Here is a 55,647-nt window from a genome sequence, read left to right as displayed (position 1 = left end):
GCGCGTGGCGCTGATGGAGTTCGTCGAGCGGGCGCGGCACCTGCACGACCCGGTACCGCCGTGGGCGGCCTGACCGCCCGGTTCACTTCCTGGCCCGGAAGCTCGTTGAGGAGCCGGCCGACAGTCGGCTGAGAAGTCGGCCGCGACCGGTGACAGCCCCCGGAAGCGGCTGCCGGAGTAGGCTGAAAGTGCAGGTGAGCGTGGCGGTGCGGCACGTGCCTGTGCGGCGCGCGCCTGTCTTCGGCCACGCCGGAAGGTCGTGAGATCGATGGTTGTTCTGATCACTGTGCTGGTGGTGGTCGTCCTGATCGGACTGATCCTGCTCGCGATGAGCCTGCACGATGTGCAGCAGTACGAGCGGGGCGTCGTCTTCCGCTTCGGACGTCTGCTGCCGAACCTGCGGCAGCCGGGCCTGCGGACGATCCGCCCGATCGTCGACCGGATGCGCAAGGTCTCCATCCAGACCGAGGTGCTCGGCGTCCCGGCGCAGGGCGCCATCACCGGCGACAACGTGACCGTGACCGTCGACGCCGTCGTCTACTTCCGGGTCCTGGACCCGGTCAAGGCCCTGGTCAACGTGCACGACTACCCCAGCGCCGTCTCCCAGATCGCGCAGACCTCGCTCCGGTCGGTCATCGGCCGCGCCGACCTCGACACGCTGCTGTCCGACCGCGACCACGTCAACGCCGAGCTGAAGACGGTGATGGACGAGCCCACCGAGGAGCCCTGGGGCCTGCGGATCGAGCGCGTGGAGATCAAGGACATCGCGCTGCCGGAGTCGATGATGCGGTCGATGTCCAAGCAGGCGGAGGCCGAACGTGAACGGCGGGCCCGTGTCATCGCGGCCGAGGGCGAATTCCAGGCGTCGCAGCGCCTGACCGACGCGGCCGCCACGATGGCCAACACCCCGGGCGCCCTCCAACTGCGGCTGCTGCAAACCGTGGTGGACGTCTCCGCCGAGAAGAACAGCACCCTCGTGATGCCGTTCCCGGTCGAGATCCTGCGCTTCTTCGACCGCGTGGCCGGGGACACGGCCACCGACGGCGCGGGCCACGCGGAACCGGACACCGGCCCCGACGCCCGTACGGGCCCGGTCGACGAGAACGTCCCGCCGGACCGGCCGAGGCTCGTCCACCACTGAGACCCGCCCCTTGCGATAGAGCGCACTCCAAGGTGTTGGCTGTGGAGCCATGAAGTACACCCAGCTCGGCCGCACCGGCCTCAAAGTCAGCCGCCTCGTCCTCGGCACCATGAACTTCGGCGGGCAGACCGACGAGCCCGGCAGCCACGCGATCATGGACACCGCGCTGGACGCGGGCATCAACTTCTTCGACACGGCGAACATCTACGGCGTGGACGAGCGCAAGGGCCGCACCGAGGAGATCCTCGGAAGCTGGTTCGCCCAGGGCGGCGACCGCCGCGACAAGGTGGTGCTGGCCACCAAGCTGTACGGGAACATGACGCAGGGCAACGCCTGGCAGGAGGAGCCCTGGCCGAACCACCAGCGGCTGAGCGCCCTCAACATCCGCCGCGAGGTGGAGGCCAGCCTGAAGCGGCTGGGCACCGACCACATCGACGTCTACCAGTTCCACCACATCGACCGGGCCACGCCCTGGGACGAGATCTGGCAGGCGATCGACGTCCTGATCCAGCAGGGCAAGATCCTCTACGCCGCCTCCAGCAACTTCGCCGGCTGGCACATCGCGCAGGCCAACGAGGCGGCGGCGCGGCGCGGTTCGCTCGGGCTCGTCAGCGAGCAGTGCCTGTACAACCTCTTCGAGCGCACCGCCGAGATGGACGTCCTCCCGGCCGCCGAGGCGTACGGGCTCGGTGTCGTGCCCTGGTCCCCGCTGCACCAGGGGCTGTTGGGCGGCGCCGTCCGCAAGTCCCGTGAGGGGGGCGGCTCCCGCACCCACGCCGGGCGCTCGGCGCGGGGCCTGGCCGATCCGGTCGTCCGCGACCAGGTTCAGCGGTACGAGGATCTGCTCGCCGAGCACGAGCTCGACCCCGGGGAGGTCGCCCTCGCCTGGCTCCTCACCCGGCCCGCCGTGACCGGGCCCATCATCGGGCCCCGCACCCCCGCCCACCTCGACGGCGCCCTCCGCGCCCTCGATCTCCACCTCTCCGTCGACCTTCTCGCCGCCCTCGACGCCATCTTCCCCGGCCCCGGCCCTTCCCCCGAAGCCTTCGCCTGGTAGCCACCCTCACCAGGACGTGCCCTGTAGCGGCCCCGGTCTGCACCCGATGCCCGGCCGCCGCCGCGCGGGCGCGCTCAACCACGACGCTCCCGCACGTCACCCCCCGCCCCAGCGGGGCAGATCGGCTGTCCCCGGACCACCCGCCGGTGGGGGGTTGCCCGCGCAGTTCCCCGCGCCCCTGACGGGGCCACCGCCTTTCGTCCGGGCGGCGAGCCGATCTTTAAGGGGCGCGGGACTGTGTTTGATCTGCGGCCGCCGCCGCGCGGGCGCGCTCAACCACGACGCTCCCGCACGTCACCCCCCGCCCCGGCGGGGCAGATCGGCTGTCCCCGGACCACCCGCCGGTGGGGGCTGGCCGCGCAGTTCCCCGCGCCCCTGACGGGGCACGTCCTGCGCGGGGCGGACGCGCAGGGGCCGGGCCCCTAAGGAGGGGAAGCGGAGGGGAGGCGGAGGCGGAAGAGGGCGCCTTGGCCGGGAGCCGTGTCGAGCTCGATGTACCCACCGTGAGCGGCAGCGAACGCGGCACAGATGGAGAGCCCGAGACCGGCGCCGCCCCCGGCGCCCCGGCTGCGGGAGGCGTCCACGCGGTAGAAGCGTTCGAAGACCCGGGCGGCCTGGTCGGGGCCGAGCCCGGGCCCGGCGTCGGCGACTTCGAGGACCCCGTGTCCGCCGACGGTGCCGACGCCGATCCGGACGGGCGTGCCGGGAGGCGTATGGGCGACGGCGTTGCCGACGAGATTGGCGACGACCTGCCGCAGCCGGGCCTCGTCACCGAGCACGGGTGCGGGACCGGGACCGGAGCCGGAGGAGGACCCGCCCGGCCCGGTGAGGGAGACCGGCCGGGACGGATCGAGGGCGGTCGTGTCGTGCAGGGCGTCCACGGCCAGGGTGCGCAGGTCCATCGGGGCGAGCTGGACGGGCCGCTGCTCGTCCATCCGCACCAGCGTCAGCAGATCCTCGACCAGGCCGCCGAGCCGTACGGCCTCGCTCTCGATCCGCGTCATCGTCCGCTGCACGTCGGCCTCGTCGGGCAGCGCGCCCATCCGGTACAGCTCCGCGAAGCCCCGGATGCCGGCCAGCGGGGTGCGCAGTTCGTGGCTGGCGTCGGCGACGAACCGGCGCATCTGCTTCTCGGACTCCGCGCGCGCCGCGAAGGCCGACTCGATCTGCGCGAGCATCCCGTTGAGCGCGGTGGACAGCCGCCCGGCCTCGGTGCGCGGGGACGCGGCGGGCATACGGTGCGACAGCGGGCGCCCGGCGGCTATCTCGGCGGCGGTGGCCTCGATCTGCCGCAGCGGCCGCAGCCCGGCCCGTACCGCGAACCAGCCCGCCACCCCGAGCAGCGCCGCGACCACCGCGCCGATCAGCAGGAACGCGGTGCGCAGGTGGGAGGCCGTGGACGACACCTCGTCCAGGGACGCGGCGACCACCACGCCCGCGGGCAGGTCGGCGGAGGGGGCGGCGGTGCCCGCGGCGACCGGTTCGATCAGCACCCGCCACCGCCCGCCGCCGTGGTCGCTGGCGACATCGAACGGCTTGCCCAGCCGCTCGCGCAGCGACGCCGCGTCCATCGTCGGCCACAGCGGGCGCGGGTCCCCGGCCGAGACCGGCAGCCGGAACTGGTCGGAGACCCGCCCGTCGGCCGCGGCGAAGGCCACCACGAACTGGCTGGGCAGCCACGGCCGCGGCGCACCGGGCCCCGGCCGTACGTAGCGCGGCGCGGGCACCCCGTCGGTGCCGAGCCGCCGCGCGAGCGGTTCGCCGTACCGCTGGAGCTGCTGGTCGACGCGCCGCACCTGCTGGCCGCGGACCGCGCCGAGGACGACGGTGTCGCTGACGGCGAGGCCGAGCAGGACGAGGACGAGACAGAGCAGCACCAGCCGGGAGCGCAGCGAGAGCGCGGAGAGCCGGAACGAGCGGAGGGAGCTGAGGGACCGCACGGTGGGCACGGCGTCAGCCCTGCGGTCGGCGCAGCACGTAACCGACGCCGCGCACCGTATGGATCAGCTTGACCGTGCCGTCGGCGCCGGAGTCGACCTTGCGGCGCACGTACGAGATGTACGACTCGACGATGCTGAGGTCGCCGCCGAAGTCGTACGCCCACACGTGGTCGAGGATCTGGAGCTTCGACACGACGCGGTCGGCGTTGGCCATGAGGTAGGCGAGCAGCTTGAACTCGGTGGGTGAGAGGGAGACCGGGCGGCCGGCGCGCAGCACCTGGTGGCCGACCGGGTCCAGCTCCAGGTCGCCCGCGACCAGCCGCCCCTCGTCGGTGGGGCCGCCGGTACGGCGCAGGATCGCGCGGATACGGGCGATCAGCTCCTCCAGGCTGAACGGCTTGGTGACGTAGTCGTCGCCGCCCGCCGTCAGGCCGCTGATCTTGTCGTCCACGCCGTCCTTGGCGGTCAGGAACAGCACGGGGAGCCGGTCGGCGACGCCGCTGCCGGGGCGCGCGTGCGGCCCCGACTCCTCGCGCAGGTGCCGGACGACCGCGAAACCGGTCATGTCGGGCAGCATCACGTCGAGAACGACCAGGTCGGGGCGCTCACGGGCGACGGCGGCCAGCGCGTCGGCGCCCGACGCGGCGGAGACCACCTTGAAGCCGACGAAGCGCAGGGACGCGGAGAGCAGTTCCCTGATGTTGGGCTCGTCGTCGACGACCAGCAGGCTGGCCTCGGGCGTCGTGTCCATGGAGTCCTCCTGGCCCCCGTCGTACGGTGCGGTTTCGCACCGTACGCTCCCGTCCTGTGGAGGCGGGGTCAGTTGCCCGTACCGCCGCCTGTACCCGTACCGCCGCCCGCGCCTCCGGCGCCGCCACGGCCGCCGAAGCCGCCGCCGAAGCCGCCCGCGGTGGCCGCGCCCTCGGTGACGGTCGTGGCGGCGATGTCGCCGGAGGAGTTCGCGCTGCCGCGTACGGTCACGCTCTGGCCGGGCTGGAGGTCCGAGGTCTTGCCGTCCTTGGTGACGGTGACCTTCGTGGAGCCGCCGGTGGTGACCTTCACGATGCTGCCCTGGGCGTCGGTGACGTAGATGGTGTCGCCGTCGACCAGCTTGACGGTGCCGACGGTGACGCCGGAGCCGGTGCCGCCGGCGCCTCCCGTGCCGCCGGTACCTCCCGGAGCCGTACCGGAGCCCGTACCCGTCGTGCCCGTGCCCGTACGGCCGTTGGCGCCCGCGAAGGCCGAGGCGAAGTCGCGGGCCGCGGCCGAACCGCCGCCGGACGAGCGGCCGTTGAGGTGGTTCTTCTCCACCAGCGCGCCGCCCGCGAAGGCCGCCGCGGCGACGACGCTCGCGGACAGCAGCAGCGTCAGCCAGGGCAGTTTGCGGCGCGGCGGGGCGGCCAGCTCGGCCGCGATGTCACGGGCGTCCGGCGGCTCGGACAGGACGTCCTCCGGCCGTTCGGTGAGCACCGCCTCGCCGGGCCGCTCGACGATCTCCACCTCGCCGAACGTGTCGGTGAGCGGCAGCAGCTCCGTGTCGGCGTCGGCCTTCACTAGTTCGGTGCGGCGTCGCGCCATGTCCGGTTCTCCCTCGTCCCTCGTACGTCGTGCGGTGTGGTGGTGGACGGCCTACTCATGGCGCAGGGCCTCGATCGGGCGCAGGGCGGCGGCCCGGTTGGCGGGGTAGCTGCCGAAGAACAGGCCGATGGCGACCGCGATGGCGAAGGCGCCCCACACCGACTCCGGGATGATCACCGGTTTGATGCCGACGATCGTGAAGCGCGAGCCGATCAGTCCCGCCACCACCCCGAGCCCGCCGCCGACCAGCGACAACAGGGTCGACTCGGCGAGGAACTGCCCGAGGATGACGCCCTTGGGCGCGCCGATCGCCTTGCGGATGCCGATCTCGCGGGTCCGCTCGGTGACCGTCACCAGCATGATGTTGGTGATGCCGATCCCGCCGACCAGCAGCGAGATCGCCGCGACCGCGCCGAGCAGCACCGTGAACGTCCTGTTGGTGTCGGACTGGGTGCTGAGCAGCGACTGCTGGCTGCTGACCCGGAAGTCCAGCGCGTTGGCGTCCTTGATGCCGTGCGTGCCCATCAGGATCGTGGTGATCTCGTTCTGCGCCGGGGTCGTCGCGTCGGCCGACGTGGCCTCCACGAGGATCTGGTTGACCGAGCCGAAGCCGGTGAAGGCGTTCTGCACGGTCGGCAGCGGCGCGACCAGGATGTCGTCCGGGTCCTGGAAGCCGGTGCCGCCCTTGGTCTCCAGCACGCCGACGACCGTGAACGGCGTCCCGCCGAGCACCACCTTCTTGCCGACCGGGTCGGCCGCGCCGAACAGGTCGGTGGCCGTGGTCGAGCCGATCACCGCCACCTTGCGGGAGTTGAGGACGTCGTCGGCGCTGAAGTAGTCGCCCTTGGCGACCTTGCTGTTGGACGCCTTGAAGTACGCGGGGTAGGTGCCGACGACCTGCGCGACGTCGTGCGAGGTGCCCTCGTACAACGCGGTCTGCGAGGACGTGGTCACCTCGGGGGCGACGGACTCGATGCTGGGCGCGGCCGCCGGGTCGGCGAGCGCCCGCGCGTCGTCCACGGTCAGCGGCTTGACGGTGGTCGCCGACGAGGACGAACCGCCGCCGAATCCGGCGCCGGAGGAGATGGTCAGCGAGTTGGTGCCCAGCTTCTCGATGGAGTCCTTGACGGACTGCGAGGAGCCGTTGCCGACCGCCAGCAGGATGATGACGGCGGCGACGCCGATCAGGACGCCGAGCATGGTCAGTCCGGAGCGGACCTTGTTGGCGGCGAGGCCGCCGAAGGCGAAGCGGAGGGTCTCGAAGGGGTTCACGCGGTGCCCCCGCTTCCGATGCCGTTGCCCGTATTGCCGTTGCCCGCAACGGCGTTGCCCGTATTGCCGTTGCCCGTATCGCCGTTGCCGCCGTTGCCGTGGCGGCTTCCGGTGAGGGCCTGACGCCGGCCGCCGGTTACCGGGTCCTGCGGGTGGTGCGCGGCGAAGGACGCCGGGTCGCGCAGCGCGGGCGGCGGGCCGTCGGCCGGTGCCTGGCGCCGGTCCTCGACCACCTGGCCGTCGACCAGCGTGATCACCCGCTTGGCGTGCCGGGCGACCTCGTCCTCGTGCGTGATCAGTACGACGGTGCGCCCGGAGGCGTTGAGCCGGTCGACGATGGCGAGCACTTCCTCGGTGCTGTGGCTGTCCAGGTTTCCGGTCGGCTCGTCGGCGAGCAGCATGGCCGGTGCGGTGACCAACGCCCTTGCCACGGCGACGCGTTGCTGCTGGCCGCCGGAGAGTTCGTTCGGCCGGTGGTCGACCCGGTCGGCGAGGCCGACCAGCGCGAGCGCCGCCAGCGCGCGCCTCCTGCGCTCGGCGGACCGCACGCCCGCGTAGGCCAGGGGGAGTTCGACCTGCGCGAGCGCGGGGGTGCGCGGCACGAGGTTGAACGACTGGAAGACGAAGCCGATCTTGCGGTTGCGGACGAGCGAGAGCTGGTGCTCGTCCAGGCCGCCGACGTCGATGCCGTCGAGCAGATAGCGGCCCTCGGTGGGGATGTCGAGGCAGCCGAGGATGTTCATCAGGGTCGATTTGCCGGACCCGGAACTGCCCATCACGGCCACCATGTCGCCCTGTTCGACCAGCAGATTCACGCCGGGCGAGACGCCGGTGACGGGGTCGGGTTCACCGCCGAGCGCGCGCACGGCGGCGTCGCCGTGCCCGTACGTCTTCAGCAGCGACCGCACCTCGATGACCGGGGGACGGCCCCAGGGGCTGTCGTCGTCCTCTCCGGCACCCGCGGTCTCCTCGCGGCCCGAGATGTCCTCGACGCCCGAGGTCTCTTCGGCGCGCGGACTCTCTTCGGCGTCACCGGTACGGGCGCCGGGCCGCAGGCCGCCGAGGCGCTGCCGCAGGGCGGGCCTCATCCGCGGCCACCGGCGGTACCGCCGCCACCGCCGGTACGGAAGCCGCCGCCCCCGCCGCCGATCCGGTTCGCGCCGCCGCCGAGGCCGCCGGGGAAGGCGCCGCTCGGGAAGCCGCCGTTGCCGGAGGACGCGACCGTGGCGATCTGCACCTGCTGGCCCTCCTTCAGGCCGCTGGTGATCTGGTCGGCGGTGTCGCCCTCGACGCCGACGGTCACGGACGTACGGGTCGTGCTGCCGTCGGAGTTGACCACCGTGACCGTACGGTTGGCGCCGGTGCCGGAGACCGCGGCGGTCGGCACGTTCAGCGCGCCGGACGCCGAGCCGGTGATCACCTGGATGCTGGCGCTCAGGCCGGTCCGCAGATCCGCGGTGGGGCTGGTGATGGCGAGCGTGGCCGCGTACTGCACGGCGCTGCTGCTCCCGCCGCCGCTGCCGCTTCCGCTGCTCACCGGGAGCGAACTGACCGACAGCACCTTGGCGTTGAGCACCGTGCTCGACTGCGCGTTGAGGGTGACGGTGGCGGGCTGGCCCGCCTTGACCTTCAGCGAGTCGGCCTCGGAGAAGTTCGCCGTCACCTGCATGCCGGTGGGGTTGGTCAGGACGACGAAGCCGGACGGGGTGCTGGAACCGCTGCTGCTCGACGTGGAGTTGGAGCTGCTGGAGTTCGAGCCCTGGCCGCCCGAGCCGCTGCCGCCGGTGCCCGACACCGTCTGGCCCTTGCCGGCCGAGACCGAGGCGACCGTGCCGGACACCGGGGCCCTGAGCGTGGTGCCGTCCACCGCGCGCTGGTCGGCATCCACGGCGTTCTGCGCCTGGGTCAACTGGGCCTGCGCCTGGGCCAGTTGGGCCGGGTCGACGGTGTAGGTGGGGGACGGCGTGGGCGTCGGGGCGGCGTCCCGCGAGCCGCCGCTGCCGGAGCCGGTGTTGGAGCCGCTGCCGGAGCCCGTGGTGGAGGTGACCAGCTCGCCCGCCTCGACCTTGGTGAGGTTGGCCTGCGCCGCCGTCAGCGTCGCCTGGTCCTGCTGCAACGTCTCCTTGGCGTCGGTCGGATCGACCTTCGCCAGCACCTGGCCCTTGGTGACCTTGTCACCCGGCTTCACGTCGACCTCGGTGAGCGTGCCGCCCGTGGTGAAGTCCACACCGGCGTCACTGGGCGAGGCGAGCGTGCCGGAGCCGGACACCGTCGCCAGCACCGTGCCCTTGGACACGGTCACCACGCGCGCGCCCGTACTGCGGGCGGTGCCGCTGTCGCCGTTGTTGACCGCCGCGTAGGCGCCGCCTGCGCCCGCGAGGACCACCACGCCGAGCACCGAGTTGATCAGGACGGCCCTGCGCCGCCGTGGGAGCACCTTCATGGCGCGCATCCTGGCCGCCGACGCCTTTGATGGCCTGGGAGAAGGCTGGGAGTTTCCTGGGAACGGCGCCGCACGCGAGGCCGCCCCGCCACGGCACGAAGCGGTCGCTTTACGTCCAACCGGACCGTACGGCGGGCCCGTACGGGTCGCGACGGCCGATTCCCGCGCCCTGGCTCCCCGGGAACTCACAGCTCGCGCCCCGGCTGTGCCTAACTCGCGGCGGTTCACTCATGCGCCGCCACTCATGGGTGCTCGTGTCCCGCGCGTGCGCGTGGGTGAGCGGCGCCCCCCGCCCCCGCATCCGAGGAGACCACGGTCATGACCCTGACCACCACCCGGCAGTCCGCGCGCCGCTCCGCGCTCCGGGCGGGCGCGTGCGTCGCCGTCCTCGCCTCGGGCGCGCTGCTGCTCACCGCCTGCTCGTCGTCGGGCTCCTCGGGCTCGGCGTCCGCCGACGCGAAGGCGTCGTCCTCGCCGTCGTCCTCCGCCAAGGGCGCCTCCGGCGGCGCGCAGGACATGGCGGCCTACCGCGACTGCCTCTCCCAGCACGGCGTGAAGCTGCCGTCCTTCTCCGGACGCCCCTCCGACCGCGCGTCCGGCCGCCCCTCCGGCCGCCCCTCGGGCCGTCCGAGCGGCGGATTCGGCGGGGGCTCAGGCGGCTTCGGCGGTTTCGGCGGCGAGTCCGCCGACCCGGCCACCCAGAAGGCCATGGAGGCATGCGCCTCGCTGCGCCCCCAGTTCAACGGCCAGCGCGGCGGCGGCCCCGGCGGTGGCGACAGCTCCGCCTTCCAGGCGTTCACGAGCTGCCTCAAGGACCACGGCGTCACCCTCCCCACCCCCTCCCCCAACGCCTCCGGCTCCCCCAACACCCGCCGCGGCGGCTTCGGCTTCGGCGACCTCAACACCTCCGACCCGAAGACGGCCAAGGCCTACACCACCTGCAAACCCCTCCTCCCCACCCGCCCGGCCGCTTCCCCCTCAGCGACATGACCGCCGTCCCGCGCGGCCCCGGGCCCCCGGAGGGGAGACGGGGGTCACTTCGCGGGGCGGTCACATCGGGGTGGGGCAGGGCGTCAGGGAGGTGCGTGCGCCGGGGACGTCGTGGAAGGGCGGCGGCGGCGCGGAAACGCACGAGCGCGAGGAGTAGTACGCCATGGAAGCCCGTCTGAACCTTTTCGAGAGCCCGCTCGCCGCGAAGTCGCTGCGGCACCTCACCGCGGCCGGCAAAGTGCTGGCGGACTCGACGGTGCCGCTCGCGACCCAGGAACTGGTACGGCTGCGCGCCAGCCAGATCAACGGCTGCGGATTCTGCACCGACATGCACACCAAGGACGCGGCGGCGGCCGGGGAGACGCAGCAGCGGCTCAATCTGGTGGCCGCCTGGCGCGAGGCCAAGGTCTTCACCGACGCCGAGCGCGCGGCCCTGGAGCTGGCCGAGCAGGGCACCCGTATCGCCGACGCGGCCGGGGGCGTCGCGGACGAGGTGTGGGCGAACGCCGCCAAGCACTACAACGAGGAGGAGCTGGCCGCCCTCGTCACGGGCATCGCCCTGATCAACGCCTTCAACCGGCTGAACGTGATCATTCAGCAGCCCGCGGGGGACTACGAGCCGGGCATGTTCGGCTGAGACCCAGGGGGGGTGGCACCCGCGGCCCCGGCGTACAGGGGTCGTCGGGGCCGCCCCGGCAGGGGCGGCGGCTACCAGGGCAGCGGCCCCTCGGCGTCGAAGTACCCGCCGGTCGGACCGTCGGCCGGCACCTGCGCCATCCGGACGATGATCTCGGCGCCCTGCTCGACCGTCTGGACCCCGGTGTTCCCGTTCAGATCGGTCTTGGTGAAACCGGGCTCGACGGCGTTGATCCGCATCTCGGGGAACGCCTTCGCGTACTGCACGGTGATCATGTTCACGGTGGTCTTCGACGCCGGGTACGCGACGCCCGGATACGCGTAGGCGGGGGTGCCGGGGGCGCTGAGCCGGGACAGCGAGGCCAGGCCGCTGCTGAGGTTGACCACGACCGGCGCGGCCGAGCGGCGCAGCAGCGGCAGGAACGCGTGGGTGACGCGCACCAGGCCGAAGACGTTCGTCTCGAACGTCTCCCGCATGACGTCGGCGGTCAGGTCGGCGGCGCCGACGACGCCGTTGTCGGCGGTCCTGCTCTCGATGCCCGCGTTGTTGACCAGGACGTCGAGGCCGCCGTCCGCCGCGATCGCCTCGGCCGCGGCCTCGACGGACGCCTCGTCGGTGACGTCGAGCCGGACCGCCCGCGCGCCCGCGCCCAGCCGCTCGACGGCCTCCCGCCCGCGGTCGGCGTCCCGGCTGCCCACGTAGACGGTGTGCCCCGCGGCCAGCAGGCGGCGGGCGGTCTCGAAGCCGAGACCCTTGTTCGCTCCGGTGATCAGTGTCGTTGTCATACGTCCACGGTGCGGCAGGCCCGCCGGGGCAGCCAGTGGCCCAGTCTTCCTGGGACTGCCGGTACCAGGACGGCGCGGGCCGCACGGTGCACAGTGGAACCATGGCGACCACGGAGTTCGGGCACACGGTACGGCGCTGGCGCGACCGGGTCTCCCCCGAGGCGGCCGGGCTGCCCGCCGGCGGCCACCGGCGCGCGGCCGGGCTGCGCCGCGAGGAGCTGGCCCTGCTCGCCGGGATCTCCGTCGACTACGTCACCCGGCTCGAACAGGGCCGCGCGGCCAACCCCTCCGAGCAGGTCGTCGAAGCGCTCGGCCGCGCACTGCGGCTGACCACCGCCGAGCGCGAGCACCTCTTCCACGTCGCCGGACTCGTACCGCCGGGGCAGGGCACCGTCCCCGCGTACATCACGCCGAGCGTGCAGCGCATGCTCGACCGGCTGACCGGGACGCCGGTCGCCGTCAGCGACGCCGCGTGGACGCTGCTGCTGGCCAACCCCCTGTACGTGGCCCTGATGGGGCAGCAGCACGGCAACGACCGCAACGCGATCTGGCGCAATTTCCTCGGCTCCGGCTCCCGGGTCCGCCACACGCCCGAGTCGCTGCGGCTGCTGGAGATCTCCCAGGTCGCCCAGTTGCGCGCCACCGCCAACCGCTACCCCGCCGACCAGCGCCTGCGCCGTCTGGTCGCCGAGCTGCGCGCCCGCAGCCCGCGCTTCGCCGAGCTGTGGGACTCCGGCGAGGTCACCCGGCACGACGCCTCCCGCAAGACGATCGACCACCCGGTGGTCGGCCCGCTGACCCTGGACTGCGACATCCTCAGCGTCGCCGGAAGCGATCTGCGGATCATGGTCTACACCGCCGAGCCCGGCACCGAGGACGCCGAACGCCTCACCCTGCTCGGCGTCGTCGGCACGCAGGCGCTCAGCCCCGCCGGGACCCCCGGCACCTGACCCGCGTCCGTACGCCTCATGGCAGGCGGCGCGGACGACTCCCCTGCGGCCTGCTGCCGGGGCGGTGGCGCGAGGGGGGCCGGGGCGGGGCGCCGCGGGCGCTCGCGGATACTTGGGGGATGCGGACGAATGGGGCGGTACAGAGCGCTGACCTGCGGTGGACGCTGCGCGCGGCCGTCGTGGGGGACGTGGAGCCCATAGCCGAGCTGCGGGCCGTCGTGATGCGGGCGGATCTGGAACGGCTCGGGCGGTACGACGGGCACCGGGTGCGGCAGCGGCTGCGGGACTCGTTCTCGACGCGGTACACCTCGGTCGTCACCGTCGCGGGGGACTTCGCCGGGTGCGTGACGCTGCGGCCCGCCGAGACCGGCGGCGCTCTGCTCGAACACTTCTATCTGGAACCCCGTTACCAGGGGCGGGGGTTGGGCTCCGCCGTGCTGCGGGAACTGCTGGGCCGCGCCGACGCGCGCGGCGAGGACGTACGGCTGAACGTCCTCCAGGGCAGCGCCGCCCGGCGGCTCTACGAACGATGGGGCTTCGTCCTGGAGACGGAGGACGCGGTCGACGTGTTCATGGTGCGCCCCTCGCCGGTCGCGAACGCCTGAGGTTACGGCGATTCACCTTGTGGTGACGGGTGTTAACCTGCGGATATGACGCCTCCCGTCAAGCGCACCGCACCGGCCCGCCGCAGTGGACAGCACCACGGCGACCTCCGCAACGCCCTGGAGCGGGCCGCCCTCGGCCTCGTCGCCGAGCGCGGGCCGCACGGCTTCACGCTCGCGGAGGCCAGCAGGCGGGCGGGGGTCAGCGCCGCGGCGCCGTACAAGCACTTCGCCGACCGGGACGCGCTGCTGGCGGCGCTGGCCGAGCGCGGGTACCGCGAGCAGCACCGCCGGTTCTCGGCCGCCGTCCGTCAATCCGCGGACCCGGTCGAGCAGTTGGCGGACTTCGCCGCCGCGTACGTCCGGTTCGCGGTGGAGGAACGGGCCCTGTTCGACATCACGTTCAGCGCGGGACTCGACAAGTCCCGCTATCCGAGCCTGGCTTCGGCGGGCGACCAGGTGCTGACCGCCGTGCTCCCGACGGCCCGCCGCCTCACCTCGGGCGACCGCGCGGTGGAGTTGATACTGGACGTCTCCTCGGCCGCCCACGGCCTGGTCCTCTTCCTCGCGGAGGGCCTGCTCGGCCCGGCGCCGGACGCCGTCGCCCGCGCGGAGTCCCGCGCCGCGCGCACCGCCCGCGCCCTGGCCCGCGCGCTGCCGACCGCCGCGCGGGAGCCGCACTGACGCGTCGTCAGAGGTCGGTGATCTCCTGGGCGTAGAGCGTGGTGAGCGGCTGCGGGCCCACGTACTGCTGGCAGTTGCACGTGCCCGGCTCGTAGTGCGTGGGCTTCTTGTCCGCGTCCCAGGCCGTGGGGACCTCGACGGTCTCGTGGCAGCGGCCCGACTTGTCGTGCTTGGCCAGGTGGTGGGTGCAGCCGCAGACCGGCTCGGGGCCGCGCCCCGCCGCCTCCAACTCACGGCGCTCCTTGCGGTCCGCCTCAAGGCGCTCCATCGTGCGCTCGTGCCGGGTGCGCAGCGCGGTGCGGACGGTGTCGGCGATCGAGGTGAAACCGCCGACCGCGAAGAGGGCGATCACCCACCAGATCCAGTTCATGCGGACGCAAACCCCCGTGTCGAGCGTGTACAGCGTGTGGGCACCAGCGTAAGCCGCCGCCCGGCCGGTCCGGCAGGGGGCGACGGCCGTCCGCCGCTCAGCGGTCCTCCGACCGCACCCCGATCGTGAGCAGCAGATTGGCGTACGTACGCCGGTCGCCGGTGGCCACCACGAGGGCGGTGTCGGGGCCGCGGGCCGCGTCGTAGAAGGCGAAGCGGTCGAGACCGTCGAGGGTGAGGCCGGGGAGGGCGGTACGGAACTCGGCGAAGATCTCCGGCTCGGAAAGGTCGGAAGTGTCGGACGTCCCGGACGTGTCGTCAGCGTCAGGCGGCGGGGTCATGACGGCCGCCGCCTCGATCGGGATCGCGTCGACCAGGGCTTCCAGCACCTCGGTGACCAGCAGCCGGTCGGGGCTGAGGTTGAGGTAGACGCGCTCGGCGGCCGGGTTGGCGCCCGTGGTGTGCGGATAGTGGCCGTCGCTGATCAGGACGCGGGAGCCGTGGCCCGCGGCGGCGAGCGCGGCGAGGATCGCGGGGTGGGTCAGTCCGTAGCGCAGCATGGGCGGCGGCTCCTTCGATACATCCGATCTCTGCATCCGACCCCGGGAGCGTACCCGGCCCGCCGACACAAGGGTCGGCGGGCCGGGGGCGGGAAGCGTCGGGCGCTACGGAAGCGTCAGGATCTGGTACGAGTCACCGTACGTCTTCCACTTCAGCGGCGGGTCCAGGTTGAGGTTGCCCGCGTTGAGGAAGACGCGCTGCTCGGTGTCGACGCGGCTGGTGTCGTCGTGGGCGTCCTCGGTCTTCATCGCGGCCTTGCGGGCGTCGAGGAAGGCGTTGAGGTACGTGGTCTCGTTGCCGCCCTGGGCCGGGGTCTTGGCCTTCTTCATGGCGGTCTTGCGGATGCCGCCGAAGCTGACGGAGTCGTCGCCGGGGCCGTGCATCACGATGGCGTCGTAGTAGATGAACTGGCCGAGGGTGCCGAGGCCGTCCGTCTTGGCCTGGTTGACCGACGGGTTGAAGTAGACGCGGTCGCGCTCGTCGTTCTGCGCGGTCTGGAAGACGGTGTCCTTGGCGGCGGTCTTCCACGCGCTCACGAACGCCGAGCCGAGGCCGGAGTGCGAGTCGGAGCCGTTGACGCTCTCCAGTGCGGGGAGGTACTTGGCCAGGACGTTGCCGGGCTTGAGGTCGTTGTAGTGCTTGACCAGGTCCAGCATGTCGCCGGTGCCGGAACAGAAGCCGATGATGCCCGCGGTGTAGCCGCGGCCGTCGCCGATGTCCTCGATGTACTTGTACTGGGCCTTCCAGTCCAGCGAGGAGTTCTCCGCGCTGGAGACCAGCTCCATCGCGATTTCCTTCTTGTGCGGGTCGGCGAGACCGGCTGCCGCCGCCTTGGGCGCGACGGCGGCGGCGTGCGCGCCGGGCGCGGTGGCCGCGTTGCCCGCCGTGGCCAGGGCCAGCGAGGCGCCGCCGCCCGCCAGTACGCCGACGGCGGCGATCATGGCTATCCGGCGGCTGGGGCGCCGGTTCGAGCGGTGCGAGTGGGGGGATCGGTGCACGTGCGTCTCCGTTTCCGGCCGTCGGAGGAACGGCCAACTGCGGGGGCCTGCTGTGCAGTTAGGAAAGGTTCCTAACCAATGGAGAGCATTGAAGCACTGCGACGGCCGCACGCCAAGAGGCCGCCGCGACCGAGTTCGGGTCGCGATGTCGTACCCCCGCGCGACACTGGAGGCATGTGCAGAAGCATCAAGACCCTCCGACCGCCGATGACGCCCGATCCGGACGAGGACGACATCAAAGCGGCGGCGCTCCAGTACGTCCGCAAGATCTCCGGTTTCCGCGCGCCCGCCGCGCACAACCGGGAGGTCTTCGACGCCGCCGTTACCGCCGTCGCCGCGGCCACCGCCGACCTCCTCGACGGCCTGGAGGTACGCGGCGCCGCCGCCCACACCCACGGCGGGGCGGCCTGACCCCCGGCCCCGCCCGGCCCTAATCTGACCCCATGCAGCACATGACCGAGGCCGAATGGCGCGCATTCGCCTCCACCGGTACCCGCACGGGGAAGCTCGCCGTCCAGCGCAAGGACGGCGGTCCCCACGTCACGCCCGTCTGGTTCCTGCTCGACGACACCGACCCCTCCGATATCCGCGTCGTCTTCAACACCGGCAGCGACTCCCTCAAGGGCAAGGCCCTGCGCCGCGACGCCCGCTTCGCGCTCTGTGTGGACGACCAGGAGCCGCCCTACTCCTACGTCCTCTTCGAGTGCACCGCCGAGCTCGTCGAGGACCCCGCCGCCCTGCTTCACTGGTCCACCAAGATCGGTTCCCGCTACATGGGCTCCGCCCGGGGGGCCGAATTCGGCGCCCGCAACGCCGTTCCCGGCGAATATCTCGTCCGTGGCCGCATCAACCGTGTCACGGCCCAAGCCGCCGTAGCCGACTAGCCCCCGGGGGCCCGGCCCCCGCCCCGGACGGCGAGCCGATCTTTCCCGGGGCCCGACCCCCGCCCCGGACGGCGAGCCGATCTTTCCCGGGGCCCGGCCCCCGCACCCGCACCCGCCCCGAACGGCCAGCCGATCTTTCCCGGGGCGCCGCCCCGGTCCCCGCACCCGCACCCGCCCCGGGCGGTGGGCCGAACTTTTCAGGGCGCTGCCCCGGTCCCCGCACCCGCCCCGGGCGGTGGGCCGACTCTTTTCCGGGGCGCCGCCCCGGTCCCCGCACCTGCCCGGGGCAGTAGGCCGATCTTTTTAGGGGCGCGGGGAACTGCGCGACCAGCCCCCACCGGGCTTTCAGCCCGGACACAACCGCATCTGCCCCGCTGGGGCCGGTTTTCACGGCGCACCACCGCCGTGGCTGAGCGCGCAGTTCCCCGCGCCCCTAAAAACACGGTGTGCCGCCCAGCGCAAGGAAACCGCCCGGGGCCACGCCCCTAAAAACACGTGGCTGCCGCCCCGGCAGATGAACCGCCCAGGGCCGCGCCCCGAAAAGATCGGCGTACCGCCCTGGGCAGAGGAACCGCCCAGGGGCCGCGCCCCAAAAAAACACGTGGCTGCCCCCCCCGGCAGATGAACCGCCCTGGGCCGCGCCCCTAAAAATCGGCGTGCCGCCCAGCGCAAAGGAACCGCCCAGGGGCCACGCCCCTAAAAACACGTGGGCTGCCGCCCAGCGCAAAGGAACCGCCCGGGGCCACGCCCCGAAAAACACGTGGCCGGCGCCCCGGCAGAAGAACCGCCCAGGGGCCACGCCCCAAAAAACACGTGGCCGGCGCCCCGGCAGAAGAACCGCCCAGGGGCCACGCCCCAAAAAACACGTGGGCTGCCGCCCCGGCAAAGGAACCGCCCGGGGCCGCGCCCCGAAAAGATCGGCGTGCCGCCCTGGGCAGAGGAACCGCCCAGGGGCCGCGCCCCAAAAACACGTGGCCGGCGCCCCGGCAGAAGAACCGCCCAGGGGCCGCGCCCCAAAAAACACGGCGTGCCGCCCAGCGCAAAGGAACCGCCCAGGGGCCGCGCCCCTGAAAGAGCCCCCCTGCCCGGGAGGGGCCCGGCGGGGGCTAGCCGTAGGAGAGTTTCTTGCAGGGATCGGTGTCCGCGGCGCGAGCCTGCTGCGTGAGATTGGTGGGCAACGGCTTCGGCTTGCTCGCCGCCGAGGCGAAATCCTGGCCGACGACGAGATTGATGCCCGAGATGTCGAGCGGAGCGAGCTCCGCGCCGGGAAAGAGCTTGGCGAGCTCGGTGGCGTGCGCCTTGTCGGCGGGCCCGTACTCGATACGGGTGGTGGCGTGGTCCTGGGACTTGGCGGTGGAGGTCCCGGTGACGGTGTAGCCGGAGCCCTTGAGCTTGTCGGCGGCCTTGCCGCCGAGCCCGTCCACGGTGGTGCCGTTGAAGACGCCGACCGAGACGCCGGTGCCGTCGACCGTGGCGGCGGGTGTCGGGGAGGCCGTCGACTTCGGCTTGCCCGAGGCGTCGACGCCTTCCAGCGTGCGGTTGGCCCGCAGCTCCGCGAAGAGGTCGTCCACGTCGGGGTGGACGAGGTCGATGCGCGGCCCGTCGTACTTCCACGGCGCGGTGATGAACTGGATGTTCTTGAGGTCGATGTTCTTCAGCGACAGCCCGAAGGACATCAGCTTGGTGGCGCTGCCGAGCCCCGGGTCCACGGTGAGCGACTTGGTGGCGGCGTCGGCCAGCGGCAGCAGCGTCGTCGGGTTCATGCCCTGCCCCTTGATCTTGGCGATCAGGGCGGACAGGAACGCCTGCTGCCGCAGCATGCGGCCGACGTCGGAGTTGTCGCCGACCCCGTGCCGTACGCGGACGTAGTCCAGCGCCCGCTGGCCCTGGAGATTCTGCATGCCCGCGTCGAGGACGACCTTGCCCTTGCTGCCGCGGTTGGGGTTCATGTCCCCCTGGTAGATCTTGTTCGGCACGCAGACCTCGACGCCGTGCACGGCGGAGGTCATGGACGCGAAGCCCTCGAAGTCGACCACCATGGTGTGGTCCACGCGCAGCCCGGACAGCTTCTCGATGGTGTTCTGCGTACACGCCGGATTGCCCTTGGCCGTGTCGCCCATCGAGAACGCCGAGTTGAACTGCGCCCTGGGCTGGTCCGGCGACCACTTGCCGTCGGGCAGCAGGCACGGGGGTATGTCGACCATCGAGTCACGCGGTACGGAGATGCCCACCGCGTGTTTGTGGTCGGGGTAGACGTGCAGCAGGATCGTGGTGTCCGAGCGGCCGATGTCGCCCGAGGCGGAGCCGCCGAGCTTGCCGTTCGCGCCGGAGCGGGTGTCGGAGCCGATCAGCAGGACGTTGACGGCGGTGTGGCCGTTGGCGTCCGCGGGCCCGGCCTTGGGCCGGTTCTTGCTCAGCCCCGCCGAGTCGAACGTCGATATGTTGGCGTTGAGCTTCAGGTAGATCGCGCCGGCGCCGCCGGCCAGCAGCACCACGAAGGCGACGGATATCGCGATGATCCAGCGCTTGCGACTGCGCTTGGGTTCTCGCTTGCGCCCACGAACGCCCATTCCCACACCTTCAGTCCGGTGGCTCGCACGCACACGACGAAGCCCCAACGTTTACCACTTGAACCATCCCGCTCGTATGACGCGCGTCACACCGGTTCCACCTCGGGGGAATTGCCCGGCGAGACACTGTACGCGGTGCGCATTTCGGTAATCGTCAATGCGGGGAGGGTGACGGAATCGGGAGCGGAAGCTCCGCATCCGCGACCGTCCACGACTGTCTGCGGCTGTCCGCGGCTGTCCGCGGCTGTCCGCGACCGTCGGGTCCCGCCCGGGATTGTCCGTGGCGCGGGGCGCATGCGAAGGGCCGACTCCCACCGTCACCGGTGGAAGTCGGCCCCGGGCGCACGACTCACAGTTCGCGCTGGAAGGAGTTCAGCCAGTCCAGGGAAGCGGTAGGCGTCAGCGCGACATCACTCAGCGCGTTCATCGCCTTCTGGTACTCGACCACTTCGTCGGGCTTGTCGATGTAGAGCGCCCCGGTGAGCTGCTCCAGGTAGACCAGGTCCGGCAGATCGGACTCCGGGAAGCTCAGCAGCGTGAAGGCGCCGCCGCCCGCAGCGTGCCCGCCCGTGGCGAACGGCAGGATGCGGACGTCGACGTTGGGCCGCTCGGCGGCTTCCAGGATGTGCCGCACCTGGTCGATCATCACCTGCCGGCCGCCGAACGGACGGCGCAGCGCGCCCTCGTCCATGACGGCGACGAAGTGGGGCGCCTGCTCGGAGACGAGAAGCTTTTGCCGCTCCAGGCGTAGACCGACTCGTCTTTCCACCCAGGGCACGGCTGCCTCGGGGTGACCAAGCCGGATCACCGATCTTATGTAGTCCTCGGTCTGCAACAGGCCGTGCACGAACTGCACTTCGAAGGTGCGGATCAGCGCGGCCGACTCCTCCAGACCCACGTACGTCTGGAACCACGTCGGCATGACCTCGCCGTACCCGTGCCACCAGCCGGCCGCGTTGGCCTCGCGGACCAGGCCCAGCATGGCCGCCCGCTCGGCGTCGTCGGTGACCTCGTAGAGGGTCAGCAGATCGGCGACGTCACGCTCCTTGAAACTGACTCTTCCCAGCTCCATGCGGCTGATCTTCGACTCGGAGGCCCGGATCGAGTAGCCCGCCAGCTCGCGGGTGATGCCCTTGGACTCACGCAGCCGCCGCAGCTGCGCTCCGAGCAGCATTCGTCGCACGATGGACCCGCCTCCCGGCTGCCCTGCGCTCATAGGTCACGCTCCGCCCTTGGTTCATCAGCAGTCTGCCACTAACGGACTGCGCGGTGTACCCATTCGGTCACTCTCCACCGACACGTGCATCAATTCCTTGCAGATGCACGTGCAGACGCTCTTGCATCGGAGGGTGCTGATCCATGAGCATGGTGGACGTGCAGATACCCCGGGGGCACGTATGAAGGCAGAGGCAGTCGCCGTGCTGGAGCCGTTATGGCAGGGAGTGCTCGCGCCTGAGCGCGTGGCCTCGGGTAACGGAGCCACCTGTGAGCTGCCCGCCGCCCTGGAGTCAGTGGGTGAGGCACGTCACTTCACGCGCGCGACGCTCCAACGATGGGATCTGTCCACGCTCCGCGACTCGGTCGAACTGGTCGCGTCCGAGCTGGTGACCAACGCGCTGCGGTACGCGGTGCCGATCGGCGCGCCCGGCGCCCCGGTACGGCTGAGCCTGGTGCGCTGGACTTCGCGCGTGGTGTGTGCGGTGCGTGACCCCAGCGGGGTGGCGCCCGTCGCCAAGGACCCTGATTTCGTGGCCGAGACCGGCCGCGGACTTCATCTGGTGGACTCGTTCAGCGAGAACTGGGGATGGCACCCGCTGAGCGGCACGGGAAAGGTCGTCTGGGCGCTTTTTCTCACACCGGGCGGACCCTGTTAGTTCCGCCGGTTCCACGCGGGTCGCGGCGCAACCGGCGCATTACGGGACCAGGTGGTCGAATTCACCGGCTTTCACGCCGATGATCATCGATTCGATCTCCGCACGTGTGTATATCAGCGCCGGCCCCTCGGGGAAGCGCGAATTCCGTACGGCGACCTCGCCGTCGGGCAGGGCGGCGAACTCGACGCACGTTCCATTGGCATTGCTGTGACGGCTCTTCTGCCAGACCACTCCGCGTAGGTCTTCTGCAGCCATTCCGTTGTGCGTCCGGCGCATCAGCCACTCCCCATAAGTGCCATGTCTGGTACGGCAGATCATAACTCGTTGGGCAGGCACGTGCATGTGCACGTGCATGTGCACGTGCAGTCACTCGCTGTGATCTTCAGGGCTCGGCTCCTCAGGGCTGTTCACAGCCCTTCACCGCTCGGCTACCCGGAAAAGGGGCGGCGGATGCCCCCCGGTCGTCCGATACGATATTGACCGTCCGTAGAGGAATTACTCACTCCCCGCAACGAATTGGGAGCAGCCCGCAATGGCGCGTCACCTCATCACCTCAGCCCTCCCCTATATCAACGGGATCAAGCATCTGGGCAACATGGTGGGGTCCATGCTCCCGGCCGACGTCTACTCGCGGTATCTGCGGCAGCGCGGCCACGACGTCCTCTACATCTGCGCCACCGACGAGCACGGCACCCCCGCCGAGCTGGCCGCCAAGGAGGCAGGCCTGCCGGTCGACGTCTTCTGCGGCCAGGCGCACCTCGCGCAGAAGGCGATCTACGACGGCTTCGAGCTGTCCTTCGACCACTTCGGCCGCAGCTCCTCGGCGGAGAACCGCGACATCACCCAGCACTTCGCGCGCAGGCTCAACGAGAACGGCTTCATCGAGGAGCGGGCCGTCCGGCAGGTCTACTCGCTCGCCGACGAACGCTTCCTGCCCGACCGCTACATCGTCGGCACGTGCCCGTACTGCGGATACGACAAGGCCCGCGGCGACCAGTGCGAGAACTGCACGCGGGTGCTCGACCCGACCGACCTCATCGACGCGCGCTCCGCGATCAGCGGCAGCAGCGCGCTGGAGGTCCGCGAGACCAAGCACCTGTTCCTCCTCCAGTCCAAGCTCGCCGGCGAGGTCGAGGCGTGGATCGACGCGAACGGCGCCGACTGGCCAACCCTGGCCTCGTCCATCGCGCGGAAATGGCTCACCGAGGGACTCCAGGACCGGGCGATCACCCGTGACCTGGATTGGGGCGTTCCCGTACCGGCCGACACCTGGCCGGAGCTGGCCGCGGACGGAAAGGTGTTCTACGTCTGGTTCGACGCACCCATCGAGTACATCGGTTCCACCAAGGAGTGGGCCGACGCCGCGCCCGAGGGTGAAGCACGCGACTGGAAGTCGTGGTGGTACGAGGCCGACGACACCGTCCGTTACACCGAGTTCATGGCCAAGGACAATGTGCCCTTCCACACTGTGATGTTCCCGGCGACCCAACTGGGCACCCGTGAACCGTGGAAGAAGGTCGACTACGTCAAGGCCTTCAACTGGCTGAACTACTACGGCGGCAAGTTCTCCACCTCGCAGCGCCGCGGTGTCTTCACCGACGCCGCCCTCGAGTTGCTGCCCGCCGACTACTGGCGCTACTTCCTCATCGCGAACGCGCCGGAGTCCGACGACACCTCCTTCACCTGGGAGCTGTTCGCGGCGGGCGTCAACAAGGACCTCGCCGACACCCTCGGCAATTTCGTCAACCGCGTCCTGTCCTTCTCGCGCAAGCGATTCGGCGACGAAGTGCCCGCGGGTTCGGCGGCCGGCGCCGCCGAGGCGAAGCTCGGCGAGCAGATCGCCGCGCTGCTCGCCGAATACGAGGGCCACATGGAGACGCTGCAATTCCGCAAGGCCGCGCAGTCGTTGCGGGCGCTGTGGAGTGCGGGCAACTCCTACCTGGAGGAGAAGGCCCCCTGGATGGAGATCAAGACCGACCAGGACGGCGCCGCGCTCACGCTGCGTACCGCGATGAATCTCATCCACCTCTACGCGGTGGTCTCCGAGCCGTTCATCCCGGCCTCGTCCGCCGCCATGCGGGCCGCCTTCGCGCTGCCCGCCGACGACGCCCGCTGGGTCACCGCCGACGAGGCCCGCGCGCTGGACTCGGTGCCCGCGGGCACCTCCTTCACGGTGCCGCCGGTGCTCTTCGCGAAGATCTCCGACGAGGACCTGGCGTCGTACATCGAGCGGTTCGGCGGCGACCCGGACGCACCGGCCGCCTGAGGCACGCGATCGGGGCCGTGCGTACGGCCGTTCAGCGCGCCAGCGCGGCCCCGTCGCCCATGACCACCACCGGGTGCAGCTTCGGGTCCAGGGTGCGCAGCAGCGTCCGCATGGCCTGCTGCGGCAGCGACACACAGCCCTGGGTCGGGCCTCCGTGGTCCACGTGCAGCCAGATGCCGCCGCCGCGCGAGGCGCCCAGCGGGCGCGTCCAGTCGCGCGGTGAAGTGCCGGGCACGTGGTTGTAGTTGATGGCGATGACGTAGTCGAAGGAGCCCGCCAGCGGCTCGCCCCTGAAGCCGGTGCCGGACACGCTGAAGCCGATCGGCGCGTGGTCGTAGGGGAGTTCGGTGCCGGGGTCGGGGAGGCGGCCGCCCGCGTCGGTGAGGCCGAAGACGCCGATCGGTGAGCGCAGATCGCCGGTGTGGTGCGTGTCGGTCCAGCCGCGCAGCGCGTTGTGCGCGGCCCACACCGGACCCGACGGCCGCCAACCGGCCGTGTCCTCACGGGTGTAGAAGGTGACCTTCGCGTCCGGCGAGTCGGGGCCCGCGCCGGTGACCAGGACGGCCTGCCGCGCGTCGGCGGGGATCTGCGAGCGCGTCTTCGGCCCCAGGCCCGGCAGTTGGGCGGGCGGCGCGGGCGTCGTCCGCACCGGCTCGGGCGCTGACCTGCCTGCCCGGCCCGCGGGACCGCTCACCACCGTGCTCAGCGGCCCCTCGTCGCCGACCTTCGACGCCCGCACCCCCGTGCCGCCGCCCACGCAGCCGGACACCAGCGGGGCGGCGGCCAGCGCGGTCAGGACGGCGGCGGCCAGGAGACGGCGGGGACGACGGGGGGTGCGCATGACGTGGTGGGGGCCTTTCACGGGAGCCTTCACGAGAAGACGGCGTTCTTCAGCGCGTCGTTGATCTGGGACTGCTGCGCGTCGGTGGCGTCGGCCAGGCACACCGAGACCTCGATCAGGACGTCGGAGCCGGACGCGTCGGTGAGCAGGGCCTTGGTCTGCGCGGTGCCGCCGACCGCCCGGCAGGCGCTGACGACGACGGACGAAGTCACCGGGTGGCCGTCGGCGTTGAGCTTGTCCGCCGTCATCTTGCTGTGCCGGAGCGTCAGCATCATCAGCACCCCGCCGCGCGTCAGGGTGCGGACCAGCGGGGTGCAGAAGCCGTCCAGCGGCTTGACGCAGCCGTCGGTCGGCAGGCCGAGCGCCTGCGAGGAGACGAAGACGTCGCCGGTCTTGGGCGCGACGACCGTCGACCAGCCGGGCGGCAACCGCAGGTCGAGACCAGCCAGTTCGGGGAAGTGGTACGTGACCGCCGCCGACGCGGCGGACGGCGACTCGGTCGCGCGGGTCGTCTGGCCGGTGCTCGGCGTCGGGCTCGGACCGCTGTCCACCGGGCGGGTCGCCGTCGAAGCGCTCGCCGTCGGGCCGCCGCTGCCGGACGCGGGCGGCGCGAGCGAGGTGACGACGGCGGGCGGCGCCGGGGCGCTCGCCGCGCCGCCGAGACCGGGCAGCACCGTCCCGGCCGCCGCGACCGCCACCACGACGGTGGCGGACATCCCGACCGCGCGGCGCCTGCGACGGCGCAGCGCACGCTCCTTGACCCGCTCCAACCGCTGTACGGGGGCGGGCAGTTGGGGCACCGCGCGCTCCAGCAGGTCGCGCAGCTCGTCCTCCGCGAAACGCTCATCCGGCATGGTGTTCACCTCCGACGCCCGTGTCGACCGCTTCGGGCAGCCGTCCGCGCAGCGCCCGCAGCGCCTTGGACGACTGGCTCTTGACGGTGCCCTCCGTGCAGCCGAGGACATCCGCGGTGTCGGCCACGCTCAGGTCCTCGAAGTAGCGCAGCACGACCACCGCGCGCTGGCGTACCGGCAGTTCCCGTATCGCCGCCGCCAGCGCCTGCTCCAGGTCCACGTCCCCGTACGGGTCCGCCGGCTGCGGGCGGTCGGGCAGCTCGCCGTGCGGCACCTCGCCGCGCCAGCGCCGCCGCCACCACGAGGCGTGCGTGTGCACCAGCGCCTTGCGTACGTACGCCTCCGGGCTGTCGCCCGCGATCCGGTGCCACTTCGGCCACACCCTGGCCAGCACCGTCTGGAGCAGGTCCTCTGCGAGGTGCGGGTCGCCGGTCAACAGCCACGCGACCCGCAGCAGTCTGGGGCCGCGGGCCGCCACGAACTCCTCGAAACCGGGGTGCGACACCGTTGTTCCTCTCCACACCCCTTCAACGCGGTGACCCGCCCCCGGGGTTGCCCCCCGCTCGCCCCTCCCGAGACGCGGTCCTTCTGCCGGGGCGGCGACCCGAGTCCTCAGGGGCGCTGGGGGCACCTCCCAGCGGTAGCTGGGGGAGGAACTGCGCGACCGGCCACGACGCTTCCGCAGATCACCACCGGCCCCAGCGGGACACTTCGGTGGTGTCCCGACCACCGGGCCCGGCGGGGGCTGGCCGCACCTTCCCAGCGCCCCTGAAAAGCAGGCCCTGTGCCGCCGCCCCGGCCCGCAGGGGCGAGCTACTTCTTCCGGAGCTGGATGTGGAGCTCGCGCAGCCGCGCCTCCTCGACCTCGGAGGGCGCGCCCATGAGCAGGTCCTGGGCATTCTGGTTGAGCGGAAACGCGATCGTCTCGCGGATGTTGGGCTCATCGGCGAGGAGCATGACCATGCGGTCGACGCCCGGCGCGATGCCACCGTGCGGCGGCGCGCCGAAGTGGAAGGCGCGGAGCATGCCGCCGAACTCGGCCTCCACCGTCTCGCGGGTGTAGCCCGCGATCTCGAACGCGCGGTACATGACGGCGGGTTCGTGGTTACGGATGGCCCCGGAGGACAGCTCGATGCCGTTGCAGACGATGTCGTACTGCCAGGCCAGGATGTCCAGCGGGTCCTTGGTGTTGAGGGCTTCGAGGCCGCCCTGCGGCATGGAGAAGGGGTTGTGCGAGAACTCCACGGCCCCGGTGTCCTCGTTGCGCTCGAACATCGGGAAGTCGACGATCCAGCAGAAACGGAAGACGTTCTCCTCGAACTGGCCGGTGCGCTTGGCGGCCTCGACCCGGACCGGGCCCATGATCTTGGAGACCTCGTCGAACTCACCGGCGCCGAAGAAGATCGCGGTGCCGGGCTTGGCGCCGACGGCGGCGAGCAGCGCGGTGACGTCCTCGGGGGTGAGGAATTTGGCGATCGGGCCGGTCAACGCGTTGCCGTCGCCGACCCGGACCCAGGCCAGGCCCTTGGCGCCGAGCGAGACCGCGTACTCGCCGAGCTGGTCGAAGAACTTGCGCGGCTGCTCGGCGGTGTCGGGCACGGCCAGCGCGCGTACGTGCTTGTCGGCGAAGGCCTTGAAGCCGCTCCCGGCGAACACGTCGGAGACGTCGACCAGTTCGAGCGTGGTGCGCAGGTCCGGCTTGTCGTTGCCGTACTTGAGCATCGACTCGCGGAAGGGGATGCGCGGGAAGGGCGAGGTGACCGTGCGTCCGCCGCCCAGCTCGGTGAAGAGGTCGGTCATGACCTTCTCGATGACGCCGAAGACGTCCTCCTGCTCGACGAAGCTCATCTCGACGTCGAGCTGGTAGAACTCGCCGGGCGAGCGGTCGGCGCGCGAGTCCTCGTCGCGGAAGCAGGGCGCGATCTGGAAGTAGCGGTCGAAGCCGGAGATCATCAGGAGCTGCTTGAACTGCTGCGGGGCCTGCGGCAGCGCGTAGAACTTCCCGGCGTGCACGCGGGAGGGCACCAGGAAGTCGCGGGCGCCCTCGGGGGAGGTGGCCGACAGGATCGGGGTGGCCATCTCGTTGAAGCCGAGCGCGGTCATCTCGCGGCGCAGGAAGGAGATGACCTGGGTGCGCAGCATGATGTTGCGGTGCATGCGCTGGCGGCGCAGGTCGAGGAAGCGGTTGGTGAGCCGCATCTCCTCGTTCGCGTTGTCCTCGGGGAAGACCGGGAAGGGGAGCGGGTCGGCCGCGCCCAGCACCTCAAGGGCGGTCACGTCGACCTCGACCTCGCCGGTCGGCAGCTCCGGGTTGACGTTCTCCGCGGAGCGGGCCAGGACGCGGCCGTCGACGCGGACGACGGACTCCTTGGACTGGCCGCTGAGCTGGTCGTACACCGGGGAGCCGGGGCGGACGACGAGCTGGGTGAAGCCGTAGTGGTCGCGCAGGTCGACGAAGAGGATGCCGCCCAGGTCGCGGCGATTGTGCAGCCAGCCGGACAGGCGGACGTCGGTGTCGACGTCGGTGGCGCGCAGCTCGCCGCAGGTGTGGGACCGGTACCGGTGCATCATTCGTCCTCGACGCTGGATGTTGGGTGGGTGGCCGGGCCAGCGGCCCAGCACAGCTTACCGGCGCCCGCACACCGGCCTCACTCCGGATTCGGTGGGGCGTAAGGCCACGAAGGCCGCCCTACTGGGCCATAACGCCCCAATTCTCATAAACTGGCAAAATGCGCACCGAGGACGTCCTGGCCGCAGTCGGCACCGGGCTGTGGCAGTGGGACGAGGCCACCGGCACCGTGACGGTCGACGCCCGCGCCGCGCGCCTGCTCGGGCTGTCCGGCGGCCCGGCCGAGCACCGGACGTCCGCCGTTCGGGCATGCCTGCACGCCGCCGACTACGTGTCGCTGGCCGGCGCGGTCTCGCTGGCCTACTCGGAGGGCACGGTGGCCGAGGCGCTGGTGCGGGTGGTGGGCGACGACGGCGCGACCCTGCGGACGGTACGGGCCAGGGTGCGCCCGCAGGGCACGGTGATGGCGGGCACGCTGCACGAGGTGCGCGGCGGCCCCTCACGGGCGGCGGCGCAGGCGGGCGGCGGCTGGCGGCGGGCCAGGGAGGCGTTCCTGCTGGACGCGGGGCGCGCGCTGGCCGAGGCCGACTCCACCGCCGAGGTGCTGCGGGTGGCGGCCACCTTGTCGATGCCGGGCTTCTCGCCCGACGGGCTCGCCGTCTTCGGCACGGACGGCGACCGGCTGTCGGTGATCGGGCACCACGGGCAGGCGGCGGGCGCCGAGGACCCCTTCCTCGACATGCCGCTGGACACCGACTACCCGGCCGCGCTGGTGGTCCGTACCGGCCAGGCGGTCTATCTGCCGTCGCCGGCCGCGTACGAGGACCGCTTCCCGGTCACCTGGCCGCTGGTGAAACCGTTCGGCCGCTCCTCCTGGGCGTATCTCCCGCTGGTCGTGGCCGGGTCCACGATCGGCGCCTGGATGGCGGCCTTCCGCGACCCGGTGGTCTTCACACCCGACGAGCGCTCGGTGCTCACCACGGTGGCCCGGATGCTCGCGCAGGCGCTGTCCCGCGCTCATCTGCACGAGTCGGAGCGCGCCCTGACCGACGGCCTCCAGCGCACGATGCTGCCCGCGCGCAGGCCCGGCATCGAGGGCATGGCGGTGGCCGCCCGGTACGTGCCGACCGGCGGCGGCCTCCAGGTCGGCGGCGACTGGTACGACGTGATCGGGCTGCCGTCGGGCCGTACCGCGATCGTCATCGGCGACGTCCAGGGCCATGACGTACGGGCCGCGGGGATCATGGGCCAGCTGCGGATCGCGCTGCGCGCCTACGCGGCCGAGGGCCACCACCCGGACGCGGTGCTCTCGCGCACCTCCCGCTTTCTGGCCGGGCTGCACGACAGGCTCCCCGACGGGCCGGCGGACGGGCTGCGCGACGGCCTGCACGAGGGGCTGAGCGCCGACGAGTCCGCCGACGTGCGCTTCGCGACCTGCCTCTATCTGGAGGCCGACCCGCTGACCGGCACGCTCGACGTGGTGCGCGCCGGGCACCCGGAGCCCGCGATCCGGCTCGGCGACGGTACGACGATCGTCCGGCGTACGGCGGGCGGTCTGCCGCTGGGCATCGAGCCGGACACCGACTACCCGACGACCCGGCTGGTCCTGGAGCCCGGCGAGGTGCTGCTGCTGTGCACCGACGGCCTGATCGAGACCGGCGGGCACGATCTGGAGACCGGCTGGCAGCGGCTGCGCAATGTGCTGGAGGCCGGGCCCGCGGACGATCTGGAGGAGCTGGCCGACTCCCTGATCCGCGCGGTGCACGGGCCCGCCTCCCACCACACCACCGGGCCGCTGGCCGACCGCCGCGAGGACGACATCGCACTGGTCCTGCTGCGCCGCGACCCCGACGGCCCGACCTGCGCGGTCCCGGTCCGCCGCGCGGTGCTGACCGTCTCGCAGACCGACCCGGGCCGCATCCGCGCCACCCGCGAGGACATCCGCGCCCTCCTGCACGACTGGACCTCGGCCGACCAGGTCGAGTCCGCCGTCCTGCTCGTCTCCGAACTGGTCACCAACGTGCTGGTGCACACCGACGAGGACGCCGTACTGACCGCCATGGTCACCGGCATGCCCGGCACCCGCCGCCTCCACGTCGAGGTCGGCGACCGCTCCGACGACATGCCGCACCGCCGCTCCCCCGGCGAGATGGCCTCCTCCGGCCGCGGCCTGATGCTCATCGAGGAGCTCGCCGACGCCTGGGGCGTCGACCCGCACGGCGACGGCAAGTCCATCTGGTTCGAGCTGTACGAGGCGACGAGCCCGTCGATCGGGTGACCGCCCGGCGGGGGGCGGGGTCGGCCGCGGATTCGAATCCGTCACGGTCGTGTGAACCGGCCGTGAAACGGAGGAAAACACTGGTCGCACAGAGCTGTTGGGCCCGCTCCAACGCCCCGTGGAGCCGGTGCCTCCACCTAGCCTGAACGCCTACGTGACGGGCGATCGAATGGCCGACCGCGCGCCCTGACCCTCACGCCGGCGAAAAGGCAGCACTGGGATGAGCCTGAAACTCCCCGCACCCACGGACGATCCGACATCGCCCGGCGATCCGACCGCGCCCGGCGACCCGGCGTCGCCCAGCCACGTACCGGCGGCGTCCGCCGCACCGGCACCACGCGGCGGCGGGAAGGGCCGGTTGCGGGCGCTGGACGGGCTGCGGCTGGTGGCCGCGCTCATGGTGGCGATCTACCACCTGGCCTTCCGGGGCAGCGGAGCCTGGCGCGGACAGCCGCTGGAGATCTTCCCGCACCTGTCGCACGCCGCCGCGTACGGACCGCTGGGCGTGCAGTTCTTCTTCATCATCAGCGGCTTCGTGATCTGCATGAGCGGCTGGGGCCGCAGCGTCAAGGCGTTCGCGATCTCCCGGATCAGCCGCCTGTACCCGGCGTACTGGGCGGCGCTGATCCTGGTGACCGTCGTCCTGTTCGTCCTCGGCTACAAGACCGTCTCGCGCACCGACCTGCTCACCAACTTCACGATGCTCCAGACCCCGGCGGGCTCCGAGCGCGTCCTGGGCGTCTCCTGGACACTGTGGGCCGAGATGCGCTTCTACGTGCTCTTCGCCGTCACCGTCCTGTGGCGCGGCGCCACCCGCAAGCGCGTCCTGGCCTTCTGCGCCCTGTGGACGATCGGCGCCCTGTACGCGGACTCCTCCGGCCAGGAGTTCCTCAAGCTGGCCCTGATGCCCGAGTACGCGCCCTTCTTCATCGGCGGCATCGGCCTCTACCTGCTGCGCCGCTTCGGCCACGACCTGCTGACCTGGGGCGTCGTCGCGACCGGCTTCCTGCTCGGCCAGCACTACGCGGTCCTGGGCCTCGTCCCCAAGCCCGGTGTGGCCGTCACCTTCCACCGCTCGCCGACCGTCGTCATCGCTCTGGTCGCCGCGGGCTTCGCCGCCATCGCCGCGGTGACGCTCGTGCGCCGCGTCGCCGACGTCGACTGGCGCTGGCTGACCACGGCGGGCGCCCTGACGTACCCCTTCTACCTGGTCCACGAGATCCTGGGCACGCTCGTCATCGAGAAGCTGAAGGCCCACACCGGCATACCGAACTACGGCGTGCTCGCCCTCGCCATCGGCTCGATGCTGCTGCTCGCCTACCTCGTCTACCGCCTGGTCGAACGCCCCCTGACCCCGGTGCTGCGCCGCGCGCTCACCCACCAGGCCAACCGCCTGTCCGAACCCCGCCCGGCCTCGACCGGCTGACGTCGCTGAGCCCGGCGACCACCGACTTCCCGCGCACCGGGCGCGGCACGACCCCCCAGACCTCCGCGAGGGCGTCGATGAGCACCAGCCCCCTTCCGCCCTCGCTCTCCGGGCCGGCCTCGGCCAACTCCGGCTTCTCCGCGCCGCCGTCGGACACCGCCACCCAGTAGTGCCCGTCGGCGGGCCACAGCACCAGCTCGATGACCGCGTCCTCCTCGCACCGGTCGCCGTGCCGCACGGCGTTCGTGACCAGCTCACTGGTCACCAGCCCCAGATCCGCGGCCAGTTGGGGTTCCACCCCACGGGGGAGCGCCTCCGCGACGGCATGCCGCGCCCGGTGCACGGACTCCGGCCGCGCCGGAAAGCGCCAGAGCGCTGGTAAGCGGGGGATTTCAGGCATGACGAACTCCGTTGCGTCGAAGGGGTCTTGTGGCGTTCTGAGGGTTCGCCGGTGGCATGCCGCCGTCACTCGCGGTGCGCTTCCGACGTAGTTGTGCGTAGCTGCGCGCTACTACGGTAGGGCATTGGGGGTACGTGTGCTACCGATTCGCCGATGACCCGTTGGACCGGGCTTCTCACCGCAAGGCAGACTGGGCCACGGAGGGGAGGGAGCCCATGCCGCCGAGAAGCAACCCGACAGCACGCCAGCAGCGTCTGGGTGCGGAGCTCCGCAAGCTACGGGAGGACGCGGGGCTGTCCACCGAGCAGGCGGCCGCCCTGCTGGACACGAAGCGGACCGTCATCTCCAGCACCGAGGCCGGTCGGCACGGGACCAGTCCCGAACGGGTGCGCCGGATCGCCTTCGTCTACGAGTGCACCGACCAAGCGCTGATCGACGCGCTGGTGGCGATGTGCGGCGATCGCGTGCGCGGCTGGTGGGAGGCGTACGAGGACGTCCTGCCGTCGACCTTCCTCGACATCGCCGAACTGGAGTGGCACGCCCAGGGCTTGCGCGTCAGCACGATGACCCACATGCCCGGCCAGTTCCAGACCGAGGCTTACGCCCGCGCCCTCTTCGACGCCGCCATCCCGGCGTTGCCCCCGGCCGAGTACGAGGCCAGGGTCGCCCACCGCGTCCAACGCCACGAGGCGATCGACCGGCAGGACGCCCCGCCGTACGAACTCGTCGTCCACGAGGGTGTCCTCCGTACCGAGGTGGGCGGGCGCGCGGTCCTGCGCGACCAGCTCAACCACCTGATGACCGCCGCCGAACGCGACAACGTCACGGTCCAGGCCATCCCGTTCTCCGCCGGTGCCTTTCCCGGCTCGGGCCAGTCCATCCTCTACGCCCGAGGCCAGGTCGCCCGCTTGGACACGGCCCTGCTGGACCGCGCCACGGTCGGCGAATTCCTGCACACCGAGGCGCACTTGTGCAAGTACCGACTGCACCTCGACGAGATGCAACGCATAGCCCTTCCGCCCGAAAAGACGCGCGACCTCGTGCACTCCATCACGTCCCAGCTCTAGGAGAGTCCCCCCGTGCCCGACATCACCTGGGAAGCCCCCTTCTGCCAAGACGCAAGCAACTGCTTCCGCCTCGGCACCGACGCCGACGGCAACGGCTACATAGCCGTCAACGGCCGCGAGGACGAATACCTCACCGACACCCGCGAAGCCCTCCGCACCCTGATCACCGACATCAAAGCCGGCAAGGCCGACCACCTGCTGTAGGCCGGCCACCTCGCGGTCAAGGAGCCCCCGACGGCCCCTGCGAGCCGCCGGGGCGGCCCGCCTAGCGGCCGAGGACGGTGTCGGCCGGGATGGTGCCGAGGCGGCCGGCCTGGAAGTCGTCGAACGCCTGGGCCAGTTCGGCGTGGGTGTTCATGACGAAGGGGCCGTACTGCATCATCGGCTCGCGGATCGGGAGGCCGCCGAGCAGGACGACCTCGAAGTTGGGCGAGCGGGACTCCTGGGTCTCGTCCGCGCGGATGGTGAGGGAGTCTCCCTTGCCGAAGACGACCGCCTGGCCCATACGGAAGGGGCGGGCGTCGGGGCCCGCGAAGCCGCGGCCGGCGAGGCCGTAGGCGAGGGCGTTGAAGTCGGCGCGCCAGGGCAGGGTGACCGAGGCCCCGGGGTTCACCGAGACGTGGATCATCGTGATCGGGGTGTGGGTGGCGCCGGGGCCCTCGTGGCCCGCGAGGTCACCGGCGATCAGCCGGATCAGCGCGCCGCCGTCACCCGAGGTGAGCAGCTTCAGGCCGCCCGCCCGGATGTCCTGGTACTTGGGCGGCATCATCTTGTCGGCCTTCGGCAGATTCACCCAGAGCTGGAGGCCGTGGAAGAGGCCGCCGCTGGTGACCAGCGACTCCGGCGGGGTCTCGATGTGCAGCAGCCCGGACCCGGCGGTCATCCACTGGGTGTCGCCGTTGGTGATCGTGCCGCCACCGCCGTGCGAGTCCTGGTGGATGAAGGTGCCGTCCATGATGTACGTGACGGTCTCGAAGCCGCGGTGCGGGTGCCAGGGGGTGCCCTTGGGCTCTCCCGGCGCGTACTCCACCTCACCCATCTGGTCCATCATGATGAACGGGTCGAGGTTGCGGTAGTCGATGCCCGCGAAGGCGCGGCGCACGGGGAAGCCCTCCCCCTCGAAACCGCTCGGCGCGGTGGACACCTGTAGCGCCTTGCGGGGCTGGGCGTCGTCGGCCGCGCTCACACGCGGCAGGGTCAGCGGATTCTCTACGGTCACGGCGGGCATGACTGCCTCCTTCGGGATGCTCCGGTTCCAAAGTAGTTGAACACTGAACATCTCGCAAGGCGTGACTATTCCAGCACTCACCGGAGGGGAAGATCGAAAGCGCGGACGTACGGTCCAGGACGTGCGCTCGTACGGTCTCAGGCGTGGCGTCGTACGGTCTCAGGCGTGCGGCCGGGCGGCCTCAGCCGTACATCCGGCGCATCGTGAAGTCGACCATCTGCTCGACCGCCTTGGCGTCGAAGACCATGCGATGCTGGCCGTCGATGTCCAGCACGAAGCCGTAGCCGGTGGGCAGCAGGTCCAGCACCTCGGCGCCGGTGATCACGAAGTACTTGGACTCCTTGCCCGCGTACCGCCGCAGCTCCTTCAGGGAGGTGAACATCGGGATGACCGGCTGCTGGGTGTCGTGCAGCGCCAGGAAGCCCGGATTGTCGCCGCGCGGGCAGTACACCTTGGACGTGGCGAAGATCGCCTGGAAGTCCTCGGCGGCCATCGAACCCGTGGTGAAGGCGCGGACCGCGTCGGCCAGGGACGGCGGGGAGGGCTCCGGATAGCCACCGGGCATGGGTGCGGCGCCCTGGACCGGGCCGGGTCCGGGATTCACGCTCTGCTCGTAGCCGTACACGGCCTCAAGAGTAACGGCCCCCGGGACGAGGAAACGGTCACATCCGACCCTTCCGGGGTTGCTTCTTATTACCGACGGGTAGCATTATTTTCCACGAGTGCCACGACCACCCCACTTGCGATACGGAGCCGACGTCATGGGCCACTACAAGTCGAACCTCCGCGACATCGAGTTCAACCTCTTCGAGGTGCTCGGCCGCGACCAGCTCTACGGCACGGGTCCGTTCGCCGAGATGGACGTGGAGACCGCGAAGGACGTCCTCGCCGAGCTGGCGCGCATGGCGGAGAACGAGCTGGCGGAGTCCTTCGCCGACGCCGACCGCAACCCGCCGGTCTTCGACCCGAAGACCAACACCGCCCCGGTGCCCGAGACCTTCAAGAAGAGCTACCAGGCCTTCATGGACGCCGAGTACTGGCGGCTCGGCCTCCCCGAGGAGATCGGCGGCACCACCGCGCCGCGCTCCCTGATCTGGTCCTACGCGGAGCTGGTGCTGGGCGCCAACCCCGCCGTGTGGATGTACTCCTCGGGCCCGGCCTTCGCCGGAATCCTCTTCGAGGAGGGCACCGAGGAGCAGAAGAAGATCGCCGCGCTCATGGTCGACAAGCAGTGGGGCTCCACCATGGTCCTCACCGAGCCCGACGCGGGCTCCGACGTCGGCGCGGGCCGTACGAAGGCGGTCAAGCAGGACGACGGCACCTGGCACATCGAGGGCGTCAAGCGCTTCATCACCTCGGGCGAGCACGACATGTCCGAGAACATCATCCACTACGTGCTGGCCCGCCCCGAGGGCGCGGGACCCGGCACCAAGGGCCTGTCGCTGTTCATGGTCCCGAAGTACGAGTTCGACTTCGAGACCGGCGAGCTGGGCGAGCGCAACGGCGTCTACGCCACCAACGTCGAGCACAAGATGGGCCTGAAGGCGTCCAACACCTGCGAGATGACCTTCGGCGACGGGCTCCCCGCCAAGGGCTGGCTGATCGGCGAGAAGCACGACGGCATCCGGCAGATGTTCCGGATCATCGAATTCGCCCGCATGATGGTCGGCACGAAGGCCATCGCGACGCTCTCCACCGGCTACCTGAACGCGCTGGAGTACGCCAAGGAGCGCGTGCAGGGCCCGGACCTCGCGCAGTTCATGGACAAGACCGCGCCCAAGGTCACCATCACCCACCACCCCGACGTCCGCCGCTCGCTCATGACGCAGAAGGCGTACGCCGAGGGCATGCGGGCGCTGGTGCTCTACACCGCCTCCGTGCAGGACGCCATCCAGGTCGCCGAGGCGGCCGGCGAGGACGCCACGAGGCTGCACGGGCTCAACGACCTGCTGCTGCCCATCGTCAAGGGCTACGGCTCCGAGAAGTCGTACGAGCAGCTCGCCCAGTCCCTCCAGACCTTCGGCGGCTCCGGGTACCTCCAGGAGTACCCGATCGAGCAGTACATCCGGGACGCCAAGATCGACACGCTCTACGAGGGCACCACCGCCATCCAGGGCCAGGACTACTTCTTCCGGAAGATCGTCCGCGACCAGGGGCAGGCCATGACGGCGCTCAGCGAGGAGATCAAGAAGTTCCTCGCCGAGGCCACGGGCGGGGAGGACCTGGCCGCCGCCCGCGACCAGCTCGCCAAGGCCGCGGTGGACCTGGAGGCGATCGTCGGCGCCATGCTCACGGACCTTTCGGCCACCGAGCAGGATGTCCGCTCGATCTACAAGGTGGGGCTCAACACCACACGGCTGCTGCTCGCCTCCGGTGACGTGGTCATCGGGTACCTGCTCCTGCGCGGGGCCGGCGTGGCCGCCGAGAAGCTTTCCGGGGCCTCCGCCAAGGACGCCGCCTTCTACGCGGGGAAGGTCGCCGCCGCGAAGTTCTTCGCCGCCAATGTCCTTCCAGGCGTGGGGACGGCTCGGTCCCTGGCCGAATCCGTCGACCTCGGCCTCATGGACCTCCCGGAGGACTCCTTCTGACCCGCCCCCGGCCGTGCGCCTGGCGGCGAGCCGATCTTGTAGGGGCGCTGGGGGCACCCCCGGCCGAAGGTTGGGGGAGGAACTGCGCGCTCAGCCACGACGCTCCCGCAGGTCGCCATCCGCCCCGGCGGGGCAGTCCGGTTGTCTCCGGACCACCCGCCGGTGGGGGCTTGTCGCGCAGTTCCCCGCGCCCCTGAAAACCAGGCCCTGCGCAAGGCGAAGCCACAGGGGCCGTGCCCCTAGAAGCCACGTCCTGCGCAAGGCGAAGCCACAGGGGCCGTGCCCCTAGAAGCCACGTCCTGCGCAAGGTGAACGCACAGGGGCCGCGCACCCCGGGCGCACCCTCAGGGGGAGGCGTCATGGCTGAAACTAAGCTGAGGGCATGAGCTCTCAGCGTCCGGCGTTTGGCCGTAAGCACACCGAAGATCTGGCCGCATTCGTGCAGGCGAGTCCGACGCCGTACCACGCGGTGGCGACCGTGGCGGAGCGGCTGGAGGGGGCCGGATTCCGGCGGGTGGCGGAGACGGAGAAGTGGGGGGCCGAGCCGGGCGGGCGGTATGTGCTGCGCGGGGGCGCGGTGGTGGCGTGGTTCGTGCCGGAAGGCGCACGGCCGGAGACACCGTTCAGGATCGTCGGCGCGCACACGGACTCGCCGAATCTGCGAGTGAAGCCGCGCCCGGACATGGGGTCGCAGGGCTGGCGCCAGGTGGCGGTGGAGATCTACGGCGGCCCGCTGCTGAACAGCTGGCTGGACCGGGACCTGGGCCTGGCGGGCCGGCTGACGCTGCGCGACGGCAGTACGCGGCTGGTCGCGACCGACCGCCCGCTGCTGCGGGTGCCGCAGCTCGCGATCCACCTGGACCGGGGCGTGAACGACGGGCTGACACTGGACAAGCAGCGCCACCTCCAGCCGGTGTGGGGCCTGGGCGACGCGCAGGACGGCGACCTGATCGGCTACCTCGCCGAGCGGGCGGACCTCGACCCGGAGGACGTCGTCGGCTGGGACCTGATGACGCACGACACGCAGCCGCCCGCCTTCCTCGGGCGCGACGAGGAGCTGTTCGCCTGCCCCCGGCTGGACAATCTGCTGTCGGTGCACGCGGGCGCCGCCGCGCTGGCCGCCGCGGCGGGCGGCCAGGACCTCACGTACATCCCGGTGCTCGCCGCCTTCGACCACGAGGAGAACGGCAGCCAGTCCGACACCGGCGCCCAGGGCCCGCTGCTGGGCAACGTCCTCAGCCGCTCGGTGCACGCGCGCGGCGGCGGCTTCGAGGAGCGGCAGCGCGCGCTGGCCGCGAGCGTCTGCGTCTCGTCGGACTCCGGCCACGCCGTGCACCCCAACTACGCCGAGCGGCACGACCCGACGCACCACCCGCGCGCCAACGGCGGCCCGATCCTGAAGACCAACGTCAACCAGCGGTACGCCACCGACGGCACCGGCCGCGGCGTCTTCGCGGCGGCCTGCGACACCGCGGGCGTCCCGTACCAGCACTTCGTGTCGAACAACTCGATGCCCTGCGGGACGACGATCGGCCCGATCACCTCCGCCCGGCACGGCATCACCACGGTCGACGTCGGGGTGCCGATCCTCTCGATGCACTCGGCCCGCGAGATGTCCGGCGCCGACGACCCGCATCTGCTGGCCGGCGCCCTGACGGCCTTCCTGGCGGCCTGATTCCGGGGACTGCTTCCGGGGCCTTCCAGTAACGGCTTCCCGGGGCCTTCCGATGCCTGCTTCCGGGCCGGGGCCGCGCCCCGGCCCGCCCGCGACCCGATGCGCCTGCTTGTGCCCCGAGGTCCGGGGTAGGCGCTGCTTCAGAACGCCGGAGCACAACTAGGCCAAAGGAAGCGGTAATTGTGGGCATCGGAGGCTGCATCATTCTGATCGCGGTCGGTGCGATCATCACGTTCGCCACCGACTGGCACGCCAAGGGCGTCAACATGGATCTGCTCGGCCTGATCATGATGGCCGTCGGCATCATCGGACTCGCCGCTTACGTCAGCATCTTCAAGCGCCGCCGGATTCCCCCGACGGCCGACGGCGACATCCCGCCCGTCGAGGAGCGCTACTACCCGGGTGACCGGCGGTACTGACACCAGGCCAGTACCACCGGCGTTCTGACGCGAGGTCAGCCCCGGATCTCAGAACAGCGACTTGTACATCTGCCAGCCCGCGCCGAGCCTGACGCGGGCGGCAAAGCCCGGCTCGCTGTCGCGGCCGTCGTAGCGCCACAGGTCGCCCGCCGCGTCACGGGCGACCAGTCCGGTGAGGTACGCCCCCCGGACCGGCCGGATTTCGCCGACGCCCACGATCGAGTTGTAGATGTTCCAGCCGGACCCGATCTTCACGCGCGGCCCGAAGTGCCCCTTGCCGTCGCCGTCATAGGCCCACAGCACCCCGGACTTGTCCCGGGCCAGAAGCTGACGGCCATAGCCGACGGATTCGGAGTGCTGCGAGCCGATCAGCAGGTTGTACGTGTTCCAGCCGCCGCCGATGAGGGTGCGCGGCCCGAACCTGCCGTTCCGGTCGGCGGCGTAGAGGTACAGGCTGCCGGACGGCGTACGCGCCACGAGGTCCGCGCGGCCGTCACCGGTCAGGTCGCCGACCGAGGCCAGCGCGTCGTACGCGTTCCAGCCGGGGCCGATGAGCGTGCGCGGCTGGGACGGGGTGAAGTTCGTGCCCGCCTTGCCGTCGTAGCGCCACAGTTGGCCCGAGGCGTCCCTGACCAGCAGGTCGTTGACCCGGTCGCCGCCGAGGTCGCCGTAGGGCACGTACAGCGAGGACGTCCGCCAACCGGACGTGGAGCGCGCCGCGTTGACGTTGCCCTTGCCGTTGCCCGCGCGCAGGTCCAGGCGGCCGGACGGGGTGAGGCCGAAGAAGTCGCCGATCCGGTCGCCGGTGAAGTCGTGCACGCCCGCGGCGCCCTTGACGCCGATCAGGCCGGTGAGGGAGAGCCCGCCGGGGCCGCCGTCGGCCGGGGGCGCGGTCAGCGTCCAGGTGTAGCGGCCGTTCTTGACCCACGCCCCGTCTGCGCCCTTGAGATTCCAACTCGCCGACACCTGCGCGCCCTGGGAGCCGCGGCGGGTGGCGACCGTCCTGCCGGCCTCGTCCGTGACCGTCAGGCTCCAGCCCGCGACGGGCCGGGTCAGCGTCCACCTGCCGTACCAGTCCTCGGGGTTGTCCAGGACGTCGACGACGGCCGGGCCGACGTCGCTGCTCAGCACCGACACCGCGCTGCGCGGTATCGAGGTCAACGGCTGCACGTGGACGCGGTGTTGCGCGTCGACGTACGCGACACCGCCGCCGTACTTGTCCACCGTCCACGTCACACCGCGGTCGTCGGCCAGGTCGCTCGCGGCCAGTTCCGCGAGGTTGCTGCCGACGGCCGAGCCCGTGTGCACGTCGGTGAGCATCAGACGGCCCGCCGTCGTGTCGTGCCGGACGACGTAACCGTCGCCCAGCAGCGCGGTCCCGGTCGGCACCGGCACGTTCTTGCCGGTCGTACGGTCGTGCACCCCGGCGCTGGTGCCGCACGACCAGTACAGCCAACGCCCGTCCGCCTGAAGCTCCTTGGGCACGCACGGCGCGCCCGTCTGGACCGTGGCGCCGTACGTCCGCCGCTCCAGGTCGTACGGGCGGACGGTGCCGGTGGCGCTGCCGGGCACCCACAGGGTGCGGCCCCACAGCGCGGAGGCCGTGACCGGGCCGTCGAACAGGGTGCCGTCGTAGCGGAGGTCGAAGACCTTCTGCCGCGCGGGGGTGCCGGTGTGCACCACGACGTACGGTCCCGCGGCGTCGGTGACCGTGCCGGGCGCGCCGAGGAAGACGGCGCGCGAATCGGTCGGGGACGGCGGCTGGGGCACGGTGATGATGTTGGCGGCGGAGAAGGCCACGGTGCCGGTGCCGGTGCCCTGGAGGTGCACGCAGGAGACGCCGGAGCCGCAGTCGGCGGGCTTCGGACCGTAGCTCCACAGCAGTTCGGGTTCCGACACGGCGGGCGCCGGGCCCGCGGCCACATCGCGCCGTACCAGGGCCGGGTAGGGCCGGGTGGTGTCGGAGTACGCCAGCCGCCCGGCGCTGTAGGACAGTCCGTAGACCGTGGCCGCGACCGGCGGCAGCGTCTTGAGGTCGGTGACGGTCGCGTCGGCGCCGTCGGCCGCGGTGATCCGGCGGACCGCCCAGTCGTCGGGTCCTGTGCCGCCCTCGACCAGCACCGAGCCGTCGGGCGCGGTCGCCATGTCCGTGGCCACCTTGGCCAGCAGGGTCCGCGCGGGGCCGCCGCCGACCGGGACGGCCCGCAGCGGAAGTCCCGCGGACTGGCTGTCCGTCGACCGCTCCAGCACCAGGACGCGGTCCCCGGTGACGGTGAGCTTCGGCGTACCGTCCCGGCCGTCGGTGGGCAGCGGCGTCTTCTCGACGGGGGCCGTCGGGTCGTCGAGCCGTACGGTGTACGCCGTCGTGGCCGCGCCGCCGTACGCCAGCACCCGGTCCCTGCCGAGGACGACGGTGGTCTGCTCGGCGGCGGGCACGTCGGCGAGGATCGCGCGCAGCGTGCCGGTGCGGTAGTCCAGCAGGTAATTGCGCGCGGTGCCGGGCGCGGCGCCCGAGGTCAGCCGCAGGACGGCGTGGTCGCGGTTCTGCGCGAGCAGGTCGGGCCAGTCGGGCACGGCGGTCCCCGGGGGCAGCCCGGTGACGGTCAGGTCGGCGGAACCGTCCTTGCCGTCGCCGATCACGTGCAGCGCGGCGAGCGTGCCGTCGGCGGCGGTCTCGCTGGTGAGGACGCGGTCGAGGCTGAAGCCGAACGGCACCCAGCGCTGGCCCACCGGCGCGGTGACCGTGCGGAAGGTGTTGGTGTCGTAGTCGGTGATCGTCACCGACTGGGACGGGAAGTTGCGGATGAGGTGCGCGGACAGGCCGGTGTTGGCCAGGGGCGTGGGATCCGGCAGTACCGGGCCCTCGCTGCCGTCCGCCGGATTCACCCAGTGGGCGCCGTTGGCCCCCCTGACCAGGTATCCGTCGTTCCCGGCGGTGATCAGCGGCTCGCTCTGCGGCAGCCACCGCGAACCGGCGGGTATGACGGTCTCCTGCGACGCGGTACCGGACGGCGTACCGTCCGCGTACGCCGTGCCGCCGGTGACGGCCGGGGCGAGCCCGGCGGCCATGACGACGACGGTGGCCGCCGCGACGGAGCCGCGTGTGAGAGCGCGACGAGGCACTCGGTCCCTCCCCAGGTGACGCTCCGCCCCCCGGCGGATCAAGAGTGATGGCCGGAGCTTACTCACCGCCCGGGCACGCCCGTACGGCGCCTGTACGCCTTACGCGTCCAGGCCCGCCAGGACCAGCGCCAGCCGCGAGTCGCCGTCGGCGCCGACGCGGACCGGCACGCCCCAGTCCTGCTGGTGCACGTGACAGGCGGGGTAGGGGTTGGCCGGATCGTCGTCGCAGGACGCGGCCATCGCGGAGACGTGCAGGACGCCCTCGGTGACGGACGGGTCGAGGACCAGGTCGCGGAAGAGGTCGGTGCCCTTGCCCGCGCCCTCCGCCAGGAGTTCCGGCGGGGTGGCGCTGACCAGCAGCCGCGTCGAGGGCCCGTACCGCTCGTCGAGCTTCTGCCCGTCGGGCGCGGTGAACACCACGTCGAGCCGGAAGGCACCGGCCGCCACGTCGGTCGCGTCCCGCTGCGTACGGTGGGCGACGGCCTCCACGCGGACGGCCTCCTCCGGCAGGTGCATCCGGGTCAGCCGGTGCCCGGCGGACTCCACCACGACGATGTCGCCGTCCACGACCACCGCGTCCGAGGGCTCGCGCAGGCCGGTCGCGAGCGTGGTGACCTCGCCGGTCACCGGGTCGTAGCGGCGCAGCGCGTTGTTGTACGTGTCGCTGACCGCGACCGAGCCGTCCGGCAGCGCGGTGACGCCCAGCGGGTGCTGGAGCAGCGCCTGCCCGGCGGGGCCGTCGCGGTGGCCGAAGTCGAACAGGCCGGTGCCGACGGCCGTACGGATGATGTAGCGGCGCGGCTCTCCGCCGTCACCGCCTGCCGCGTCCGCGTCCGGGTCCGGGTCGTCGTCGGCGCGCTCGACCCAGCGCAGCGCCGAGGTCTCGGAGTCGGCGATCCACAGCCTTCCCCAGCCGTCGGCCGGGGGCGCCCCCGCCTCGCCGCGCTCCGGCGCCGCCGCGAGGCCGGACGGCTGGGCGAACCACGCCTGCGCCGCGTGCCCGTCCACCAGCCCTTCGTTGGTCGTGCCCGCCGCGACCCGTACGGTCTCCGTCGCCGGGTCGTACGTCCAGAGCTGGTGCACGCCCGCCATCGCGATCCACACCCGGTCGTCGAACCAGGCCACGTCCCACGGCGAGGACAGGTCCACCTCGCGGGCCGGGCCGGACGTCGGGGACCCCTGCCACCACTGCTTTCCGGTGCCCGCGACCGTCGTCACGTGCCCGGTGCCCAGGTCGACGCGGCGCAGCGCGTGATTGACGGTGTCGGCGACGATCACGCTGCCGTCGGGCAGCAGCGTCAGCCCCTGCGGCTCGCTGAAGCGGGCCGTCTCCGCGTTGCCGTCGGCCAGCCCGCGTGTGCCGGTGCCGATCCGCCGCACCACGCTCTCGGCGTCCGCCGCCAGCTCCACCAGGGCGTGCCGGGTCGAGTCCGACACCAGGAAGTGCCCGGAGCCGGGCAGCGCGAGCGCCTTGCCGGGGAAGCGGAGGTCGGTCGCGACCGGCTCGGGCGGTACGTACGGGCCGTCGCCCCTGCGCAGGGTGCCCTTGGCCGCGTGCTCCTTCTCCAGCGCCGTCACGAGCTGCTCCAGCGCGTGCGCGTGCCCCTCGCCCGCGTGCTGCGCGACCACGTACCCCTCGGGGTCGATCACCACCAGCGTCGGCCAGGCCCGTACGGCGTACTGCTTCCACGTCGAGAGCTGCGGGTCGTCCAGCACCGGGTGGTGCACCTCGTACCGCTCCACCGCGTCCACGACCGCCTGGTGCTCGGCCTCGTGCACGAATTTCGGCGAGTGCACGCCGACGATCACCACCGTGTCCCTGTGCCGCTCCTCCAGGGCCCGCAGCTCGTCCAGGACATGCAGACAGTTCACACAGCAGAACGTCCAGAAATCCAGAATGACGATGCTGCCCCGCAGGTCAGCGAGGGTCGGATGCTTGTCGCCGGTGTTCAGCCAGCCGCCCTCGCCGGTCAGCTCGGGCGCCCGGACACGTGCACGTGCAGTCATATCCCCATCCAACAGCATCCGCCGGGGTAGGCATTCCCTATGAAATACGTGGTGCGAGAGAAGATGTTCGCCATCGGTGACGACTACTGGATCGAGGACGAGCACGGCCGCAGGGCCTTCTACGTCGACGGGAAGGTCCTCCGGATCCGCGACACCCTCGAACTCCAGGACCCGGACGGCAACGAGGTCGCCGTCATCCGCAAGAAGCTGGTGTCCCTGCGGGACGCCATGACCATCGAGCGCGACGGCGACGTCCTCGTCACCGTCCGCAAGAAGCGCCTCCACCTGCTCCGCGACGTCTTCCGCGCCGAGCTCGCCTCCGGCGAGGAACTCGAAGTGCGCGGCGACATCATCGACAAGGAGTTCGACATCGAGTACGAGGGGGAGCGCCTCGCGCGCATCTCCCGCAAGTGGTTCACCCTCCGTGACGCCTACGCCATCGACATCGAGCGCGAGGACGCCGATGCCGCGATGCTGATCTCGGTGGCGGTGTGCGTCGACCGCATGGTCGACAAGGAGCACGAGGACGAATAGCCCTGCGCAGGGCGGCGACCCGATCTTTCCGGGGCGCCGCCCCTGTGCCCGCAGCTTGCGCAGGTGGGTGCCCCGTAGGGGCGCGGGGAACTGCGCGAGCAACCCACCACCGGCCGGTGGTCCGGAGACAACCGAACTGCCCCGCCGGGGCGGGTGGTGACCTGCGGGAGCGCGATGGCTGGTCGCGCAGTTCCTCCCCCAACCTTCGGCCGGGGGTGCCCGCAGCGCCCCTGAGAGATCGGCGGGCCCTTCTCGCGGCTAGCGGGGCTTCGGGGCCGGGAGGCCCAGGACGCGGTCGCGGAGTACGGGGAAGTCGGCGCGGGTGACGTCCACGCGGAAGACGTCGATCTCGGCGGAGAGGGCCTGCTCCGCGGGCCCGGCCTCGGCGACGATCTCACCCCAGGGATCGACGATCATGCTGTGCCCGGCCTGCTCCACCCCGGCGTGGGTGCCGGCCGTCCCGCAGGCGAGGACGTACGCCTGGGACTCGACGGCGCGGGCGCGCACCAGCAGCCGCCAGTGGGCGAGCCGCCGCGCGGGCCAGCCCGCCGGAACGACCAGCGTCTGCGCCCCGGCGTCGAGCAGCAGCCGGAACTGCTCGGGAAAGCGCAGGTCATAGCAGGTGGCGAGACCGAGGACGGTGCCGGGGACGCGGGCGGTGACGATGTCGTGCCCGGAGGACATGAGGACGGCCTCGCCCTGGTCGAAGCCGAAGCGGTGGATCTTGCGGTAGACGGCCGCGAGATCGCCGTCGGGGGAGAAGAGCAGCGAGGTGTTGAACAATTCGCCGCCGACGACGTCGCGTTCGACGATCGACCCGGCGTGCAGCCACACCCCGGCGTCGCGCGCCGCAGCGCTCATCACCTCGGCGGTCGGGCCGCCGTCCGCCGTCTCGGCCTCGGCCGCGAAGTCCTCGGCGGCGAAGGCGCCGACCGGCCACAGTTCGGGCAGCACGACAAGATCCGCGTCCGCGTGGGCACGTACCATCGCCGCCACACGGTCGCGCCGCGAGGCGACCGATTCCCTCTGGTCCACGTCGATCTGAAGAAGCGTTGCGCGCACTCGGACACCGCCCATACGTTGGGTCGTCAAGCCGGGCCTACCATCGTCACTCGAAAGCACTGCGTGGGCGCCCGCGCGCAGCGTAACTTAGGCGCCAACCGCCACGACCGCGCACCGACCGTCGAGGGGTCCCGTGACCGTCCACAGCAAGCTCCAGCCGTATATCGACGCCTGGACCCACTCCATAGAATCCGTCAACGAACTGGTGACGCCGCTGCCCGACGGCGCGTGGAACCGCCACACCGAGTGCCCGTACTGGTCGGTCCGCGATGTCGTGTCCCACATCATCGGCTTCGAGTGCGAGCTGCTGGGCGACCCGCGCCCCATCCACACACTTCCCAGCGACCTCCGCCACATCACCAGCGAGACGGCCCGCTACACGGAGGTCCCGGTCGACATCCGCCGCCACCACACGGCGCCGGAGATGACGTCCGAGCTGGAGTACACGATCATCCGCCGCTCGCGGCAGCTCAGGAACGAGTCGCGGCAGCCGGACGCCGAGGTCCGCGCGATCGGCGGCGGCGAGGTCACCCTGGAGGAACAGCTCTGGGGCCGCGTCTTCGACGTGTGGGTGCACGAGCAGGATCTGCGCCGGGCCCTCGACGCCCCGGGCAACCTCGCCTCCCCCGCGGCCGTACTGGCCCGTGACTACCTCCTGCGCTCGCTGCCGAAGCTGGTCGCCGAGGACGCGGGCGCCAAGCCGGGCTCCGCTGTCGTCTTCGACGTGCACGGACCGCTGGAGTTCATGCGGACCGTACGGGTGAACGCCGAGGGCCACGGCAGCATCGACTCGGCCGTCTCGCTGGGCCCGGCCGTCACCTTCGTCGTGGACTGGGAGACGTTCCTGCGGCTGCTCACCGGCCGGGCGCGTCCGGCCGCGCTCGCCGACCAGCTCAAGATCGAGGGCGACCGGCAACTGGCGGACGCGATCCTGTCGCACATCGCGGTCACGAAGTAGCGCCCGGCGCCTCGGGCGCCGTTCTCGGATCGCACCGTTCCCGGATCATGGTGTACCCGGATCACGCCTTTCCCGAATCACGGCGCGCCCGCCATGAACCCCGCCGCCGTACAGCGTCGTACGGCCGCGCCGGGCGTCAGTCGGAGGTGACCGCCGCCGGCAGGCGGTGCACGCTCTCGACGCGGCTGACCGCGATCCGCTCCCGCTCCAGCCGTTCCGCACGGCGGCGGAGCCGGAGGATCTGGGCGGTGCCGACCGCCTGGAGCACGAAGACGCTGCTCCAGGCGATCCGGTAGTCGTCGCCGGTCGCGTCGAGGAGCAGGCCGACGGCGAGCAGGGTGAGGACGGAGGCGGTGAAGCCGCCGATGTTGACGATCCCGGAGGCGGTGCCGAAGCGCTCGGGCGGGTTGGCTGGGCGGGCGAAGTCGAAGCCGATCATCGAGGCGGGCCCGCAGGCGCCGAGGACGACGCACAGGGCGACCAGCAGCCACATCGGGTCCTGGCCGTGGCCGCCGCCCCAGGCGAGCGTCGTGGCCCAGGCGGCGGCGGTGGCCGCGATCACGCCGAGGGTGAGCGGCATGCGGGCGCCGTGGTGGCGGGAGATGAGCTGCCCGAAGACCATGCCGAAGAACATGTTGGCGACGACGACGAGCGTGAGCAGCCCGCCCGCCGCGCCGCGCGAGAGCCCCTGGTCCTCGACGAGGTACGGCAGCCCCCACAGCAGCAGGAACACCATGCCGGAGAACTGGGTGGTGAAGTGCGTCCACATGCCCAGGCGCGTACCGGGTTCGGCCCAGGAGGCGGCGATCTGGCGGCGTACGTACGTCAGGCCCGCGTGCTCGGCGGGCGCGGGTTCGTATCCCTCGGGGTGGTCCTTGAGGAAGAGGGCGACCAGGACGAGGACGAGCGCGCCGACCAGGGCGGTGCCGAGGAAGGTCGGGGTCCAGCCCGCCGAGTGCAGGACGCGGGAGAGGACGACGGTCGAGACGAGGTTGCCCGCGACGCCGAACAGGGCGGCGCCCTGGGCGATCATCGGACCGCGTCTGGCGGGGAACCAGCGCGAGCCGAGCCGCAGCACGCTCACGAAGGTCATGGCGTCGCCGCAGCCCAGCACGGCGCGTGCGCCGAGGGCCATGCCGTACGAGTGGGACAGCGCGAACGCCCCCTGGCCGAGGGTGAACAGCACGGCGCCGAGCAGCAGGACCTTCTTCGTGCCGAGCCGGTCCACCATCAGCCCGACCGGTATCTGCATGCCCGCGTAGACCAGCACCTGGAGGATCGAGAAGCTGGAGAGCGCGGAGGCGCCGATGTGGAAGCGGTCGGCGGCGTCGATGCCCGCGACGCCGAGGCTGGTGCGGTGGACGACGGCGACGAGGTAGACGGAGGTGCCGACGCCCCAGACGAGGGCGGCACGGCGTCCGCCGGGCGGGTCGCCCGGCAGGACCTTCTCCGCGGCCGGGCTCCGGCTCACGACTCGCCCCTGGCGAGCACCTTCACCCACGAGACGTGCCGGTCCACGACGTCGGCGGCCGTGTCGGCCGCGCCGTCCCTGAGCGCGTCCAGGATCTCGGTGTGCTCCGCGATGTTCTTCGCCACCCGGCTCGGCTCGGCGTGCATGGTGGCCACCCCCATCCGCAACTGACGGTCCCTGAGCTGGTCGTAGAGGTGCGCGAGGATACGGTTGCCCGCCGCGCGGACGATCTCCGCGTGGAAGCAGCGGTCCGCGACGGCGAAGGCCGCCAGGTCGCCGGTCTCCGCGTGCCCGCGCTGCTCGGCCAGCGACTCCTCCAGCCGCGCGATGAGCCGCGGCGGCACCGCCCCGACCACCTTGGCCACGGCGTGCTGTTCCACCAGCAGCCGGGTCTCCACCACGTCGGCGATCTCCTGTGCCGACACCGGCAGCACCAGCGCGCCCTTCTTCGGGTAGAGCTTGATCAGCCCCTCCGCCTCCAGCCGCAGCAGCGCCTCGCGCACCGGCGTGCGCGAGACCCCCACCGCGTCGGCGAGATCCCCCTCGGTGAGCAGCGTGCCGCCCTCGTAACTCCGGTCCAGGACACCGGACTTGACGTGCAGATAGACCCGCTCGGCGGCGGGCGGCGCCTTGACGGCGGGGCCGGGCGCGGCGACGGTGAGAGTGCTGGCATCCATGATGCACGCATCATAGATACAACAGCTGAGGGGACGGTACGGGCGTCCGGGATATGGACATGCCAGGAGCCCGGTCCACAGGGGCGCTTCGGCGGGCGCGGGGCGCGGGCTGCGGCTGCGGGCTGCGGGCTGCGGGCTGCGGGCTGCGGGCTGCGGGCTGCGGGCTGCGGGACTACCGTGTCGGGGCATGACTGCGGACGGCTGGCTGGCGGACACCCGAACCTCTTACGACACGGTCGCGGTGAGCTACGCGGACTTCGTACGGGAGGCGCTGGACGGCGCGCCGGCCCTGCGTACGGCGCTCGCTCTGTTCGCCGCCACGGTCAGCGGCGCCGGGGGCGGGCCAGTGGCGGACATGGGCTGCGGCCCCGGCCATGTCACCGCCCACCTGCGCGGGCTGGGCGTCGACGCCTTCGGCATCGACCTCTCCCCCGGCATGATCGACGTGGCCCGCTCTGACCATCCCGGACTCCGGTTCGAGGTCGGCTCGATGACCGCCCTCGACCTCGCCGACGCGTCACTCGCCGGTCTGGTCGCCTTCTGGTCGCTGATCCACATCCCCGACGACGAGGTCCCGGCCGTCCTCTCCGGCTTCCACCGCGTCCTGCGCCCCGGCGCCCCGCTGCTGATCGGCTTCCACACCGGCTCCGTCTCCCGCCTCAAGACGGAGGGCTACGGCGGCCGCCCCATGAAGGTCCACGTCCACAAACGCCCGCCCGCCCGGATGACCGCCTGGCTCCGCGAGGCCGGTTTCACGATCGAGACCGAAACCCTCATCGCCCCCGACTCCCCCACCCCCGGCGCCCTCCTCCTCGCCCACCCCTGACCCCCGCGGCGGCCACTCGGCTCCGCGTCTCCGCGCACCCGGCGGTAAAAGAGCAGATCACAGCGCCGATCTACCAGTCCGGGAGAAAATAGTAGATCAGTGGTAGTTCAGCGGTCCTGATTTCCCTCGCGCTTCGGCTGGCTCGCGCCCACCGTCGCAACACGGCCGCCGCCGCGGGACAAGGGGACCGAAGGAGGTCGCCAAGCGGCGGCGGAGCCTCCGTTCAGCCTCGCGTCACGCCGTCCAGGACGGCCTGGAAGGCGTCGGTGACCGGGCGCAGGTCCCGGTCGAGCTCGTCGATGTCGACCGCTTCGGCCCCGGCGTCGTCCCCGCGCGCCTCCGCCGCCCCGGCCCACCGCCTGAGCACCGCGACGTAGGCCGCCTGTACGGCGCCGCCGATCGCGGCCGGGACGGGGTCGCCCGCGTCGAGGCCGGTGCGCCCGGCCGCGTACCCGCTCACCGTCTCGCCCCAGACGCGCCAGTGCGCGGCGGCCTCCGCGACGAGCGCGGGGTCCCGGTCGAGCACGCGGAAGCGGTCGAGCCACGAGTCCGGCGCCGCCGCCTGCGAAAGCCGCGTGGACCGGACGACCGCCGACCGTACGGCCGTCATGACGGGTACGTCGTCGGCGTCACGAAGGGCGGCCCGCAGCCGCTCGACCGCGCGGTCGAACTCGCCCCACACGATCCCCGACTTCGACCCGAAGTAGCGGAAGAGCGTCGAGCGCCCGACACCGCCCGCGGCCATGATCGCCTGGAGCGTCGTCGCCTCGTAGCCGTCGCGAAGCAGCAGGTCGAAGGCGACTTCCTCCAGGGCTTCGCGGGTCGAGGCGGGCGGTCGCCCGCGGCTCCTTCGGGAGGTGGTCATCGCCCGAGCGTAGTGGAGGAGTATTTTTGGGATCAGGTACCAATATTCTTCCGGGTGACCGCCGACATCAGCGCGGCCCCGCCGGGAGCCCACCGTCCAAGGAGCGGAAAATGCGCGCATGGCAGTTCACCGACATCGGCAAGCCCCTCACCCTCAGTGAGGTCCCGGCCCCGGCACCGGACGCGGACGAGCTCGTCGTGCACGTCCGCGCGGCCGGGCTGTGCCACAGCGACGTCGGGTTTCTCGACGGCACGCTGACGCCGCTGCTCCCGTTCCGTCCGATCACACTGGGTCACGAGATCGCGGGGGTCGTCTCCGCCGTGGGCTCGGGCGTGACGCGGTTCACCGTGGGCCAGAAGGTCGTCATCCCGGCCGCCATCGAGGGGCCCGGCACGTCGAAGAACGGCGGATTCGCGGACGAGGTCGTCGTCCTCGAACGGCTCGTCGTCGCGCTGCCCGACGGGGTGCCGTTCGACCAGGCGGCAGCCGCCACCGACGCCGGGCTCACCTCGTACCACGCGGTCTCCGTGCAGGGGAGGGTCACCGCCGGCTCCCGCGTCGGGATCATCGGCCTCGGCGGGCTCGGCTCGCTCGGCGCCCAGACCGCGCTGGCGCTCGGCGCGACGGTGTTCGTCGCCGAGAAGAACGAGCGCGTGCACGACTTCGCCCGCTCGCTCGGCGCGGAGAAGGTCGCGGGCGACATCACCGACTTCGCGGGCGAGAACCTCGACGTGGTCGTCGACTTCGCCGGGTTCGGGACGACCACCGACGGCGCGATCCACTCCGTACGCCGGGGCGGCCGTATCGTCCAGGTCGGCCTCGGCCGCGCGCGCGGCGAGATCGACCTTCAGGCGCTCACCCTCAACGAGGTCGAACTCGTCGGCTCCCAGGCCGGGTCGAAGGAGGACTGCGCGGCGGTGCTCGACCTCGTCGCCGAGGGGAAGCTGTCGTCGCGGGTCACCGAGATCGGATTCGAGGAGATCGGCGAGGGTGTCGGGCGGCTGGAGCGCGGCGAGGTGATCGGACGGCTGGTCGCCGTCTTCGGGTGATGTCGTCCCGGACGGACAGAGGGCGGGACGGAGGGGCAGACGGACGCGTGACGCCGGGCGGCGGGCGGACGGACGCGAGGCGGCGGACGGCTCAACGGCCGCCGCCCGCCGTACTGCCGGCGCGGACGCACCGTCCGTCAGACGGTGCTCATCGGGGTCGCGTCCACGCTCGTCGTCTGCTGTTCGAGGCCGTAGACGGCGGGGGTGCCGCTCGGGGCGATCACGCCCACTTCCATCTGCATCTCGTGGTTCACGACCTGGTACATGTGGTCGCTCGCGCCCTTCTTGACGAACGGCTTGAGCCGCTTGCCGAGGGTGATGTACGAGGTCAGGTCCTTGGCCAGTGACGTCTCGTCGACGGCGCTGTCGTTGAGCACGAGGGCCCCGCCGTCCTTCGTGCGCAGCGCGTACGTGGTGCCGACGCGCGGGGCGGCCTTCTTGTAGTCGTTGTACGCGTGGCCGTCGAGGCCGTTGAGACGGTTGTTGTACGCGGAGATCGCGTTCTCGCGCGCCTTGGTCCGCGCCAGCGGGGTGTCGGCGCCGCCGGTCACGTAGAGGTCCGCCACCAGGTCGGCCAAGTCGGCGGGCGCGGTGCCGCCGATCTTCGCCGTCGGCTCGGCGACCCGCGCCAGCCCGTCCGCGTCCAGCGCGATCTCCGGGATCTTCTTCTGCTCGTCGCCCGAGAAGTCCTGGGAGTTGACCGCGCGCCAGCCGTCGGCCGTGTGCTTGAAGACGATGAAGCGGGTGCCGGTCGTCCACGGCGCGCCCGGCTTGCCGTCCTTCAGCTCCGCGCCCTGCGCCCTCACCATGAACCAGTCCGTGTTGGCCGCGGCCGGAGGGATGTAGAACGCGCGGTTGACGTACACGAAGGCCGCCAGATTGGCCTTGACGTTCTTCTGGTCGAGGCCGGACGCCTGCGTGAAGTAGCCCTTGTCGAAGGCGAGCATGGCCCCCGCCTCGACCTTGGCGATCAGCGCCGGGCTGAGCTTCGCGTTCGCCTCGTTGTTGAGTGCCTGATACGTGTCCACGATCTTGTTCGCCTCGGCCACGGTCAGCAGCGGCGCCGCGTTCTTCCCGCCCTTGCCCTTGCCCTTGCCCGCGTCCCCGCTCTTCTCCGTGGACGTGTCCGACGTCTCGTCCGACGACGAGCCGCCGCACCCGGCGGTCAGGACGAGACACGTCGCCGCGAGGCCCGCCGCCAGCGCGACGCGGTGCTTTCGGTTAACCATGAGTCCCTGCTTCCCCGTGAACAACACTTCCCCGTAACGGCCTCGGGTCGCCGGAACCCGGTCCACGCTACCGAGCGGGCCGCGTCGGCCCGCTGGTGGGGCTGCCGGGACGACCGGGGAGGGCGGTTCGTACGCGTCCGGACGTCTGGGCGTCCGGGCGTCCGGGCTCAGGACGGCCAGTCGCCGTGGGTCGTCGCGGGCTGGGGCGGGGCCTGGCGGACGGGGGCCGGATTGTCGGCGGCCAGCTCCTCGGTCGGGTTCATCAGGACCGCGAAGGCGACCACGAAGACGATCAGGCTCAGGCCCGCGATGAGGGGCAGGACGAAGGCGGAGGCCGAGACGCCCGTGGTCGGGTCGGTGTGGTCGGTGATCGTGGAACTGACCGCCGCCATGCCCGTGTAGTGCATGCCGCTGATCGCGAAGGCCATGACGAGTGCCGCCCCGGTGATGAAGAGCGGGCCGCGCGCGCGGAGCGTCGCCCAGAGCGCCGCCGTGGCGGCCACGACGGCGATGACGATCGACAGGGCGACGGTGGAGCCGTCGTAGCTCATCGTGCCGGGCATGATGATCGCCGCCATGCCGAGGTAGTGCATACCCGCCACGCCGACCCCGGCGAGCAGGCCGCCCGCCAGCAGCGACGGCCAGGACGAGTCCCGGCCGGCCACGTAGATCCCGACGCCGACGACACCCACCGCGAGCACCCAACTCAGCACGGTCAGCGTCACGTTGTAGCGCAGCGTCACGCCCTGGACGTCGTAGCCGAGCATCGCGACGAAGTGCATGCCCCAGATTCCGGTGCCCAGCGCGACGGCTCCCGATCCGAGCCAGGTCTTTCCCCGTGCGAATCCCACGAGGTGCAGCCGGGACGAGCAGGCCAGGCCGAGCACGGAGCCGACAAAGGCGATCACGTAAGCGAATATGGGATAAAGGGAGTTGGACCAGAGCGGTTCGTGGTGTTGCATTTGAGCGGCCCTCTCAGGATTTTCCTGCCTGCTGAGTGAAGTGACGACAGCGCAGGCCGAGAGGCACGCGCGCACAGGTGTACGACCTTGTATCACCTATACGGCCATTCGGCGATATTGATCTTCAAAATTGGTACACACCGGGGACGCGTGGGGCTCGATATCACTCATGCGCAATTCGAGGCACTCCGAGGCCGCCTCACCGAGGCAAGTTTTCGCCCCTTCCGGCCAAGATCAACTTTCTCTCGCCGCGACCCGCCGCCGTTCCATCGTTTCCCGCCCTGACCAGCCCGTCCCCGCTCTGCCGACCGGCCGCCCCACTCAACTCACCCTCCCTGCCGACCACTTCACCCCGCCCGAGCCTGTCCGGTTCCCACCGGTCCGGGCCCCATCGCCCGTCCCGAATAGCCGATTTCCCCCCATGCGCGGTCACATCCCTGATTCGCCTCCCGCCCCCGAGACGTATTCCGGCATATTCGTTTCGCCATTTTCCTGACGTCATATGCCCGCTCGCCAGCACCGGCGAAGTGTCAACGGTTCGGGGAAGGTCCACGACGGCTGTTCGATTCCGTATGAGAGTCCGCTGGGGAACTACGACGACGTGTGACGGTGCCCGTCGGGTGGCGGTCCTCGCCGTCCGACGAAGGGGCCGCACGATGCGCGACACGGTGGAAGCGATACCGGAGGCCGGGCCCGGACGCAGGCTGTCGTGGCCCTGGTTCCTCGTCGTGGTGGTCGTGTACGTGGGCATCATCCAGGGCCTGGGCCCGCTGATCGGCGTGGACACCAGTGACTCCGACAGCCAGTTCCCCACGACCGCGTCCCTGGTGCGCAACGCGCTGATCCCGATCGAGGCGTCGATCGCGTTCGGCGCCGCGGTCGTCTCCTGGCTGGGCTGGTGGGGCGAGGTCCTGCGCTACCGCGCGCCGGTGCGGCGCCGGGTGCGCCGGGTACCGGTCTCGATGATCGCCGCCGTGCGCCGGGTACCGGTCTCGATGATCGCCGCCGCGGTGATCGGGCTGAACCACCCGCACCTGGCGGACCAGAGCCTGTCTCTCGTGGCCTGCCTGCTGCTGCTCGGGCTGTTCGTCGGTGTCGGCGAGGAACTCATGTTCCGGGGCATCGGCGTCCATGTCTTCCGCCGGGCGGGATTCACCGAGGGCAAGGCCGCTCTCTGCGCCTCCGTCGTCTTCGGCCTCGTCCACGCGAGCAACGCCATCAGCCAGGGACCACAAGCGCTCGGGCAGGCCGCCGTCGTCTCCACCTCGGGCTACTTCTTCTACCTGTGCCTGCGCGTCGGCGGCGTCCTCGTGCTGCCGGTGCTCGTCCACGGCCTGTGGGACACCAGCCTGATCTCCCACCTCGTGGGCGACAATCCCCAGGTGTTGCTGGGCACCCTCTTGATCATCCTGCTCCAGGTCGCCCTGATCGTCGTGCTGCTCGTCCGGCGCCGCGCGATCCGCCCCGTGTCCCCGGCCGTCCCGGACTGACCGGCGGTACGGTGCCCTCCCGTCGGGGCGGCGAGGTGGCGACCTGCCTGGCTACGGCGTGAGCGTACGACCTCGGGGGCGGTCGCCCGGCATGGCCTGCTCCATGGCGCGCGCCAGTTGCCGCAGACGGGCCGGGCGTCCGCTGGGGGGCGAACGGCCCGGTGGGGCCGTGGCGGGTTCGTCTCGCGCCCTGCGGGCGCACTGCCGCTGGCTGCCGGTGGGGAGGGGGGCCGGTCGGGGCTGTCGGGCGGCCCCAGGCCGGGGGTGGGTCGCGGTGACGGGCGGCCTTGTCGGGACCGGTGCCGTACGGGTGCCGGTTTGTACGCCGCCAGCTGACACCGTGGGGCGCGCACGCCGAGGTGGTTCCGTGGTGCGGGCGCCGTAACCGGCGGCTACCGGTCAGTTGACGAAGTCGCCTGCGGCGAGCGCCCGTTGGAAGTGCGTCCAC

52 protein-coding genes (1 of these 52 running past the window's edge) are annotated in these 55,647 nt (G+C 71.6%); 24 read left to right on the top strand and 28 right to left on the bottom strand.

The genetic code is table 11. The annotated features are described in order from the left end of the window. The 3 genes from ACFZBB_RS15000 to ACFZBB_RS14990 form a co-directional block, all read left to right on the top strand. On the top strand, positions 1-73 hold the final stretch of the coding sequence (locus ACFZBB_RS15000) for a hypothetical protein (RefSeq protein ID WP_391121777.1). The gene continues 281 nt to the left of window position 1, outside the view; 73 of the gene's 354 nt are visible here — the last part of the coding sequence; its start codon lies off the left edge, out of view; it ends in the stop codon at positions 71-73. Between the two features lie 195 nt (positions 74-268). After that, positions 269-1,141, top strand: a complete 873-nt coding sequence (locus ACFZBB_RS14995; RefSeq protein WP_391121774.1) for an SPFH domain-containing protein — start codon at positions 269-271, stop codon at positions 1,139-1,141. A gap of 49 nt (positions 1,142-1,190) precedes the next feature. Further along, a complete protein-coding gene (locus tag ACFZBB_RS14990) occupies positions 1,191-2,198 on the top strand; it encodes an aldo/keto reductase (protein WP_391121771.1) in 1,008 nt (335 codons plus the stop codon). A 422-nt stretch (positions 2,199-2,620) separates the two neighbouring features. Here the strand turns inward: ACFZBB_RS14990 and ACFZBB_RS14985 are convergent, their stop codons facing one another. The 6 genes from ACFZBB_RS14985 to ACFZBB_RS14960 all read right to left on the bottom strand — a co-directional run bounded on the left by ACFZBB_RS14985 (position 2,621) and on the right by ACFZBB_RS14960 (position 9,431). Beyond that, positions 2,621-4,147: an ATP-binding protein gene (locus tag ACFZBB_RS14985; protein ID WP_391121768.1), complete on the bottom strand. Its 1,527-nt coding sequence runs from the start codon at positions 4,145-4,147 to the stop codon at positions 2,621-2,623. 4 nt (positions 4,148-4,151) lie between these two features. Then, entirely contained in the window at positions 4,152-4,889 is a 738-nt protein-coding gene (locus ACFZBB_RS14980; protein WP_391121765.1) for a response regulator, read from the bottom strand. A 68-nt stretch (positions 4,890-4,957) separates the two neighbouring features. After that, a complete protein-coding gene (locus tag ACFZBB_RS14975) occupies positions 4,958-5,716 on the bottom strand; it encodes a hypothetical protein (protein WP_391121762.1) in 759 nt (252 codons plus the stop codon). 51 nt (positions 5,717-5,767) lie between these two features. Beyond that, a complete protein-coding gene (locus ACFZBB_RS14970; RefSeq protein WP_391121759.1) occupies positions 5,768-6,988 on the bottom strand; it encodes an ABC transporter permease in 1,221 nt (406 codons plus the stop codon). Continuing rightward, positions 6,985-8,076 (bottom strand): ATP-binding cassette domain-containing protein, encoded by a 1,092-nt coding sequence (locus ACFZBB_RS14965; protein WP_391121756.1) that lies wholly within the window; start codon positions 8,074-8,076, stop codon positions 6,985-6,987. Before ACFZBB_RS14965 ends, ACFZBB_RS14970 begins: the two co-directional genes overlap by 4 nt. Then, positions 8,073-9,431, bottom strand: a complete 1,359-nt coding sequence (locus ACFZBB_RS14960; RefSeq protein WP_391121753.1) for an HlyD family efflux transporter periplasmic adaptor subunit — start codon at positions 9,429-9,431, stop codon at positions 8,073-8,075. The genes ACFZBB_RS14965 and ACFZBB_RS14960 overlap by 4 nt, the downstream gene beginning before the upstream one ends. 318 nt (positions 9,432-9,749) lie before the next feature. Here ACFZBB_RS14960 and ACFZBB_RS14955 point away from each other — a divergent pair, with 318 nt between their 5' ends. Both ACFZBB_RS14955 and ACFZBB_RS14950 read left to right on the top strand, forming a co-directional pair. Further along, on the top strand, positions 9,750-10,421 hold the full coding sequence (locus ACFZBB_RS14955) for a hypothetical protein (RefSeq protein ID WP_391121750.1): 672 nt from the start codon (positions 9,750-9,752) through the stop codon (positions 10,419-10,421). Between the two features lie 163 nt (positions 10,422-10,584). Next, positions 10,585-11,058: a carboxymuconolactone decarboxylase family protein gene (locus tag ACFZBB_RS14950; protein ID WP_355339668.1), complete on the top strand. Its 474-nt coding sequence runs from the start codon at positions 10,585-10,587 to the stop codon at positions 11,056-11,058. Between the two features lie 71 nt (positions 11,059-11,129). Here ACFZBB_RS14950 and ACFZBB_RS14945 read toward each other — a convergent pair whose 3' ends face one another. Then, positions 11,130-11,843, bottom strand: a complete 714-nt coding sequence (locus ACFZBB_RS14945; protein WP_391121747.1) for an SDR family NAD(P)-dependent oxidoreductase — start codon at positions 11,841-11,843, stop codon at positions 11,130-11,132. A gap of 101 nt (positions 11,844-11,944) precedes the next feature. Here ACFZBB_RS14945 and ACFZBB_RS14940 point away from each other — a divergent pair, with 101 nt between their 5' ends. The 3 genes from ACFZBB_RS14940 to ACFZBB_RS14930 all read left to right on the top strand — a co-directional run bounded on the left by ACFZBB_RS14940 (position 11,945) and on the right by ACFZBB_RS14930 (position 14,079). Further along, complete coding sequence (locus ACFZBB_RS14940) at positions 11,945-12,793, top strand: helix-turn-helix domain-containing protein (protein WP_391121744.1); 849 nt, start codon at positions 11,945-11,947, stop codon at positions 12,791-12,793. Positions 12,794-12,912: 119 nt separating this feature from the next. Then, complete coding sequence (locus ACFZBB_RS14935; protein WP_391121741.1) at positions 12,913-13,398, top strand: GNAT family N-acetyltransferase; 486 nt, start codon at positions 12,913-12,915, stop codon at positions 13,396-13,398. 45 nt (positions 13,399-13,443) lie between these two features. Then, positions 13,444-14,079, top strand: coding sequence for a TetR family transcriptional regulator (locus ACFZBB_RS14930; protein ID WP_391121737.1), 636 nt, complete (start codon positions 13,444-13,446; stop codon positions 14,077-14,079). Between the two features lie 7 nt (positions 14,080-14,086). Here ACFZBB_RS14930 and ACFZBB_RS14925 read toward each other — a convergent pair whose 3' ends face one another. The 3 genes from ACFZBB_RS14925 to ACFZBB_RS14915 form a co-directional block, all read right to left on the bottom strand. After that, positions 14,087-14,449, bottom strand: a complete 363-nt coding sequence (locus ACFZBB_RS14925; RefSeq protein ID WP_391121734.1) for a hypothetical protein — start codon at positions 14,447-14,449, stop codon at positions 14,087-14,089. A 97-nt stretch (positions 14,450-14,546) separates the two neighbouring features. Next, a complete protein-coding gene (locus tag ACFZBB_RS14920; RefSeq protein ID WP_391121731.1) occupies positions 14,547-15,008 on the bottom strand; it encodes an RbsD/FucU domain-containing protein in 462 nt (153 codons plus the stop codon). A gap of 105 nt (positions 15,009-15,113) precedes the next feature. Further along, on the bottom strand, positions 15,114-15,950 hold the full coding sequence (locus ACFZBB_RS14915) for a chitosanase (RefSeq protein WP_355340133.1): 837 nt from the start codon (positions 15,948-15,950) through the stop codon (positions 15,114-15,116). A gap of 231 nt (positions 15,951-16,181) precedes the next feature. Between ACFZBB_RS14915 and ACFZBB_RS14910 the strand changes: the two genes are divergently transcribed. Both ACFZBB_RS14910 and ACFZBB_RS14905 read left to right on the top strand, forming a co-directional pair. Beyond that, entirely contained in the window at positions 16,182-16,418 is a 237-nt protein-coding gene (locus tag ACFZBB_RS14910) for a DUF2277 family protein (RefSeq protein WP_391121728.1), read from the top strand. Positions 16,419-16,450: 32 nt separating this feature from the next. Continuing rightward, the gene (locus ACFZBB_RS14905; RefSeq protein WP_355339645.1) at positions 16,451-16,891 is read left to right on the top strand and encodes a PPOX class F420-dependent oxidoreductase; all 441 of its coding nucleotides are present in this window, start codon (positions 16,451-16,453) and stop codon (positions 16,889-16,891) included. A gap of 1,106 nt (positions 16,892-17,997) precedes the next feature. Here ACFZBB_RS14905 and ACFZBB_RS14900 read toward each other — a convergent pair. Further along, complete coding sequence (locus ACFZBB_RS14900; RefSeq protein WP_391121725.1) at positions 17,998-19,461, bottom strand: LCP family protein; 1,464 nt, start codon at positions 19,459-19,461, stop codon at positions 17,998-18,000. A 349-nt stretch (positions 19,462-19,810) separates the two neighbouring features. After that, complete coding sequence (locus tag ACFZBB_RS14895) at positions 19,811-20,677, bottom strand: Scr1 family TA system antitoxin-like transcriptional regulator (RefSeq protein WP_391121722.1); 867 nt, start codon at positions 20,675-20,677, stop codon at positions 19,811-19,813. A gap of 181 nt (positions 20,678-20,858) precedes the next feature. On the opposite strand from ACFZBB_RS14895, the gene ACFZBB_RS14890 reads away from it, so the two are divergent. Next, positions 20,859-21,335, top strand: a complete 477-nt coding sequence (locus ACFZBB_RS14890; RefSeq protein ID WP_355339636.1) for an ATP-binding protein — start codon at positions 20,859-20,861, stop codon at positions 21,333-21,335. A 39-nt stretch (positions 21,336-21,374) separates the two neighbouring features. On the opposite strand, the gene ACFZBB_RS14885 is transcribed toward ACFZBB_RS14890, so the two are convergent. Further along, a complete protein-coding gene (locus ACFZBB_RS14885; protein WP_355339633.1) occupies positions 21,375-21,611 on the bottom strand; it encodes a DUF397 domain-containing protein in 237 nt (78 codons plus the stop codon). A gap of 256 nt (positions 21,612-21,867) precedes the next feature. On the opposite strand from ACFZBB_RS14885, the gene metG reads away from it, so the two are divergent. Beyond that, positions 21,868-23,601, top strand: coding sequence for a methionine--tRNA ligase (gene metG, locus ACFZBB_RS14880; RefSeq protein WP_391121719.1), 1,734 nt, complete (start codon positions 21,868-21,870; stop codon positions 23,599-23,601). 31 nt (positions 23,602-23,632) lie between these two features. Here metG and ACFZBB_RS14875 read toward each other — a convergent pair whose 3' ends face one another. The 4 genes from ACFZBB_RS14875 to aspS form a co-directional block, all read right to left on the bottom strand. Beyond that, on the bottom strand, positions 23,633-24,442 hold the full coding sequence (locus tag ACFZBB_RS14875) for a hypothetical protein (protein WP_391121716.1): 810 nt from the start codon (positions 24,440-24,442) through the stop codon (positions 23,633-23,635). Between the two features lie 29 nt (positions 24,443-24,471). Next, positions 24,472-25,296: a hypothetical protein gene (locus ACFZBB_RS14870; RefSeq protein WP_391121713.1), complete on the bottom strand. Its 825-nt coding sequence runs from the start codon at positions 25,294-25,296 to the stop codon at positions 24,472-24,474. Further along, entirely contained in the window at positions 25,286-25,801 is a 516-nt protein-coding gene (locus ACFZBB_RS14865) for a SigE family RNA polymerase sigma factor (protein ID WP_391121710.1), read from the bottom strand. The genes ACFZBB_RS14870 and ACFZBB_RS14865 overlap by 11 nt, the downstream gene beginning before the upstream one ends. A 308-nt stretch (positions 25,802-26,109) precedes the next feature. Beyond that, positions 26,110-27,864 (bottom strand): aspartate--tRNA ligase, encoded by a 1,755-nt coding sequence (gene aspS, locus ACFZBB_RS14860; protein WP_391121707.1) that lies wholly within the window; start codon positions 27,862-27,864, stop codon positions 26,110-26,112. A gap of 161 nt (positions 27,865-28,025) precedes the next feature. On the opposite strand from aspS, the gene ACFZBB_RS14855 reads away from it, so the two are divergent. Both ACFZBB_RS14855 and ACFZBB_RS14850 read left to right on the top strand, forming a co-directional pair. Further along, complete coding sequence (locus tag ACFZBB_RS14855; protein WP_391121704.1) at positions 28,026-30,143, top strand: SpoIIE family protein phosphatase; 2,118 nt, start codon at positions 28,026-28,028, stop codon at positions 30,141-30,143. Between the two features lie 220 nt (positions 30,144-30,363). Beyond that, positions 30,364-31,569: an acyltransferase family protein gene (locus ACFZBB_RS14850; RefSeq protein WP_391121701.1), complete on the top strand. Its 1,206-nt coding sequence runs from the start codon at positions 30,364-30,366 to the stop codon at positions 31,567-31,569. On the opposite strand, the gene ACFZBB_RS14845 is transcribed toward ACFZBB_RS14850, so the two are convergent. Then, positions 31,517-31,969 carry an ATP-binding protein gene (locus tag ACFZBB_RS14845; RefSeq protein ID WP_391121699.1) on the bottom strand — a complete coding sequence of 151 codons (453 nt, stop codon included), beginning with the start codon at positions 31,967-31,969 and terminating at the stop codon, positions 31,517-31,519. The genes ACFZBB_RS14850 and ACFZBB_RS14845 overlap by 53 nt on opposite strands. Positions 31,970-32,184: 215 nt before the next feature. Here ACFZBB_RS14845 and ACFZBB_RS14840 point away from each other — a divergent pair, with 215 nt between their 5' ends. Together ACFZBB_RS14840 and ACFZBB_RS14835 are read left to right on the top strand one after the other, a co-directional pair. Beyond that, complete coding sequence (locus ACFZBB_RS14840) at positions 32,185-33,036, top strand: Scr1 family TA system antitoxin-like transcriptional regulator (protein ID WP_391121696.1); 852 nt, start codon at positions 32,185-32,187, stop codon at positions 33,034-33,036. Positions 33,037-33,048: 12 nt separating this feature from the next. Next, positions 33,049-33,240, top strand: coding sequence for a hypothetical protein (locus tag ACFZBB_RS14835; protein WP_391121693.1), 192 nt, complete (start codon positions 33,049-33,051; stop codon positions 33,238-33,240). A 61-nt stretch (positions 33,241-33,301) separates the two neighbouring features. Here ACFZBB_RS14835 and ACFZBB_RS14830 read toward each other — a convergent pair whose 3' ends face one another. Both ACFZBB_RS14830 and ACFZBB_RS14825 read right to left on the bottom strand, forming a co-directional pair. Next, positions 33,302-34,264 (bottom strand): pirin family protein, encoded by a 963-nt coding sequence (locus ACFZBB_RS14830; RefSeq protein ID WP_391121690.1) that lies wholly within the window; start codon positions 34,262-34,264, stop codon positions 33,302-33,304. Between the two features lie 181 nt (positions 34,265-34,445). After that, positions 34,446-34,889, bottom strand: a complete 444-nt coding sequence (locus ACFZBB_RS14825) for an SseB family protein (RefSeq protein WP_188282518.1) — start codon at positions 34,887-34,889, stop codon at positions 34,446-34,448. Positions 34,890-35,025: 136 nt separating this feature from the next. Between ACFZBB_RS14825 and ACFZBB_RS14820 the strand changes: the two genes are divergently transcribed. The 3 genes from ACFZBB_RS14820 to ACFZBB_RS14810 all read left to right on the top strand — a co-directional run bounded on the left by ACFZBB_RS14820 (position 35,026) and on the right by ACFZBB_RS14810 (position 38,946). Continuing rightward, a complete protein-coding gene (locus ACFZBB_RS14820; protein WP_391121687.1) occupies positions 35,026-36,852 on the top strand; it encodes an acyl-CoA dehydrogenase C-terminal domain-containing protein in 1,827 nt (608 codons plus the stop codon). Positions 36,853-37,234: 382 nt separating this feature from the next. Continuing rightward, on the top strand, positions 37,235-38,527 hold the full coding sequence (locus ACFZBB_RS14815) for a M18 family aminopeptidase (RefSeq protein ID WP_391121684.1): 1,293 nt from the start codon (positions 37,235-37,237) through the stop codon (positions 38,525-38,527). A 182-nt stretch (positions 38,528-38,709) separates the two neighbouring features. Then, entirely contained in the window at positions 38,710-38,946 is a 237-nt protein-coding gene (locus ACFZBB_RS14810; protein WP_188282515.1) for a hypothetical protein, read from the top strand. A 48-nt stretch (positions 38,947-38,994) separates the two neighbouring features. Here the strand turns inward: ACFZBB_RS14810 and ACFZBB_RS14805 are convergent, their stop codons facing one another. After that, positions 38,995-42,069, bottom strand: coding sequence for an FG-GAP-like repeat-containing protein (locus ACFZBB_RS14805; RefSeq protein ID WP_391121681.1), 3,075 nt, complete (start codon positions 42,067-42,069; stop codon positions 38,995-38,997). 99 nt (positions 42,070-42,168) lie between these two features. Then, positions 42,169-44,076 (bottom strand): NHL domain-containing thioredoxin family protein, encoded by a 1,908-nt coding sequence (locus ACFZBB_RS14800; protein WP_355339572.1) that lies wholly within the window; start codon positions 44,074-44,076, stop codon positions 42,169-42,171. Between the two features lie 39 nt (positions 44,077-44,115). Between ACFZBB_RS14800 and ACFZBB_RS14795 the strand changes: the two genes are divergently transcribed. Beyond that, entirely contained in the window at positions 44,116-44,610 is a 495-nt protein-coding gene (locus ACFZBB_RS14795) for an LURP-one-related family protein (protein ID WP_391121677.1), read from the top strand. 258 nt (positions 44,611-44,868) lie between these two features. On the opposite strand, the gene ACFZBB_RS14790 is transcribed toward ACFZBB_RS14795, so the two are convergent. Continuing rightward, positions 44,869-45,672: a nitrilase-related carbon-nitrogen hydrolase gene (locus ACFZBB_RS14790; RefSeq protein ID WP_391121674.1), complete on the bottom strand. Its 804-nt coding sequence runs from the start codon at positions 45,670-45,672 to the stop codon at positions 44,869-44,871. A 133-nt stretch (positions 45,673-45,805) separates the two neighbouring features. Between ACFZBB_RS14790 and ACFZBB_RS14785 the strand changes: the two genes are divergently transcribed. Continuing rightward, complete coding sequence (locus ACFZBB_RS14785) at positions 45,806-46,630, top strand: maleylpyruvate isomerase family mycothiol-dependent enzyme (protein ID WP_355339563.1); 825 nt, start codon at positions 45,806-45,808, stop codon at positions 46,628-46,630. A 136-nt stretch (positions 46,631-46,766) separates the two neighbouring features. On the opposite strand, the gene ACFZBB_RS14780 is transcribed toward ACFZBB_RS14785, so the two are convergent. Beyond that, on the bottom strand, positions 46,767-48,101 hold the full coding sequence (locus tag ACFZBB_RS14780) for an MFS transporter (RefSeq protein WP_355339560.1): 1,335 nt from the start codon (positions 48,099-48,101) through the stop codon (positions 46,767-46,769). Beyond that, positions 48,098-48,778 carry a GntR family transcriptional regulator gene (locus ACFZBB_RS14775; RefSeq protein WP_355339557.1) on the bottom strand — a complete coding sequence of 227 codons (681 nt, stop codon included), beginning with the start codon at positions 48,776-48,778 and terminating at the stop codon, positions 48,098-48,100. The genes ACFZBB_RS14780 and ACFZBB_RS14775 overlap by 4 nt, the downstream gene beginning before the upstream one ends. A 187-nt stretch (positions 48,779-48,965) precedes the next feature. Here ACFZBB_RS14775 and ACFZBB_RS14770 point away from each other — a divergent pair, with 187 nt between their 5' ends. Continuing rightward, positions 48,966-49,604, top strand: a complete 639-nt coding sequence (locus ACFZBB_RS14770) for a methyltransferase domain-containing protein (RefSeq protein ID WP_391121671.1) — start codon at positions 48,966-48,968, stop codon at positions 49,602-49,604. Positions 49,605-49,827: 223 nt separating this feature from the next. On the opposite strand, the gene ACFZBB_RS14765 is transcribed toward ACFZBB_RS14770, so the two are convergent. Then, positions 49,828-50,469: a TetR family transcriptional regulator gene (locus tag ACFZBB_RS14765; protein ID WP_391121668.1), complete on the bottom strand. Its 642-nt coding sequence runs from the start codon at positions 50,467-50,469 to the stop codon at positions 49,828-49,830. 110 nt (positions 50,470-50,579) lie between these two features. Here ACFZBB_RS14765 and ACFZBB_RS14760 point away from each other — a divergent pair, with 110 nt between their 5' ends. Further along, positions 50,580-51,518, top strand: a complete 939-nt coding sequence (locus ACFZBB_RS14760) for a zinc-binding dehydrogenase (protein WP_391121665.1) — start codon at positions 50,580-50,582, stop codon at positions 51,516-51,518. Between the two features lie 137 nt (positions 51,519-51,655). On the opposite strand, the gene ACFZBB_RS14755 is transcribed toward ACFZBB_RS14760, so the two are convergent. Together ACFZBB_RS14755 and ACFZBB_RS14750 are read right to left on the bottom strand one after the other, a co-directional pair. Further along, a complete protein-coding gene (locus tag ACFZBB_RS14755) occupies positions 51,656-52,747 on the bottom strand; it encodes a hypothetical protein (protein ID WP_391121662.1) in 1,092 nt (363 codons plus the stop codon). A 167-nt stretch (positions 52,748-52,914) separates the two neighbouring features. After that, a complete protein-coding gene (locus ACFZBB_RS14750) occupies positions 52,915-53,655 on the bottom strand; it encodes an MHYT domain-containing protein (RefSeq protein ID WP_391121659.1) in 741 nt (246 codons plus the stop codon). A 710-nt stretch (positions 53,656-54,365) separates the two neighbouring features. Here ACFZBB_RS14750 and ACFZBB_RS14745 point away from each other — a divergent pair. Beyond that, positions 54,366-55,199 (top strand): type II CAAX prenyl endopeptidase Rce1 family protein, encoded by an 834-nt coding sequence (locus ACFZBB_RS14745; RefSeq protein ID WP_391121656.1) that lies wholly within the window; start codon positions 54,366-54,368, stop codon positions 55,197-55,199. The last annotated feature ends 448 nt before the right edge of the window (positions 55,200-55,647 follow it).

This window comes from Streptomyces sp. NPDC008139 (assembly GCF_042957025.1).
In the GTDB taxonomy this organism is placed as follows: domain Bacteria; phylum Actinomycetota; class Actinomycetes; order Streptomycetales; family Streptomycetaceae; genus Actinacidiphila.
The sequence above is the reverse complement of the archived record's forward strand: the minus strand, read 5'-3'. Positions and strand labels throughout refer to the sequence as shown.

Bases quoted from the DNA above. Each gene is read 5' to 3' on its own strand.
- ACFZBB_RS14755 (WP_391121662.1), bottom strand. From the start codon at position 52,747: ATGGTTAACCGAAAGCACCGCGTCGCGCTGGCGGCGGGCCTCGCGGCG.
- ACFZBB_RS14900 (WP_391121725.1), bottom strand. From the start codon at position 19,461: ATGGGCGTTCGTGGGCGCAAGCGAGAACCCAAGCGCAGTCGCAAGCGC.
- ACFZBB_RS14765 (WP_391121668.1), bottom strand. From the start codon at position 50,469: ATGACCACCTCCCGAAGGAGCCGCGGGCGACCGCCCGCCTCGACCCGC.
- ACFZBB_RS14745 (WP_391121656.1), top strand. From the start codon at position 54,366: ATGCGCGACACGGTGGAAGCGATACCGGAGGCCGGGCCCGGACGCAGG.
- ACFZBB_RS14875 (WP_391121716.1), bottom strand. From the start codon at position 24,442: ATGCGCACCCCCCGTCGTCCCCGCCGTCTCCTGGCCGCCGCCGTCCTG.
- ACFZBB_RS14935 (WP_391121741.1), top strand. From the start codon at position 12,913: ATGCGGACGAATGGGGCGGTACAGAGCGCTGACCTGCGGTGGACGCTG.
- ACFZBB_RS14815 (WP_391121684.1), top strand. From the start codon at position 37,235: ATGAGCTCTCAGCGTCCGGCGTTTGGCCGTAAGCACACCGAAGATCTG.
- ACFZBB_RS14950 (WP_355339668.1), top strand. From the start codon at position 10,585: ATGGAAGCCCGTCTGAACCTTTTCGAGAGCCCGCTCGCCGCGAAGTCG.
- ACFZBB_RS14775 (WP_355339557.1), bottom strand. From the start codon at position 48,778: ATGGATGCCAGCACTCTCACCGTCGCCGCGCCCGGCCCCGCCGTCAAG.
- ACFZBB_RS14890 (WP_355339636.1), top strand. From the start codon at position 20,859: ATGAAGGCAGAGGCAGTCGCCGTGCTGGAGCCGTTATGGCAGGGAGTG.
- aspS (WP_391121707.1), bottom strand. From the start codon at position 27,864: ATGCACCGGTACCGGTCCCACACCTGCGGCGAGCTGCGCGCCACCGAC.
- ACFZBB_RS14965 (WP_391121756.1), bottom strand. From the start codon at position 8,076: ATGAGGCCCGCCCTGCGGCAGCGCCTCGGCGGCCTGCGGCCCGGCGCC.
- metG (WP_391121719.1), top strand. From the start codon at position 21,868: ATGGCGCGTCACCTCATCACCTCAGCCCTCCCCTATATCAACGGGATC.
- ACFZBB_RS14930 (WP_391121737.1), top strand. From the start codon at position 13,444: ATGACGCCTCCCGTCAAGCGCACCGCACCGGCCCGCCGCAGTGGACAG.
- ACFZBB_RS14945 (WP_391121747.1), bottom strand. From the start codon at position 11,843: ATGACAACGACACTGATCACCGGAGCGAACAAGGGTCTCGGCTTCGAG.
- ACFZBB_RS14980 (WP_391121765.1), bottom strand. From the start codon at position 4,889: ATGGACACGACGCCCGAGGCCAGCCTGCTGGTCGTCGACGACGAGCCC.
- ACFZBB_RS14955 (WP_391121750.1), top strand. From the start codon at position 9,750: ATGACCCTGACCACCACCCGGCAGTCCGCGCGCCGCTCCGCGCTCCGG.
- ACFZBB_RS14830 (WP_391121690.1), bottom strand. From the start codon at position 34,264: ATGCCCGCCGTGACCGTAGAGAATCCGCTGACCCTGCCGCGTGTGAGC.
- ACFZBB_RS14770 (WP_391121671.1), top strand. From the start codon at position 48,966: ATGACTGCGGACGGCTGGCTGGCGGACACCCGAACCTCTTACGACACG.
- ACFZBB_RS14895 (WP_391121722.1), bottom strand. From the start codon at position 20,677: ATGAGCGCAGGGCAGCCGGGAGGCGGGTCCATCGTGCGACGAATGCTG.
- ACFZBB_RS14820 (WP_391121687.1), top strand. From the start codon at position 35,026: ATGGGCCACTACAAGTCGAACCTCCGCGACATCGAGTTCAACCTCTTC.
- ACFZBB_RS14845 (WP_391121699.1), bottom strand. From the start codon at position 31,969: ATGCCTGAAATCCCCCGCTTACCAGCGCTCTGGCGCTTTCCGGCGCGG.
- ACFZBB_RS14840 (WP_391121696.1), top strand. From the start codon at position 32,185: ATGCCGCCGAGAAGCAACCCGACAGCACGCCAGCAGCGTCTGGGTGCG.
- ACFZBB_RS14800 (WP_355339572.1), bottom strand. From the start codon at position 44,076: ATGACTGCACGTGCACGTGTCCGGGCGCCCGAGCTGACCGGCGAGGGC.
- ACFZBB_RS14850 (WP_391121701.1), top strand. From the start codon at position 30,364: ATGAGCCTGAAACTCCCCGCACCCACGGACGATCCGACATCGCCCGGC.
- ACFZBB_RS14975 (WP_391121762.1), bottom strand. From the start codon at position 5,716: ATGGCGCGACGCCGCACCGAACTAGTGAAGGCCGACGCCGACACGGAG.
- ACFZBB_RS14905 (WP_355339645.1), top strand. From the start codon at position 16,451: ATGCAGCACATGACCGAGGCCGAATGGCGCGCATTCGCCTCCACCGGT.
- ACFZBB_RS14885 (WP_355339633.1), bottom strand. From the start codon at position 21,611: ATGCGCCGGACGCACAACGGAATGGCTGCAGAAGACCTACGCGGAGTG.
- ACFZBB_RS14925 (WP_391121734.1), bottom strand. From the start codon at position 14,449: ATGAACTGGATCTGGTGGGTGATCGCCCTCTTCGCGGTCGGCGGTTTC.
- ACFZBB_RS14915 (WP_355340133.1), bottom strand. From the start codon at position 15,950: ATGATCGCCGCCGTCGGCGTACTGGCGGGCGGCGGCGCCTCGCTGGCC.
- ACFZBB_RS14760 (WP_391121665.1), top strand. From the start codon at position 50,580: ATGCGCGCATGGCAGTTCACCGACATCGGCAAGCCCCTCACCCTCAGT.
- ACFZBB_RS14920 (WP_391121731.1), bottom strand. From the start codon at position 15,008: ATGCTGCGCTACGGACTGACCCACCCCGCGATCCTCGCCGCGCTCGCC.
- ACFZBB_RS14910 (WP_391121728.1), top strand. From the start codon at position 16,182: ATGTGCAGAAGCATCAAGACCCTCCGACCGCCGATGACGCCCGATCCG.
- ACFZBB_RS14940 (WP_391121744.1), top strand. From the start codon at position 11,945: ATGGCGACCACGGAGTTCGGGCACACGGTACGGCGCTGGCGCGACCGG.
- ACFZBB_RS14855 (WP_391121704.1), top strand. From the start codon at position 28,026: ATGCGCACCGAGGACGTCCTGGCCGCAGTCGGCACCGGGCTGTGGCAG.
- ACFZBB_RS14870 (WP_391121713.1), bottom strand. From the start codon at position 25,296: ATGCCGGATGAGCGTTTCGCGGAGGACGAGCTGCGCGACCTGCTGGAG.
- ACFZBB_RS14990 (WP_391121771.1), top strand. From the start codon at position 1,191: ATGAAGTACACCCAGCTCGGCCGCACCGGCCTCAAAGTCAGCCGCCTC.
- ACFZBB_RS14995 (WP_391121774.1), top strand. From the start codon at position 269: ATGGTTGTTCTGATCACTGTGCTGGTGGTGGTCGTCCTGATCGGACTG.
- ACFZBB_RS14795 (WP_391121677.1), top strand. From the start codon at position 44,116: ATGAAATACGTGGTGCGAGAGAAGATGTTCGCCATCGGTGACGACTAC.
- ACFZBB_RS14960 (WP_391121753.1), bottom strand. From the start codon at position 9,431: ATGAAGGTGCTCCCACGGCGGCGCAGGGCCGTCCTGATCAACTCGGTG.